Genomic DNA, 57,671 nt, shown 5'->3' with positions numbered 1-57,671 from the left:
TTTTATTCCGATGTCCCGCGTCAACGGCTAATACCATGGTCACTGAAGACATAATCAAAATAAAGGTCATAATACCTACAAACACCAAAGGCTGTCCAGATTCAGCTATGCCAGGAATAGATTGGAACACTTTATCTGCGTCGATCCACGTCGGTTGGGCAAATTTTTGCGCACCATAGTAAATCAAAAATGCAGAAAACGTAAAGGCGTCCGACACCAAGAAAAACCACATCATGATTTTTCCATACTCCAAATTCCAAGGTGACTTGCCACCACTCCAAGGGCCGTCTTTTACCTTATCCAATTGCGATACAGTTGTTGTACTCATTTTTTACTATTATTGATTCAAAAGTAAGAAAACATAAATATAAATCCACAAAAGATCGAGAAAATGCCAAAAAATACCGGCTAAATTCATGCGGAATTGGTTCTCCGGAAATGGGATTGGCTTCATAGCTCCCCATAAACATCTTACCAACACGATCAAACCCGCAATAATATGTGCCAAATGCATCCCTGTAAACACATAAATAAATGATTGCGATGCATTATTATTTACAAAATAAATACCTCTATCCGCCAATACTGACCAAGCATCCGTTTGCAACACGAAAAACGCAATGCCTAATGCAATAGTGAGCAACAGATAAAGCTTTTGCTTACCTATTTGTTCACGTTTCGTTGCGCGATAAGCCAAATGTAGCGTCAAGCTACTTACCAAAATAACAATGGTACTATATATAAACGTGTCGGGTAGAATTGTCTTGATCCCCTTGTCTACACCACTAGCGGTATACACGATGAATCCACTGGATAATGCAGCGAACATCATAAACATACCAATCATACCCAGCCAAAGATTAAATTTCTTAGCTTTTCTTGACTGAATCAATTCTTCTGTTGTATAATCCTCCGTGTGCTCCATCTATTTTAAAGGAATAAAATCAAATAACAAAACCAACTGCGTCAACGGCAAATAAATGAATGAAGTAAACATCACTTTTCTTGCCGTAGCATCGGTCATTTCTTTTAGGTGCTTAAAACCATAATAAGCAAACAACAACCCGCCAAACAGCGACACAACTGTAAATACCCAACCACCGAAACCATAATATAAAGGCAATATACCTACCGGAATCATCAAAACTGCTGAGATAAAAATCATCCAAGCTGAAATTGTGTCTTTCTTTGTCGTCGGTAATAGCCTAAACCCAGCGCGTTTGTAATCTTCGTCTGCAACCCAAGCTATCGCCCAAAAATGCGGAAACTGCCAAAAAAACTGAATTAAAAACAATACCCAGGGTATAATGACAATCGCCGCTTCACTAACTGCCGCATATTCAAACCCAAATCCAGCGGATTTAAACGCAGCGTAATAACCAATCAACGGTGGTAATGCTCCAGGAAACGCGCCTACAAACACAGCAATAGGCGATTTTTGTTTTAATGGTGTATATACGAAGGCGTACAGGATAATAGCGAAAACCGATAGTAGACCTGCTAGGAAATTAAGTTCGACTAGTAATAAGGTTCCAAAAATTCCCATAAACAAACTTAACACCAATGCCTGTCCTGTAGTCATTCTACCCGCCGGTAATGGTCTATCTTCGGTCCGCTTCATCAACTTATCAAGATCTCGCTCAATAATTTCGTTAAAACCATTCGCTGAACCTGTAATTAAAAAGCCTCCGATCGTTAAAATCAACCAATTTACCCAAATAATGTCGCCCTGCTGCTTAGCCCCAATTAAAAATGCAATAGACGCTGAAAACACGACCGTAAGCGTCAGCCTAAGTTTAACTAATTTATTGAAATCGGAGATGAATTGCTTCATGAAAATTTTATCCTCTTCTAAAAAATGAACAAATATGCATTTAGACCACAAATGTCTGCAACTTTGCACATATTATCGTTTTAATTTTGTCATTAAAAGCATCAAATAATACAAGGCGCCAAAAAACAAGCTAGCAATAACCAAATGTGTTGTTTGCGCTATCGCCGGCACATTAAAACGAGCTAGAACAATCCCGGATATCATCTGAATTCCAACCAAGATTAGTACAATCCAAGCGTATTTACTTTGTAATGTCAATGAACTAAATTTATTTTTTACCAAAAAGAACAGCACTATGGTCGTTCCTAATGATATATAGGCCAAAGTACGATGTAAATCGTAAGACGGCCCTAATCGAGAAATCCATTCGTTACGAGTAACGCCCTGATCATTTAAATGATCAATAGTTTCTCTAACCCCGGTTCCATACACGACTTGTACCACCGTCAATAGCAACAGGAATATCGCTATCCCTTTCAGCAAATCGAAGCGATGATTAATCAAGATGCTTGTATTCCGCATGGTTGTAGCTAGATAAAACGTATATATACTTATTGCTACAATAACCAACGCCAAAAGCATGTGTACGGTAATAATCCAAGGCATCAAGTTCGTAGAGACCACGATGGAACCCAACCAAGCTTGAATAATTACCACAAAAACATTCAGAACGCTCCACCAAACAATAGATGGTTTACTTTTCGAGTAGGTAAACGAGAATACCGCAGAAAAAAGCAAACAAAAGCCAACAACGACACCAACCAATCGGTTAATATACTCTGTCCAGGTTTTCGCCGCATTAAACTCTTCGTGCTGCAGAACAGTTTCATCGTGGCGTATCTTATCCGCCATATCCGGATAACCAAAGAATTCAACTATTCTCGCAAAACGTTGATTTTTTTTTGCTCGACCTTCGATATATTGTTTCTCATACCCTTCCGGCAGCTGCGAAACATCTGTAGGTGGAATTATCCGATTAAAACATTTCGGCCAATCAGGACATCCCATCCCAGATCCTGTGCTCCTAACGATTCCCCCTGCTGTAATAACAAGGAACAAAACAAGAATTGTAATTCTATTTGCCCTAATGAACCGTTTCTCTGTAGCAGGATACATCACACACCTCTTCTCTCTTTTTGTAAGGCCTTCTATCCTTCTCCTTCCGTTACTTCTCTATTATTTGCTTTATTCCACTCTTCTTGAATACGAATAGCTTCTTCATTTCCTTCGAAATCATGGGGTAAATTTGAGCTCATTGTTTCAGAAAACGGAACAGTCTGCGGGATGAAATCCGTATCATGTCCTGGCTTACTATAATCGTAAGGCCAACGATAAACTGTAGGAATTTCGCCCGGCCAGTTTCCATGTATATGCTCTACCGGTGTAGTCCATTCCAACGTATTAGAATTCCAAGGGTTTTGTGTAGCTTTCTTACCTTTCCAAATCGAAGCGAAAAAGTTCCACAAAAACGCCACCTGTGCCAAACCAGCTACAATAGCTGCCCACGTAATCAACAAGTTCACGGAAATCCATTTATCCATAAAAGGAAATGCTGTAAAGGTATAATAACGACGGGGTACACCATCTATTCCCATAAAGTGCATTGGAAAGAACACCAGGTAAGCTCCAAGAAATGTGAGCCAGAAATGAAGATATCCTAATCTGGTATCCATCATACGCCCAAACATCTTTGGGTACCAATGATAGACACCGGCCAACATACCAAAAATAGATGCTGACCCCATTACTAAATGGAAGTGGGCTACCACAAAATAGGTGTCGTGTAAGTTAATATCCAAAGCTGCGTTCCCCAAATATAACCCTGTAAGACCACCCGACACAAAGAATGAAACCATTCCAATAGCGAACATCATTGCTGGAGTAAAGCGTATATTACCTCTCCACAGTGTGGCGATATAGTTAAAGGCCTTCACTGCAGACGGCACCGCTATAATTAATGTTGTAATCATAAATACGCCTCCTAAGAACGGATTCATGCCAGTTACAAACATGTGGTGCCCCCAAACGATAAACGACAATACCGTAATACCTACCAAAGAATACACCATCGCATGGTATCCAAAAATTGGTTTCCGTGAGTTTGTAGAGATAATTTCCGAAGTTAGCCCCAATGCGGGCATCACTACGATATATACCTCTGGGTGCCCTAAGAACCAGAATAAGTGCTGGAATAAGATCGGGGATCCGCCTTCATTGGGTAAAATCTCACCTTGAACCACTAAATCTGACAGATAGAAAGATGTACCTACCGAACGGTCAAAGAATAAAAGAACAACAGCTGACACCAATACAGGGAAGGACAACAAACCAACAATGGCTGTCAGGAAAAATGCCCATATTGTTAATGGCATTTTCCAAAGGTCCATCCCCTTTGTGCGCATATTCAATACCGTACTAATATAGTTTACACCACCCAATACCTGAGAAGCGATAAACAAGGTCATACTAATTAGCCACAATGTCATCCCTAGACCAGACCCAGGAATAGAAGTCGGCACGGATGATAAAGGCGGATAAATGGTCCATCCGGCAGAAGCAGGTCCACTTTCAACGAAGAAAGACGCTACCATAATAACACACGCCGTAAAGAAGAACCAATAAGATAACATATTCATTAATGGCGACGCCATATCGCGTGCGCCCAATTGATATGGAATCAATAGGTTACTGAATGTACCTGACAAACCAGCTGTCAATACAAAGAATACCATCATAGTACCGTGAATGGTCACCAATGATAGGAAAAATTCAGGTTTCATCCGTCCGCCTTCGGCCCATTTGCCTAAAAAGACTTCTAAAATTGGAAAATCTGTATCCGGCCAAGCTAATTGGATACGGAATAAGATAGAAAGCACCATAGCGAAGACTGCCATCACAATACCTGTGATCAAAAATTGTTTCGCAATCATCTTGTGATCTTGACTGAAGATATACTTCGTTAAGAAGGTCTCCTGATGATGATCATGTGCGTCATGATGCGCTGCGCCGTGCGATATAACTGTACTTGACATATTCGTTTAAAATTTCTCTATTTATTTTTTCTTCAATGGCCGAAGAGCGCTCAATATTAATTTAATGAAGCTGTAGTAAGTTCTTTCGAAACCTCAGCATTTGCCGCAGCAAATTCCTTCTGCAAATCTTCCGTAAAATACTTGTTCTGCGTACTCAACCACTCTTTATACTCTTCCTCCGTAACTACTATAACTTTCTTTTGCATGTTGTAGTGGCCTGATCCACATATCTTATTACAAAGCATAATAAAATCATACTTCGGATCGTCCATTTTTTCACGCATATCTTCCGTAGTCATCGTCGGAGTAAACTGGAAGTAGTTGGTCATCCCCGGAACCGCATTTATTTGCACGCGGAAATCAGGAATATAAAACGAGTGAATTATATCTTTTGAAATAATATGGAAACGCACTGATTTATTTACGGGGATGACAATGTCTGATGCTTGGATATCATCCCATGCATGCTTATCGTTGAAATCAATACCGTACGAGTTCATAGGCGTAGTCAACTTATAGTTACGCTTGCCTATTACACCATCAGCACCTGGATAACGAACTTGCCATTGGAATTGTTCCCCTAAAACCTCCACCTGAATCGCAGACTTCTGTAATTCTTCCGGAACGTTAGTAATCGATCTCCAAGTAAAGAAACCAAACAAAACCAAGACCGTCAATACAATAGCGGGTACAATTGTCCAAATCTTTTCTATTGTATCGTTATGTGGATAATAATAGGCTTTCGTTCCCTTACGCATTCTGTATATATAAGGGAAAGTAAACAACAAGATATGCACCAATACAAGCACAACCGTAATAATCACCGTAGTGACAATAAACATCGTATCTATACGCTCGCCATGTTCGGTAACTGCCGAACGCCAAGCCCAGTCGCCCCATACCACATATCCGTAGTACACAAACCCTAGAAAAGCAACTAGGAATATTACCAACAGGATCGATTGAAAAGTGTTGTTCGCAAACGGATTATATCTTCCATTCATTTTACGAGTCAGCTCATAAATGGATAATACCTTACCAACAACTGCCACAACCGTACATAAAATCAAGAATAAAAGGATGTAGTACGTCATGTTTTTATAAACCTGTGGGTCTATTTGAGGTCCCTCATCAAGTACCGAAGCCGATGACGATGATGATGATGATGATTTTGATGTTGTCGTCGCGGCGGTGGCCTCTCCTCCTTCTGCTGTCGCCGCTGTTGCAGCTGTATCAGCCTGTCCCTCTTCAACTGTATCACTAGCAGCTGAGACAGCAGTATCTTGGGCTAATGAATCTTGCTGAAATGCAAAACTTGGTGTAGAGAACAACAATCCTACAGCTAGTAAGCATCCCAACACGGCTCTGAATCTGTTATTAATTTTAAATTTCATTTCTTATTAAAACGTTTAAACGTATTACTATGCAATGACTAGAAACTATATCTGATGATGTAAACTTTCTTCCAAGAATGGATGATTCTTTGGCGCTAACGCATGCTTACTTAATTTACTCATCACGAGAAATGTAAACAAACCAACAAAACCGATAGCTGTTCCAATTTCAATAAATCCAAATCCACGATGATTCTCAACGGTTCCTGGCATAATCATGATATAGTAATCTAACCAGTGTCCACACAACAATAAGATGGCCACAAATAACATCATTCCCTCCCTACGCTTCACATCACGATCCATCAAAAGCAACAATGGCGCTAAAAAGTTAATAATAACATTCAACCAGAACCAAGGCTTGTACTCCGGTTCCCATCTCTTGTAAAAATATACGGTCTCCTCTGGGATGTTCGAATACCATATCAGCATAAACTGGGCGAACCAAACATATGTCCAAAAAATGGAGAAACCAAATAACAACTTACCTAAATCATGCAAATGATTTTCATTTACCCACGCTAAGTAACCAGCCTTTCTTACCAATACTAAAATAATAATAATCGCAGCCAATCCACTAACCCACATGGCGGCGAAATTATACCAGCCAAACATGGTAGAGAACCAGTGCGCTTCTAAGGACATCACCGTATCGAAAGACCAAATAGGCGTTGTAAAGCCAAAAATAACCAAGAAAATAGCAGATAGTTTAAAACTTTTCTTATACGAGTTCAAACCACCCTCTAAATCCTCCTTGTAAGACAACTTAGCCAAGATAAAAGCAAAGATGCTATATGACCCCATGAACAAAATCTGACGGATCAAAAACCCAGGAACATTCAAAAATGCCTGTTTACCGGCCACCAATGCGTCATAGTTTGGACTATTTTCGTCCATTAATCCATCAGCATGCCAATGGTGATATAAATTATGTGTAAACAATCCTAAACCTACAATAACGAACAAAATGATTGCTGCTATTGGCAGTACACTAGCCATTGCCTGTGGAATACGGATTAAACCAGCTGACCAGCCCGATTGCGTAACAAATTGCAACGCTAAGAAAAATGCTCCCGCGGCACATACACAAGTGAAATAATAACCCATCAATAATAGGTTAGCGTATGTACGTTCAACCATAATATGGTCACTTGATAGAAGGCCGAAAGCAACAGCTACAACCCCTACAGCAATTCCAACCAAGCTGAGTATCTTAGCGATACCAGCGAATTGAAATCTTTCGCCGAAATTATAATCGTGATGATGATTGTGAGTTCCCATTTACTATATTGATGTTAGATTATTTTTTTTGTAATTCCTGTACGTACATGACAACCTGCCAACGTTCCTCCGGCGACAGCTGTGAAGCATGAGACCCCATGGAGTTGTGACCATAATAAATCGTATGGTATATTTTACCAGCTGTCAATTCACTCATCGCCCCACCGCGTGAAGAATTCGCGCCGTCTGATTTCTGATAAGATGGTGGGGGAGGAAAGTTCTCCAACTGACGAGATCCACGCGAATCCTCTACCGAACGATCTTGCGTAATCGGACCATCGCCTTTCCCTTCTTTACCATGACATACAGCACAATAGGTGTGATACAAAGCATCTCCTTTGGCTAAGTTTGCTTCTGTAATTGCCAACGGGTTAGTCAATTCTCTTCCCGCACGCTCATATTCTTCTATCGAATTATCAAACTCAAACCGCTCAAAACCAATTGGAGTTGTATTCTCCGGTGGTAACTGTGCCGTAATCCCGTTTTTAAAATTATTATTAGGTTGATCCGGATTGTAAGCAATCGGATCATACATATTTCTGGAGAATTCCCACCCTGTACTACGCGTCTTTCCATCGCCACAGCTGGAAACTACCGCCGCCAAAGCAAATGCAGCGCATACAGATCCAAGAAAATTCTTCTTATTCATAGCTAACATATTTTCTTTCATTGTATTTAACTTCAACCGCACCAGCATCATTCAATAAAGACTCAATTAGCGCGTGGTCTGTGTTTTCATGAGCATCTATTGCAATAATAAAACGATCATCTGAAGCTCTCAAGTCCATCACCCGAGGCGAACGTCCTGGAAATAAGTGGTTACGGTAAAAGAACGTCGCCACCATACCCAAGGCACAAAGCAAAATTGTTACCTCAAATGTCACCGGCACAAAGTTTGGCAATGGTAAGGATGGTTTCCCGCCGATATTCATCGGCCAATCATGTGCCATAGTATAATACAACAAACTAAATCCCAGACAGGTACCTAGAGCGCCAAAACAAAACGCAGCGATAGGTAAACGAGATGGCTTTACACCTAACTTGGCCTCAATTCCGTGAATAGGCATTGGTGTAAAACAATCATATATGTTGATATTGTTTGCCTGTAACTTGTCGATACCGTGCATCATGTCATCGGGATCGGCAAAACTACCTAGTATATATTTCGTATTGCTCATTGCTTATTATTTTCTAACGTCTAATGCCTTAATATCTTCCTCAGAAACTGAATCATATTTTTCTAGAGAATTTTGGAAGAACTTAACTTGTTCATCTGGAAACGCGCCCTCTTGTACTAATTTCGTCTTCTGTTGCAGACTCGCTGACTTCAATAATAATTTAACCTCTGCAATAGCAATACCCGGTAAAAACCGCAAGAATAGCAAGAACAACGTGAAGAACAAACCGATAGAACCGACAAAGATACCAACATCAACCCATGTAGGATAGAACATTGCCCATGAAGAAGGTAGGTAATCGCGGTGTAAGGAGGTTACAATGATAACGAAACGCTCAAACCACATTCCAATGTTTACCACGATGGACAATACCCACGAAATTGGAATACTTGTACGAATCTTTTTAAACCAGAACAATTGCGGCGAGATTACGTTGCAGGTCATCATCGCCCAGTACGCCCAAGCATAGGGACCCGCGATACGGTTTGCAAAAGCATACATCTCATACTCGGATCCAGAATACCATGCGATAAACAACTCTGTTAAATAAGCGATACCCACGATAGATCCCGTTACCAAGATAATCTTGTTCATCGACTCGATATGGAACATGGTAATATAATTCTCAAAGTTCATCACCTTACGGAGAATCAGCAAGAGTGTCTGAACCATCGCAAAACCAGAGAAAATTGCTCCCGCAACGAAATACGGCGGGAAGATAGTGGTGTGCCAACCAGGAATCACGGAAGTAGCGAAGTCCATCGATACAATCGTGTGTACGGAAAGCACGAGTGGTGTAGAAATACCTGCCAAAATCAAAGAAACGATTTCAAAGCGTTGCCAAGTCTTAACCGAACCATTCCACCCGAATGATAAGACCTTATAAACTTTTTGTTTAAGACCTGTAGCACGGTCACGTACAGACGCAATATCGGGTAAAAGACCACAATACCAGAACACTAGTGACACGGTGAAATAAGTTGAGATCGCAAACGCATCCCATACCAATGGCGAGTTAAAGTTTACCCAAAGGGATCCAAACTGGTTTGGCAATGGGAAGATCCAGTATGCCAACCAAGGCCGTCCCATGTGTGCAACAACATAAGTAGCTGCACAAATAACGGCGAAAATGGTCATCGCCTCTGCGGAGCGGTTAATGGAGTTACGCCAGTTCTGACGGAAAAGTAACAATACGGCTGAAATCAACGTTCCGGCGTGACCGATACCTACCCACCATACGAAGTCGGTGATATCCCATGCCCAACCTACCGTTTTATTCAGACCCCAAGCGCCGATCCCCGTCCAAAAGGTGTAGCCGACACTCACTACCCACAACATTGCCCCTAGAGCGGCTACAATAAAACCGATCCACCAAGCTTTGTTAGGTTTATTTTCAACCGGAAGCAAGATATCATCTGTCACTTTAGCATAAGTGATATTCTTGCCGGTTACTAATGGTTCTCTTAATATTGATTCGTTATGCGATGACATAGTTGTTTTATTTCAGATTAGAATAAAATTACGCTTCAAATGTGTTTCTAACTTTCGTCATATAGCCAATGTTGGGCTGAACGTTGATTTCTTCCAACACATAGTATACACGTTCGTTGCGTAAAGCTTTTGAAACCTCTGATTCCGGATCGTTAACATCACCAAAGATGATAGCATTTGCCGAACAAGCTTCTTGACAAGCCATTTTTACATCGCCGTCTCTTAACTTGCGATTTTCCATCTTCGCTTGTAACTTACCCCCTTGAATACGCTGAATACACATCGAACATTTTTCCATAACCCCACGCGAACGCGTAGTCACATCCGGATTCAGCACCAACTGTGTAAATTCGTTGTTCAAATAGTTATCAAAACGAGAATCATTCCAGTAGTTGAACCAGTTGAAGCGACGTACTTTAAACGGACAGTTGTTTGCACAATAACGTGTACCGAAACAGCGGTTGTAAGCCATGTGGTTAAGTCCTTCTGACGAGTGTACGGTAGCCAGTACCGGACATACGGTTTCACAAGGAGCATGGTCACAGTGCTGACACAGCATAGGCTGGTGAACAACGGTTACATCTTCATAATCATAGTCCGATGCTTTGGCAATTTCCTTTTCTTCCGTCAATCTGCCCCCTTCCGTTTCCAACGTGTAGTAACGGTCAATACGCAACCAATGCATTTCACGACGACGACGAACCTCATCCCGACCTACAACAGGAACGTTATTTTCCACACTACAGGCCACGATACATGAACCACATCCCGTACATGCGTTCAAGTCGATTGCCATGACCCATTTGTGACCTGGAGATTCAAATTTATTCCACAAGTCATACGTCTTGTGAGAGTCTGCAAAACGGCCTGATTCAGAGTTCGGATCTTTCAAATATTTTGCAAATGTCGTTTCACGAATAATGTTCCGACCTTCAATGGTATGGTGTGTTTGCGTTTGTGCTAATTCGTATGTACCACTAGCTTTTGCAACATTCGCCTTTGCTTCAAACTGAACACTGCCATTAACTAAACGGGCAAATGGATAAGCATTCTGTCCCACATTATTACCTGCTTTACCCACTTTCGTGCGACCATAACCAACAGCTACGGAAACCGTGCCCAAAGCTTGGCCGGGTTGCAAGACCACAGGTAGTTCTACAGAATAGCCGTTGGCCTCCACAGTCACTTTACCGTTTTCTCCTAAACCGATTTTTTCTGCGTCGCGCGGATTCAATGCGGCATAGTTATCCCAAGTCACCTTAGATACAGGATCAGGTAACTCTTGCAAAAATGCGTTGTTCGCATAACGGCCGTCGCGCATTACTGTCGATTCGTATAATTTCAATTCGAAATCTCCGACAATAGTTTTTGATGTTGTGCCGATAGCATTTGCTACCGCGTTTACATCAACATTCGCTGTATAGGAAGACCCCACCGACGAACCTTTGTAGATGAAGCCTAGTTGCAAGACCTCATTCCACGACTTGCCTGTACCAGCAAGAATATTTTCCTCCCAATTCTTTCTTACAAAATCGTAAATATTCGTATTGTCACCGGCCCATACTAATAAACTCTGCTCCGCTTGACGCGTATTGAAAACAGGGTTGATAGTAGGCTGAACAATCGTAAAATAACCTTCTTTTGCGGACGCATCACCCCAAGATTCTAAGAAGCTAGAGGCCGGAGCAATTGCCTTCAATGTCGATGCTGTCTCATCAGCACGATCAGCAAAAGAAAGGGTGAAATCAATCTTCGAAAGTGCATTGGTTACATCATTTGCTTTAACGTAATCATAAACCGGATTACTGTTCAAGAAGAACGCTGCACCTACCTGCCCCGCAGCAGCTGTTGATAAGAACTGCTGGAATGCGGCATCAGAACCTTGGAATTGTTTAGAGTAGTTATCTAGGTCGATAATCGCTCCGTAAGCGCCCAACGCACTGTTAATTGCGTTAGCTAAAAGTTGGATATTGACATCATTAGAACCTGCGACAACCAAAGCATTACCTCTATTGTTAGTCAGTTCTTTCGCGGCTAAAGTAATCGCTGTTTGCGCCTTTTTATTGGAAACACCACCAGCCAAAGACTGTCCAGTAATCGCGTTATACAAAGAAACTAATACAGCGCCTTCTTCTGAAGGTTTTATAGCAATACGCACATCCGCGTTAGAACCGGTCATACTCAAGCCTGACTCAAACTGAATATGACGCGACATCTTACCGTTTTTTAACGATTTATAATCGCGGTTTCGAATATAATCTTGCGTATGTTCTTCACCTGCCAGCCAAGAACCTAAAAAGTCTGCAGCAACCGAAACCACTACATTTGCGTTCGCAAAGTGATAAGATGGTATAACAGCTTTTCCGAAACTTGCTCTATTGGCCTCTATGATACCACTATATGATACAGCATCAACCTGTATATGTACAGCTGTCGGATACTTCGCGGTAAATGTAGCTATGGCAGCCAAAGCAGTTGGACTATTCACCGTATTAGACACTATCGCAATTTGCTTTCCTGCCGCCGCAGCCTTATTTAAAGCGTCTATTACTGTTTTATCTAAAGTAGACCAATCTACGTCCTTACCGTCTAATTGCGGGTTTTGCAATTTAGACATATCGTACAGATCTAAAACTACAGCTGAAGTAATTGCGTCTGTACCTTGGTTGAGACCGATAGAATTAGGGTTTGCGGTAAGCGAGATTGGACGTCCTTCGCGGGTTCTCACCAATACACTCTGACCATTAAAAGAAGAAGCGTAAAAGTTCGGGATACCCGGTGTTACCTCCTCTGGTTTAATCACATATGGAACTGCTTTATGCACGGGCGTACGATTACATGCCGCCAATGTTACAGCCCCTAAACCGAATCCCAAAGCTTTCAAAAAGTCACGACGGGGTGTCCTCGTGCTTAAACCTGCTTCATTTAATACATCTTCTACAGGAATAGGTTCAGCAAACTCCCCCTTTTTGTTCTCTACGAACGCAGGCGTTTGTTGCAATTCTTCCAAACCTTTCCAATATTTTTTATTGCTATCCATTTAAGCTGTATATAAGATTGCGTATTTCTAAATTAATTACTATTAATAATGACACTTACCACACTCTAAACCACCGATCATAGCGGCAGTCATCTTCTCACCTTTTTTCAATTTCTCATGGGCTTCGATCAACTGATCATAGTAAGCATTATCAGCATTCACTTCTGTTGTTTTATGACAGTCCACACACCACTTCATAGTTAAAGGAGAGTACTGATAAACCTCTTCCATTGTTTCTATCGGCCCGTGACATGTCTGACACTCTACACCAGCCACAGACACGTGCTGTGAGTGGTTAAAGTAAGCAAAATCAGGTAGGTTATGAATCCTCACCCATTCGATAGGCTTTGGATTATCCCCATACTCTCTTGTCGCTGGATCATAATCCAATGCTCTATATATTTTCGCGATTTCCGGAGAAGTCTCCCCATCATAATGATCCGCAGCAGTAACTGTGTTATGACAGTTCATACATACGTTAGCTGACGGAATAGATGCATTTTTCGATTTAAATGCGCCCCCGTGACAATATTGACACTCGATCTGGTTAACCCCAGCATGAATCTGATGAGAAAACTTAATAGGTTGCACAGGCTGATATCCTTCGTGAACTCCGACATTCCACATGGTATTCCATCCTAACACCCCTAAAAATGCCACCAGCATCAACACCGAAAAGCCGACTAGTTTCTTATTGCGTATAAAAGCTCTAGCAAATTTACCGAAACGATCCTCTTCATAAGCTTCGTTTTCGGCTTGCGCTGCTTCAATTGCAGCCTGGTTGCTGGCGATTACTTTCTCTAACGTACGGATCACGCGATTTAGGACAACGATTACAATAATTACCAAAACCACGATAGCAATTAAACCAAAAATCATCAGCGTATTCGCATCACTTGATTGCGTCGAACCAGCACCACCAGAAGCGGCATCACCACCACCCTCTGCGGCTTTCGCTCCTTCTGCGTCCACATAAGCAATGATACTCTTAATCTGGTCATCAGACAAATCGGTAAAAGATGTCATCACCAATCTATTCCAATCTTCGAAAAGCTGCACAGCTGTTTCATCACCAGAAGCGATTAAAGCCTGCGAGTTCTTAATCCAAGAAAGCAACCACTCTTCGGAATGTCTTTCCGACATTCCTGCCAACGCTGGACCCACCATGTTCCTCGACACACTGTGACAAGTTGTACATTTCGATTTGAAAAGGGTCTCGCCCTCTTTAACATCCTGCGCATGCGCCATTGTAACGGCAAACAACAACATCATTCCAACTGACACTGTCTTTGCAAGTCTTCCCAAAACGGATGAGATATTTCTCATATTTAGCACTTTATACTATTTATTTATGATATAAAACTTTTTAAAATACTCGTCTAAGTGGTTTAAACCCTCCAAACAATGCACAAAAGTATAACTATTTAAGCAATCAGTGACAATTTAATGACGCAAATTAACAATTTAAAACCATTCTAAATAATTCAATAAAACCGCATAAAAAAGGGGGTTATAGCGTTTAATACATCATTCATTTGTTTGAGAAATTGTAAAAAAAAATGGAAATTCTTGACATATACCCAACAAAATTCTAAAGAAAGTTAACGAACTTAGTGTCATGTTTGATTATCGAATATGTTTATTGTTATTACTGGTTGCAGCCTACGCTCACAGTCGGGCATCTGTAACAGATGTAAATAAAAAGCAAACATCAACTTTTATAACCATGAGTGATAGCACAAAATACAACAAACTTACACCAGAAGAAGAGTATGTAATCGTACATAAAGGTACTGAAAGACCCTTTACAGGCGAGCTACTTGAAAATAAAGAAGAGGGTACATATGTGTGCAAGCGGTGCGAAGCACCTTTATATCATTCAAGCGACAAATTCGACTCGCATTGCGGCTGGCCAAGCTTTGACGATGAGATTAAGGGCGCAGTAAAACATGTGCTCGATGCAGATGGGCGACGCGTGGAAATTCTCTGTGCGAAATGCGATGCGCATCTTGGTCATGTATTCGAAGGAGAAAGGTTTACTCCAAAAAACACCCGACATTGTGTAAATTCCTTATCCATGAAGTTTGTACCTATTAAAAAATAAACTATCCACGTATTTCTAGCTTGCACGGAATCACTATTTTGGAAACTTCTTTTCGCTTTCCTTTGATTTCCGCAATTAAGACCTCCAAGAGCTTTTTTGCCATTTGCTCTGCGTCTTGAACAACTACCGAAATGGCAGGAGTATAATGCTTGAACAAAATATGATCACCAAATGTTACTATTCTCGGCATTGCAATATCCTTTTCCTTTATCCCGCACAGACCGTCAATGGTTAAACAATGTGCCGCAAACAACACCGCGTCTAATTTATTATCAACTAAAAATTCCGCGATCTCTATAGCCGTTTCCTCCCTAGGACTGTCGGCACTGAGCTTTCGGATAAAAGATTGCATACGGAACTCATCCATAGCATCCATATAGCCATCTAACCGTCCTCTTATATGGGTGTGGCTGGAATATAAGGAAACCAATCCAATGCGTTTATTACCCTGCTCCAGTAGATATTTGGTAGCGTTGTAAGCACCGGTCCGATTATCGGAAATCACATAACTAGTTTCAACTGTTGGCAGAAACCGATCAAACATTACCATTGGGATACGTTGCTTCGTTTTTTCAGTAGTCTTTTCGAAATTCTCCGGGGGAACCATAATCAACCCGTCGATTTCTTTTTCTATACATAACTGAATATACCGGCTCGCTTTATTGACATCACTCGTTGTATCACAATAAAGAATCTGATACCCCAATTCAGCCGCCAACGTTTCGATATGTCTGCCGACTTCCGAAAAAAATGGGTCGGCAATGTTTTCAAACAATAATGCAAGCACTTCCGCTTTTCCCGCCGCCCTCCTTATCGAGCGGCTTGGTTTATACCCTACTTTTTTTACATAATCCAAGACGCGTTTGTTCACCGCATCACTGATTCTTCTCTCCTTAGCCTTACCATTCAGGATAAAAGACACCGTGGTAATGGAAACGCCCACGGCCTTCGCCACATCACTAATCGAAATCCGTTTTTCACCTGCCATAATGGATTCTAATCTACTAAATTTTTTAATACTGCATGGTACACTTATTGATAAAGTATAATAAAGAAAAAATGTAATAATGAGTAAATTTAACAATGATATCCACATCCAGGACCTTCCTGACGACGAAGGCAACAATGCAACAGACTTCTACGATAATTTTCGTACGAAGTTAAATTCCGTTGAACAATTCCCATCTATATATACCTTCAAATTTATCGTAAAGGCGAAAAACAACGTCGAAAGCGAAGTAAAACAGGTATTTACGCACGATAGCACAAAGTTTTCGGAAAAGGAGTCATCCGGCGGAAAATATAAATCTATCACCGTAGAAACATTCGTAAACAATGCCGACGATGTGATTGATTACTATAAGAAAGTTTCAAAAATAGAATCGGTTATCATGCTGTAAAGAAACTACAAGTAAAAAGGCTGTCAAATTGACAGCCTTTTTTTATATTAAACGCACAAATATACTTAAGCTCGCGGTTTATCCTTTGTCTGTTTCAGACTTCGGCTTTTCTTCTTTTGGCGGACGAGGCAACAAAGCTTTACGGGAAAGTTTAAGTTTCCCTTGTTTATCGATATCCAATAGTTTCACTTTTACAACGTCACCTTCCTTCAATACGCCATCCATAGTTTCTAACCGTTTCCATTCGATTTCGGAAATATGCAATAAACCATCCTTACCCGGCATAATTTCTACAAAAGCACCAAAAGGCATGATCGATTTCACTTTACCTTCATATATCTCTCCAACTTCTGGTTTAGCAACAATGGCCTTGATACGTGAAACGGCAGCGTCAATAGCGGCTTTGTTGTCCGCAAATACTTGTACAATGCCTTTGCCATCAACTTCTTCGATTGAGATAGTCGAACCTGTTTCACGCTGCATCTCCTGGATAATCTTTCCACCAGGCCCAATAATAGCACCGATGAACTCCTTGTCGATCGTAAAAGACACAATACGAGGCGCGTGTGGTTTGTAATCCTCACGAGGAGCCTCAAGCGTTTTCTTCATTTCACCCAAGATGTGCAGACGAGCTTCTTTTGCCTGATCCAAAGCCTGCGTCAACACTTCCCACTTCAATCCGTTGATCTTCAGATCCATTTGACAAGCCACAATACCATTTTCCGTACCGGTCACTTTAAAATCCATATCACCTAGATGGTCTTCGTCTCCTAAGATATCTGACAGGATAGCATATTTACCTGTTTTCTCATCGGTAATAAGCCCCATCGCAATTCCCGAAACCGGTGCTTTTAATTTTACACCCGCATCCATTAGCGCCAACGTACCTGCACATACAGTGGCCATAGAAGACGAACCATTGGATTCTAAGATATCAGAAACCACACGGATCGTATAAGGGTTTTCGTTCTCCGCAGGTAGCACCTGCTTCAACGAGCGCATGGCTAAGTTACCATGTCCTACTTCACGACGACCTGGTCCACGGTTTGGACGTACCTCGCCTGTAGAAAATGCAGGGAAATTATAGTGTAAAATAAACTTGTTGTACCCATGAATAAATGCACCATCAATCATTTGCTCATCATCTTTTGCACCCAATGTCACCGATGTTAATGATTGCGTCTCACCACGCGTAAAAACAGCTGACCCATGTGCTGCGGGCAAATAATCCACTTCAGACCAGATCGGACGGACGGTGCGCGCATCACGTCCATCTAAACGAATACCTTCATCCAACACTAAATTACGAACGGCATCGTACTGGACATCATGGTAATATTTCTTTGCCAAGAATGCCGTTTCTTCGTCAATCTCTTCACCCAATGTTGCAAAAAACGCATCACCTATTGCAGCAAATTGTTCTGTACGTTCATGTTTCGTAGAACCCGATTTCGCTACCGCGTATACCTTGTCATATGTAGCTGCGAAAACCGCGTCACGCAAATCAAGATTCGAAGGTTCGTGGTTACCGTCACGTTTTACAGTGACACCAACCAAGTTTGCTAGCTCTATCTGAGCAGCTACTTGCTTCTTTATAGCTTCATGTGCAAAAGCAATAGCCTCTACCATTTCGGCTTCTGAAATTTCCTTCGACTCTCCTTCTACCATCACAATATCCTCAGCGGAGCCCGCTACAATATATTCTAATGTCGCGTTTTCTAAAGCAGATAAACGAGGATTAATCACCAATTCGCCGTTAACCTTAGCTACACGGACCTCTGAAATAGGACCGTTAAAAGGAATATCGGAAACTGCTATCGCTGCTGATGCTGCCAAGCCAGCCAATGCATCCGGCATAATATCTTTGTCAGCAGAAATCAAGGAAATCATCACTTGTGTATCTGCATGGTACGTTTCAGGAAATAGTGGGCGCAATGCTCTGTCTACCAAACGCGAGATTAAAACCTCGTAGTCCGATAATCTTGCCTCCCGACGAAGGAAACCACCGGGTATACGACCCGCTGCCGCATATTTTTCTTGATAATCAACTGAAAGCGGAAGAAAATCCACTCCTTCTTTGGGTTCTTTCGCCGACACTACTGTCGCCAACAACATGGTATCGCCTTGCTTCAACACTACCGATCCATCAGCTTGTTTTGCCAATTTTCCGGTAGATAATTCGATCGGGGCTAAACCATTGCCCAAGTCGATCGTAACTTTCTTTTCGTTATAACTCATTTTAATTCAATTCGACATACGGGTTCATCTTTTTACTACTCTGTCGTATGTCATCTTATTTATAGACCTTTAAATTCAGACAAAGGTAATAATAATTTTAATTTTTTTACCGTCGCAAATATCACGCTATCTCACGCTCTACAATTAACGATTCAAATCAAACATTAAGGGAATTCTAATGCAACGTTAATCTCATACCCACTAACTTTGTACCGGCATCATATTGTCATATATTATGAAGAAAACGATTAATCTCCCTATTCGATCGAAGAAGTACGCACACAGATTTATCGTTGTTATAGTGTTTACTCTTATTTCCCTCCCCCAAAGTTTCTCGCAACCCAAAGAAAAACTACAATTGGAGCTAGGCAAAGCGAAGATGATTGCACGACTAAAGCCTGACTCTGCGTACCTTCAGCTACGCCATATTACAGAATCTACAGAAACTTCCAATAAGACAGAAATTGTCGCAGAGGCCTTACAAGAAATGGGAAAAATAGCCTATCACTTAGGCAGCTATCCACAAGCACTTGCTGACTATCTCGAATCATATCAATTATACAAAACGTTCAACAATCAAAAAAAACAAGCCGAACTGCTTAGTGATATCGGTATTCTATATTACTACAATCGCCAACCGATAAAAGCTTTCGAATCTTATCGCAAAGCACTGGGAATCTATAAATCGATACAATATGCAGAAGGTATCGCTAATACGTACGGAAAACTGGGGCACTTATACGAAAAACAAGCTCACAATATGACAGCGCACTAAATTATCAGAACATAGCGCTAGATATTTATCTTGATAGCGGAAACAAAAAAGGGCTAGCCAAGATCCACGAAAATTTAGGAAGCATTCATGAAGACCTTGAGCACTACGGAGAGGCGACCTTTCATTTTACGGAAGCATTGAGGTTATACACGGAAACAAACGATGATTTATCAAAAATTGAAGTAATTAATAATATTGGCGACATGTACCGAAAAACCGGAAAGTATAAGCTGGCACTAATAGAAAGTCACAAAGCGTTACATCTGGCACAAACACTGAACGAGGCATATCAGATTGAAAGTGCATATCGAGATATTGGCAAAGCACACCACCTACTTGGTCGCAATGACAGTGCTTACCACTATATGGAAAAAAGCCGTCGCTACGCTAGGCAACTGTACTCCAAAGAAAACAGCCAACAGACTTCTTTTTATCAAGTACTATATGATCTAGAAGAGAAAGAAGACAGAATCACCCAATTAAATAATATAAAAAGGATCAGCATTGTCATCGCGACAGCTGTGCTTGTAATAGCATTCCTTTTATTCAGATTTCAGACCTCAAAAATCAACAATGAACGAAGCATACGACAAAAGAATAATGACCTTCTCCAAACACAGAACAAGCTAATAAAAGCAGAGCTAGCAAACAAAGAACTAGCCGAACAAGCGCTTAAAAAAGAGCTCGAGGCAAAAAGTCATGAGCTAAGCTCAAAAACCTTGTATGTTATCAGTAAAAATCAATTTTTGGAATCTTTACGGAAAGATCTAACTACCCTATTGAAAGAAGATAAAAGAGACAATAAAAAACAGCTAAAACGCATCATTGTACAAATCAACCAAAGTTTTAACAACGACAAATACTGGGAAGATTTCCGTACAGCTGTTGAAAAAGTGCATGGAGATTTTTATCAACGTTTGCAAAAACGCAGTCCAGATCTGAAATCCAATGATCTCCGCCTTATCGCCTTATTAAGAATGAATTTTTCGACAGAGGAAATCGCGACGCTCTTGGGAATTTCAATTGATAGCGCACGCGTTGCCCGATACCGTCTGCGAAAAAAACTACATCTTCATAAAAACGAAAACCTAACAACCTTCTTGCAAAACCTTTAAGACATCATAAGATAATATAGCGATAACATAAACTTAATGGCGATTCCAAAGACCATAAATAGCTACAAACAAATAACTTAAATAACAAAAAGAAGTCTTTGTTCATATCTAGATTACTTGGTTATACTCCCTGTTTCCTTTTTGTACGGCAAGAAATTCGATTCGCTTTGCACAAAAAATCATTTTTGTCTCAACAAATCAGAAACAACCATGTATAGCAATACAAATGCATTATTTTACTTTTGGCTCACCTTATACTGTCTTACTTCTTTTGCCGCCAATGCACAAGATATAAGCGGACAAGTACTCGACAAAATCACTGGAGAGCCCATAATAGGTGCTACCGTGGTCTTGGTTGATCGACAAATCTCTGCAAGCACTGGCTTGGATGGTGGATTTACCTTTCCCAATCTCAAAGAAGGAACGTATGGACTTTCGGCAACCTATATCTCCTACGAAACCGCCAACGTAAACGTTAAAGTTATCTCACCGAACAAAACACGCATAATTATCTCCCTTGAAGATAAAAATAAGCATTTAGAGGAAGTAGTCGTGCACGCCCAGTTATCTGGTGCAGGCGAACAGATGGCGAGAGTCAGAGAACTAGCAGCAAGTCAAGTTATCAATACGATATCTGGCAAAGCTATCCAAGCGTCTCCAGATTTAACGGTTGCTAACGCTGTGCAACGGATATCGGGTGTTGCCCTAGAACGAAACAGCAACGGCGACGGTCAGCATGCTATATTAAGAGGGATGGACAAACGCTACAATTACACACTTGTTAATGGCATTAAAATAGCCAGCCCAGACAATAAACATCGTTATGTCCCATTGGACATCTTCCCAAGTGAGCTTCTTGATCGTCTTGAAGTTTTCAAATCACTAACCCCAGATATGGAAGGCGACGCCATTGGCGGAGCAATCAATATGTTAATGAAAGACGCTCCGTCCAATAAAACACTTTCATTCAATTTCGCGACAGGCTATAATCAGCTCTTTACAGAAAGAGATTTTAAAAGCTATGATTTTCGAAATATCGAACAAAAATCCCCTTTCGAGCGCTACGGTACAAATCATAGCACAACAGCCTCAGATTTTAGCAACGCATCTTTGAACTATTCTCAACGGCGTCCAATGCCTAATATCATTTCAGGACTCACCTTAGGGAATCGCTTTTTTGAAAATAAGCTTGGGGTAATAGTAGCGGGAAGCTTTCAGAATACCTACCGCGGCAGCAATAGCATATTCTTCAATGAAAGACGGGAACACGATAACCTCACCTCCGCATTGACCTCGCTAAATGAACGTTCTTTTTCGGAACAGCAGAGGCGTTTAGGCATACACTCCAAGCTTGATTACAGGCTAAACGACGCACACAAATTCCGATTCTACAATGCTTATATGAACTTCCTAAACGTGCAGGTTCGCGATATTGAATCAACTAATTTACAGTATGGCGGCTATGATCCAGAAAAAGGAAATGGCAGCATGTCTTTTGCTACACGTACACGTCTCACCAATCAGTCGATTTACAACAGTACTCTTCAAGCCGATCACCGCATAACCAAAAAATTATCTACAGACTGGTCCATCGTATTCAATAAAGCAACCGGCGCCCAGCCCGATAACACAACGGTCTCCACCGTAGGTGAAAAGACAAATTTTGAACGCAAACAGACCTACGCTTCTGGTGGACGTAGACGCTGGGAGAACAACAGTGATCGCGATTTGAATGCATTGGTGAATCTTCGTTACGAGTCCAATTTATTCGACGTCCCAACGATGTGGAAAATTGGCGGGCTATATCGCGATAAAAAAAGAGACAACTTCTTCAATGAACATATTATGCGTACACCGGTTCCTCAACCACTTTTTGGTGAGGACTACCAAACCTATGATCAAATCGATTGGTCCTACAGCGGGCCGTCCTACGCATCTCCATTGACTTATAATGCGTATGAAAAAATTAGCGCAGGCTATTTTCGCACGGATTGGTACCATAAGAAACTTGACATCGTCGGCGGTCTTCGTGTCGAACACACCGATCAAGGGTACGAAATGTTGTATGTCACAACATTACCCAATGGAGAGCAGCGTTATACCGACATTTTACCATCTGTCAGCTTTAAATATAAACTCCGGCCCGACAACAATATAAGAGCCTCCTATTACCGTTCGATAAACAGACCCGGCTTCTTCGAAATTGTCCCTTACTCCATCGTCAACGAGGATTATACGGAGCGGGGAAATCCTGACTTAAAAAGAGCTATAGCAGACAACTTTGATCTCCGCTACGAATTGCTTTCTTCGACCATCAATCAATTCATGGTTGGGTTATTCTACAAACGTATACAAGACCCCATCGAATATACACTACAAGCAGACGCCATCCGCGGACAAGATATTTACTATTCTCCAGGCAATTTTGGCAATGCTGACAATCTTGGTCTGGAGGTAGACTTCACCAGGTATTTTAACAAAATCGGTATCCGAGCCAATTACACGTATACGCACTCATCCATTACAACGGATAAATCTCAACGGATTAGAGATGAAAATGGCGATTTTGCGTTGATTAACGTCAAACAGACCAGACCCCTGTTTGGTCAATCTGCGCATATAGCAAACTTATCCACATTATACAAAGACACACGAAACGGTTTCGATGCGCAGCTGACCGCTAATTACACCGGAGAGCGTATATTCATGGTCGCACAGTTTATAGACGCAGACCATTGGCAAAAAGGGTTTTTACAATTGGATGCTTCGCTAGAAAAAAAATTAAAACAGCGAACATCAATATTCATCAAAGCACAAAATTTACTGAACACCCCCATGGAAGTATTCCAAAAAGGATCGCCTACTAACACCGGCGTCCCTTATCAAAATCTAGCAGGTAAAACCTTGATTCAACGAGATTATTATCAACGCTCGTACTTGTTGGGCATTAGAGTGGATATTTAAATAAAATTTATAACTAAAAATCATCAAAACATGAAAATTACTACCTTAGCATTACTGACCGCTACTATCAGTCTGGGAGCAACGACAACCTTTACGTCCTGCTCAAAGTCAAATCCTGAAGCCGAAATTACAGACGACAATATACTGCCACCTACAGAGGCTTCCGTTTCGGGAAATGTCTCTGGAGTCTGGGAAAAAGGCAGCACCATATACGTCACAGGGCACCTGGTTATCCCTCGAGGCGAAAGCCTAACCATCGAAGAAGGAGTTACTGTAATCATGGACTCAAATGTAGCTCCAGAGGTGCTTATTGAAGGCAACCTCTACTCCATGGGAACCGTAGAAAACCCAGTTTTAGTGAGTGTGCAAGAATCAGAACGTACAGAAGCCAACGCGCTTGGAGGACTGTGGGGAGGCTTTCTGGCTGCTCCAAGCAGTGAGGAGATCTTATTGGAACACACCATTATGGAATACGGCGGCGGCGAAACCACAGAGGCATCCCCGTCCGTTCTAGGTCAATATTACAAAGCGTCTGCCGGATCAAATGTCCCTGCTTTATGGACATCAAATGTCGATGCGAAAGTCGTCATCGTGAACAGTACCTTCCGTCATTTCAAAGACGACGCATTCTACCTAGAAGGTGGAAAGACCATCATTGCCAACAATAAGTTTTATACAAACGGTGAATCTGGCGGAGAAGCAGTTAATACTAAATCAGGGGTCATAGCAGATATTGCGTTCAACCTCATGTACAGTCCGAATACTAATGCACTCAAGCTATCCAACTCGGGAGATCGGACTCCTCAAGGCTACATAAAAGCGTATAATAACACCATACTAAACGCAGGTTGGAGGCGGCCAACATCTAAAGGAGGATCCATTTGGGTAGAAAAAGAAGTCCGCGCAGAAATCTATAACAATCTGTTGGTAAACAACCGTTATGGAATAAAATACGATAGCCCTACAGGACCAGATGAAAGAAATATATATACAAACAATTTCTACTATGGGCACACACCACAAGCTGTGGAACAATTCCAGAAAGACGAAGCTAACGTGATTATCGGTACGGACGAAATTCGCGGGACAGCGGCCGGTGAAAACGATCCTCTTTTTGTTAATTATCCATTAGATATGGATCAAAATAATGCCACTTTCGACCCACAATGGGATTTTCATTTAAAATCAGAATCACCCGCTTATGGTATAGGAAGAACAGACATCCCTCGTAACTTCCCTAACGGTATCACCATTAATGGCAACACCTATACTGCTCCGGAAGCCGCGACTTATATAGGAGCTTTCGGCGCGTAAGCAGGTAAAAGACCCTCTCAATAAAAAAGCCACTTATTTTTACAAGCGGCTTTTTATTTAATCTCCTAAAAGCTTATTTTTTGATGATATCACGTAAGCTCAATGCTTTGATAATAGCACGGTAGCGCTCGATATCTTTTTTGTGCAGATAAGCTAATAATGAACGACGTTTACCTACTAATAACTGTAGGGAACGTTGTGTGTTAAAATCTTTTCTGTTTTTTTTCAAATGCTCCGTTAAGTGAGCAATTCTTTTAGTGAATAAAGCGACTTGTCCTTCTGTAGAACCAGTGTTTGTTGCTGAGCCCGCAAATTCTGCGAAGATGTCAGCTTTGTACTCTTTACTTAAATACATTTCTTGAATAATATTAAAGCGTTAAAAAAATTATTAATTGAGCGCAAAGATAGAAACAAAAAGTAAAAAAACCTCAAACTTTAATATAAATCTTCTTCTTATCCAGTATATAGCAGATTCCCCACATGATCCCTAAAAAACAAAGGGAATACACAAATGAGCCCAATTCTGGCGGTCCGGGAATTTTCGCACACACATATTTATAAAACCAGGACAAAGCCGTTAGATACTGTGGTACGCCTTCGGAAGAAACACCATCAGAAATCCGAAATAACCCCAAAAAACGTGGCAACAAGCCACTAAGCACAAAAATAAACAGCGGGTTCTTTCCAAATACATCAAAAAATCTTGTTAAGGCATTCCTTACATCCTGCACTTCAATAAACCAAATCATCACGCCCAATGAGAGGATACCCAGCCCTGTTGTATAAAGCACATAAGAGCTTGTCCATATTTTCTTATTAATAGGAAAGCCTAAAGACCAACTCCAGCCTAATACCAAAAGGATAAATCCTATCACCATAAATCCTGCCAACAACTTGAAATGAGCCTCTGTTGTCTTGGGTACTTTTGCCCACAGCCAATTGACTTGCCCTTGTTTTCGAATAAACGTTCCTGCCAGATAACCAAAAACTACTTGCACGATAGCCGGCATGGTGCTCATTAAGCCTTCTGGATCAAAAGGTACTCCCTCCCCCTTGTACATATGGGCAACACCCAATACTTGCTTATCAATAGCCGTCCCAAACCAACCTTCCAGCGAGTACGGATCCCCCTCCCCTAGAAATGCACACAGCCCCCAATAGCCTAGTAGTATTAAAGCGGATAGGTAAACTAAACTCCTCGGTTTAAAGAAATAAACCAAAATAGACGCAAAGAAATAACACACAGCGATACGTTGTAAAACCCCGAAGATACGGACACCGCGCTCCCCATTACCTGAATCTACCCATTCCCGGAACTGCAGACCATCCCCTACCCATTGCACAAACGGCCACCAGTTTAAAAATAGGCCAATGGCAAAAATCAATAAAGTCCTTTTTATCACTTTCTTCCAAAATACAGCCTGTCCCGCTTCTTGCAATCTGGGAATCACAAACGCCATCGCATTTCCGACAGCAAATAAAAAGAATGGAAACACCAAGTCTGTAGGCGTACAACCATGCCAAGCCGCGTGCTTTAAAGGCGCAAACATGTGGGCCCAAGCTCCTGGGTTATTGACCAAAATCATGAGTGCCACGGTTGCTCCTCTGAACACATCAAGGGAATAATAGCGTTGTTTCGTCATCAACATTTAGATTTTATGAGAGCTAATCTATGAAATAAGTCAAATACCCTCTTATCTGACCACAACTTTGTTACAATACAGCAGATGTTTCTGTAAAAAATAAGCTTAAAACGCATACTTAAAAAAATATTTAAAAAGTATTTGGATGTTAATATTAAATACCTATATATTTACGATTAATAAATAATTAAGTTAAAAAGCCGACATAATAGTTATGAGACCATGAATAGCCTAAAACTTGCGATTTTACGGGCATTATACTTTTCTCCAAATCAGTCCATTGCAGAATTGAGCGATTGGATCGGAAAGAGTATTCCACTTATTACAAAAGCAATCAATGAACTTATTGAAGATGAGTTGATAGTAAGTTGCGGACTTCGAGCCTCCACCGGCGGACGACGTGCGATGCATTTTATTTTGAACGCCGATAAACAGGGATGTATTGTTGTTATAGCGATGGATCAGTATGCTACGAACATCACCGCTGTTAACCTCGCCAATCGGCAACTTCTGCCCATTACGAAAATAACGACGCATTTATGGGATGATCCGGATACGTATACCAAAATAGTTGATTCCTTAACAACCGTCATTTCTGAATTCCCAAAAGGTAAAGTCTTAAGCATTGGCATTACCATGCCGGGTTTCGTGGATTCAAAAAAAGGTATTAACAGTTCTTTTTCACCAAAGTCTCCACTGTACAACCTCCGGGAAAATATTCAGTCACACTTTGGAACCCCTACTTATCTGGAAAACGATTCGGCCAGCATTGCGATAGCCGAAAAGAATTTTGGCTTAATAAAAGAAGCTGACAATGCCCTGGTTGTGAATTTAAACTGGGGCGTCGGGCTGGGTATGATCGTCGATGGCAAGCTCTTTAAGGGACACAGCGGGTTCGCTGGTGAATTCAGTCATATACCTCTAGCTGATGAAGACAAGCTTTGTTCGTGCGGTAAAAAGGGTTGTCTGGAGGTAGCAGCATCTTTATTATGTGCCATTGAGTACATCATAGAGGCCATAGAAGACGGACAGCGTTCTTCACTTGAAAAAAAATATAACGAGCACCGTAACCTTACCTTAGAAGATGTTCTTGAAGCCTACATAAAGGGGGATCAGGTAACCATTATTGCTATCAGAAGAATAGCATACATGTTGGGGAAAGGGATAGCAACGCTTATTCACATTCTAAACCCAGAAACCATCGTGATCAGTGGAAAAGGTGCCATGTTTGGCGATGTATTATTACCACAAATCCAGTCTTCCATACAAGAATACTGCATACCGCGCTTAGCAAAATGCACGACCATACAGATATCGGAAATTAACAACGTCCAATTGCTTTCATCGGCCTGCATAGCAGTGCAGCGCATGCGGTGGGACAACACACAACATAAACAATTAACTAAAGCAAAACTATGAGCAAACTTTACAGACAATGTTGCAGTTTAGCGCTGATTATGCTGCTTAGCGTAACAACGTTATTTGCACAGCAGACCGTTACGGGGAGAGTGACGGATGCAAACGGGGCACTCGCCGGCGTTACGGTAGCTGTCATTGGTACGACAGTAGCCGCGCAGACCGACGCGGATGGACGTTATTCTATCCAAGCCAACAACGGACAAACCTTGAGATTTTCCACTATTGGCTACATTTCACGTGAATTCACCGTATCCAGCACAAATTTGAACGTGACGTTACAGGAAGACGCAGGCGCGCTGGACGAGGTCGTCGTGACGGCGATGGGGATTAAACGCGCGCCTAAGGAATTAGGATACGCCATGAGTACTGTTGGTGGCGAAGAATTAACAAAAACCGGTTCTCCGAATTTTGCGGGAGCATTGTACGGAAAGGCACCGGGGGTACGGATTTCGGCAGCGCCGGGAGGAGCAACATCAGGGATTAATATTAATATTCGTGGTATTAACTCAATTGCCAATAGTTCACAACCTCTCGTTATTATTGATGGTGTTCCAATGCGACAATCCTCATTTAATAATTCGGATTATTGGGGAGACCAACGTGCACGGGGAAATGGCCTGGAGGATTTAAACCCCGAAGATATCGAATCTATCAGTATCCTGAAAGGAGCATCTGCAGCAGCGCTTTATGGTTCGGAAGCCATGAATGGTGTCGTTTTGGTTACTACTAAATCAGGCAAAGGCGGGCAGGGTTTCTCACTTGATTTTAATGCGACCTATACCCTTGACCGAGTAGGATATTTACCTAGATTCCAAGATGTAAGGGGTCCAGGCTATGATCTGTCATATGCTAATGTCGGCCAAAGCGAAGATATGTTTTTCTATTATCCGGATGGCGTACGAGGCACAGCAAATACATCGTTAAACTTCGGGCCAAAATTTGATGGACAGCCGATAAGATCATGGGATGGCGAAATAAGACCATACCAGGCTCAAAACGCTTACAGCAATCTGTTTAACAACCCAAACAACACAATTTTTAACGTTGCTTTGGGGCATACCACAGAAAAATCGAATGTGAGGTTCTCTGTAACACGTCAGGATAATCAAATGACGGCATTGGATTCTTATAACAAGAGGAATATTGCAAACCTAAATAGCTCGTTTAAACTCTGGGAAAATTTCACGACAGATGTGGTAGTTAATTATATTAATCAGCACACGCACAATCGTCCAACCTTGACAGACAGGTTGATCAATAATTTTGCGGGTATGATTTCCACCTTCGATAATCCTGATTGGTATGCAAACAAGTTCCAGACAAGTATGGGATACAAATATGTAATACAAGGACCTAATGCACAAAGCTTTACACCTGAAGAAAACATCCGCTACAATGGATATCGGGTAGATGTATTGGATTACTATTGGAATAGTTTAGCGAGATCTGCCGACGAATACTCTAACCGTGTCATTGGATCATTTACCAACACATGGCAAATAACTAATGATTTTTCCATAAGAGGAAGATTCTCGGCAGATATGACCAATATGCGAACCGAGGAAAGAGAGCCCAATGAAATACCTTTGACATTTGGAAATAGCGGAGCCTTTCGCTTAGGTCAAATGTCTGGAAATGTATATTATACAGATTTATTGGCTACTTATAAAAAAGACATCAATGAAGATTACTCTTTAGGTATAATGGCCGGCTATACAGGGACAAGAACACAAGAAAACTTTGTTCAGAGACAAACCGAAGGAGGATTACATATCCGTGATTGGTACGACTTGAAAGCATCGGTTAATTTGGTTGGGGCCAATAATCGCTGGAATTACCGCAGGAATGTATTGCGTGATGCTGTTTTCGGCACAATGAACTTCAACATGAAAGATTACTGGTTTGTAGAAGGAACGCTAAGACGAGAACGCATTTCGACCATGCACCCAGATAACAACGTGCTGTACTATCCATCGGTCAACTCCAGCTTAATCCTTTCTGAAGCCTTCGATTTACCCACTATTTTTGATTACGCGAAACTGAGAGGTTCTTGGGGTATCGTGGGTAACTATCCTACAGTATACCAGAGTCCCATAAGTTATCAAGTGGGAAATGTCGGTAATCAGGGAACCGGTACAGCGGTATTACACACGTTAGTTCCTACTGAAAGTTTCGGAAATGAAGGTATTAAGCCGGAAACGAAAAAAGAAATAGAGTTTGGTCTTGAGACAAGATTTTTAAATGGAAAGTTGGGTCTTGATGTGACCTATTATAATGGCTTGATCAAGGATCAGATCTTATATTACACGCTGCCCAATTCTAATGGAGCAAGCTCTGTACTGGCAAATGCAGGCTCATTGCGTAACAGAGGTTGGGAGTTTGCAATTACCAGTAATCCTATCAGCGGAGAGAATTTCCGTTGGAATACCGCATTGAATTTCTCCATGAATAAAAATATTGTTGAGGAGCTCCCTGGAGATTTGACACAGTTGTTACATAGGGACTACGACGGGGCTGCAGCTCAGTTGGTATCTAAAATCGGACAGCCTATTGGCGATATTATGGTAAGGCCTATAGCGACCGATGACAAGGGCAACTTATTGGTGAATGACTTGGGCTTGTACCAAGTAGATGCCGATAATTGGATCAAAGCAGGAAATTATATGCCCAAGGCTGTCGGCGGATTCGTAAATAACTTCCATTACAAGAATTTTTCTTTAGATGTATTGCTAGATTTTAGATGGGGCGGACAAGTAATGCCTACGGGTATAGCCTGGATGACAAGTCGTGGACTTACCCAGGAAAGCTTAAATTATATGGACGCCGCCAATGGAGGCATGAGCTATTATATTGACGGAAACGGAAAAGGAGTCGCTTATTCTGGAACGGCTGGTCCTGGGGGAGAAAAAATTCATTACGACGGCATGTTAATGGAAGGTGTCTTGGCCGATGGTTCTCAAAATACGAATGTTATATCACAAGTAAGATACTACGCTCAAACGTATAATTGGGGCGGTCCTCAGTATTCAAATTCCCGTTATGAACTATATGTCAAAAACAACAATTACATTAAGATGAGAGAATTATCCTTAGGTTATAGACTACCAAATGAAATCGCATCTAGATTAAATGCCAAGAATATTCAACTATCGGCTTTTGGCAGAAACCTGTTTTTCATATACCGTTCTATAAAAGATATTGATCCGGAACAGATGACAGGGGGATCATATTGGGTAAATCAGGTGACAAATGCGGGTACAGGACCTGCAACAAGAACTTTCGGTTTAATGTTGCGTGCTAGTTTTTAAATGAAAAGATGATGAAAAAGTTTTTTATTATAATAGGGTTAGTTTCCACCTCATTTGCGATCTTCTTTACTTCATGTAAAAAAGAAAGCTTCGAAGAATTCTATAGGGATCCATCGACAACAACAGAAACAACAATAGACAAACAATTCGCAGGTATAACTTATGATTTCAGGGAATTAATTTTCCCAAGCTATTGGAATTATTTTGTTATACTTAGAACAACAGCTAATCGCTATGTACAGGCCGTTGGCTGGCAGAACGAACCAAACCAGTTACTTCCTGGTGCTGCCGCAGTACAAGATCGGTGGGCCACTTATTATAAGGGGCTCGCACAATACAAGGAATTTGAGCGTGTTTTTGCCTCAGAGCCAGAAGAAGAACAGGAACAGTCACGTATATATTACTTGGCGGCCAAAATATTATTTTATGATCAAACCCAACAAATGGTTGATCTATATGGAAATATTCCATGGTCCAAAGCAGGCTCACTGAATGCTAACCCCGCTGATTATACAACATCGTATGCAGCATACGACAAAGGAGAAGATATATATACGATCATGTTGGATGATTTAAAAGTTATCAGTACAGAATTAAATGCCTTGACCGTTCCCCCTGTAGTAATGACTAAATTTAGAACACAAGACATCATAAACGGCGGTTCTTTGGATCTTTGGAAGAGGTATTGTAATTCCCTTCGTTTGAGAATGTTAACACGTATTTCCGATACCCCTTCGCTTTCTTCAAGAGCACAGTCAGAGCTAGCAGAAATAGTGGGTAACGCTTCAACTTACCCGCTTGTTATGACCAATGATCAAAACATCCAATTGGAAATATTTGACAATACGAATGAGTGGTATCATTCCAGAGGTTTCAGAGATGGAATAGAATCATGGAATGCTAATCTAGCCGGAAAAGCTATGATAGACTATATGATAGACAAAGTAGATCCTCGGTTGCCTTTTATGTTTGAAAAAGGTGCACTTTCTCCAAATGCGTATGTGGGATTGGACCCTACCTTAACTACAGGTGCACAACAACAATTAATCAATGGAAACAGTGATGGAGAATCCATTTTGTCTATTTATAATCGTTCCACTTATTCAAGAAATCAAAACTTTCCAGGAATAATCATTTCCGCTTCAGAAGTTAACTTTTTGCTTGCAGAATACCATACCAGAAATGGTGGAGATGCCCTAGCAAACGACCTTTTTGAAAAAGGTATTAGAGAATCTATCGCTATGCTTCAGCAAATTAGACAGGGTAGTAATAATGACGATGCCCCTGCCCCTACTTCTCCAACATCCACTGCCATCAATGCCTATATTGCAAACGTTGGCTGGTCAGGCAATAAAATCGAGTTGATTGCAAGACAGAAATGGCTGCATTTTAATATCATCCAACCATTGGAGTCATGGGCGGAAGTTAGACGCTTAAACTATCCGACATTTACGTTCAGAGTCGAACCTGCAGATTTACAAAAAGAAGTGCCTAATAGATGGATGTTACCATCATCTGAGATTACCTATAACACAGAACATTATAATGCAGTGAGAGATCAGGACAATGTAAACAATAAATTGTTCTGGGATGTAAACTAGAACGATTAAGTAAAAGAGCCTGTAAAATCAGGCTCTTTTACTATTGACATTTTATAAACTATGGCTAAGAAAAAACATATACTGTCTATTAGCTACCTATTTATCATTTGTAGCAGCCTCTTTCCCCTCTTAACATATGCACAGAGCACTTACCCTTTCAAAGAAGCGCTCTACCTGCCTCTCCCCCATACTTATGGACGGGAGGCCATTTATACGGACGAGTTTCTTTGGAATTACTATAACAATATTGTTAGCAAGCCAAAAGCAGGACAAAATATACAAGGCGAACTAGATTCCGAACAATCAACCTGGATACCGTTAATAGCAGATACATCCGGTTTTTTCCGTCCCTCACCAGGCGCTGGGGGTAATCTTCGTAATCCCAACAACCCTGCTGGGCCGGGAAGAATCGAAAGGGTGTCAGCAACAAGGGCTAATCAGCCAACATCATTTCAGCGGCGAGGATACGGAACCGGGTATCTATACATCACATACAATTCTTCAAAAATCCAAGATGCCGTATTAAATATAAAGGGAAATAGCGCTGTGCTTGTCGATGGTGAGCTCCATGCAGGCGATCCCTACCGTATGGGTTGGATGAACATACCGATCCGCTTAAAAAAGGGAATCAATGCGTTTTATATTCGAGGTACGCTGGTAAGTGCACAGCTACAGTTCCCTACTCGCCCTGTATACATCCAGACAGAAGACGCTACGCTACCCGATATTGTGCTAGGGAAAAATCAAAGGAATCTGATAGCCGGTATCGTCGTCGTTAACGCATCAGCGGAAACACTTAAAAATTTACAGGTAAACAGCATGATTCATGGCGTTCAGGCTACTGCAGAAGTCCCTTCAATTCCCCCTCGTAGTACTCGAAAGATTGCGGTCCCCCTTAACACATCACCTATAAGCGAAATGGGTAATATTACTGCTCGTATCACCTTATCTCAAAAGAACAAAACATTGGATGAGCAGGAAGTCAGCTTACGTGCCCTGAAAGCCGATCAACCCTATCGTGTCACATTTATTAGTGAAATCGACGGCAGCGTGCAATATTATGCCGTAAACCCCGCCATAGGAGGTGAAAAAGCAAACGATGCGCTTTTCTTCTCCGTCCATGGTGCCGGTGTCGAAGCGATTGGACAGGCGCAGGCTTATAAAGCAAAAGATTGGGGAACACTGGTCGCACCAACCAACCGTAGACCACGCGGATTCAATTGGGAAGATTGGGGACGCCTTGATGCCTTGGAAGTGCTTACGCTTGCCAAGCAAACGCTACAGCCCGACTCTCAACGTATATATCTCACCGGCCACTCTATGGGCGGACACGGCACCTGGTTTCTCGGGGCAACCTACCCGGACAAATGGGCTGCAATCGCCCCCTGCGCCGGCTACCCAACGCTGAAAGGCTATGGATCTGCCGACGGTATCGTCCCTGAACAGGGGCGAAACGAAATGGAGAATACCTTGCTGCGTGCCAGCAATCAAAGTGATGTGATTGCCTACGCTACCAATTATAAGCCCTTGGGGGTTTATGTGCTTCACGGCGACGCGGATCGCACTGTGCCAGTACATTACGCAAGGCAAATGCGGGAGGTGCTTGGGCAATTCCACCCCAACTTCAGTTATTACGAATATCCAGGTGGATCGCACTGGTACGGCGACGAAAGTGTAGACTGGAAACCCCTATTTGATTATTTTAAGTGGCATAAACGCCAAGTGGACACAGCCGTTCATACGATCGATTTCAAAACGGCCAATCCAAACATCTCCGCCACGTATTATTGGGCATCTATATGGCAACAGCAGACGCCATTGGATTACGCGCATCTTGTCCTTCATCGCGACGTCGAGAAAAGCCAAATAACGGGAAAAACAGACAATATTGAGCTGTTACAATTAGATTTAAGCATTTTCCAAAAAGGGCAGACTGTCCAGATTTTGCTAGATAGTCTAAATAAGCTCAGCTACACCTGTCAAGATAATAGCACATCGATTTTTCTACAAAAAAAAGCTAACACCTGGCAACTTCTAGAGAAGCCGTCAAAAAGCGATAAAGGGCCTCATCGGAACGGAATCTTTAAGGAAGCCTTCAATCACCGTATGGTTTACGTATACGGCACCAATGGAAACAAAGAAGAAAATAAATGGGCCCTAGCCAAAGCTCGCTACGATGCTGAATCATGGTATTACCGGGGTAACGGATCTATCGAGATCATTCCAGATCACGAGTTTCAGGCAGAAAACTACCTCCATCACAATATTATTCTAGTTGGCAATGCCAAAACAAATAAGGCTTGGTATGCATTACTAAACGATTGCCCAATAGTTGTCGATGCGACGGGTGTTACAGTCGGCACGGAATACTACAAAGGAAATGATCTCGGCGGATATTTTACCTGGAAAAAAGCGGAAAGTGATACACATACCGTCGGCGTAATAACCGGCACAGGCATCAAGGGTATGCAGACCGCCACGGCCAACCAATATTTTGCTGGAGCCAGTGGTTTCCCAGATTACATGTTCTTCCGTTTTGATATGCTAAAAAGCGGATCTGACGGTCTTGTAAATGTGGGATTCTACAACAATCAATGGGAAGTTAAATAATTTATATCTTGAAACGTCCTAAATGAATATACAAAATGACATATACACGAAAAAGAAATCTGCTTTTATTATTCATTAGTTTATGCTTCTTGTCGACCTATGCCCAAGAACACAACGTGTCCGCAGGCTACCAGAAGCCTACTGACCCCACTGTTCTTGAGAACTTGGAAACTTGGCAAGATCTGAAATTTGGCCTCTTCATGCATTGGGGTACGTATAGCCAATGGGGGATTGTTGAAAGTTGGAGCCTATGCCCTGAAGACGAGGGCTGGACCCAGCGTAAACCCGAACACGGGGAAACCTATTTTGAATATGTGAAGAATTATGAGAACCTACAAAAAACATTCAATCCAGTTGATTTCAACCCACAAAAATGGGCTGATGCTGCAAAAGCAGCCGGAATGAAATACGTGGTTTTCACGACAAAACACCACGATGGTTTTGCCATGTTTGACACGAAAGAGTCTGATTACAAAATCACGTCGCCTAACACACCTTTCTCCACAAACCCAAAAGCGGATGTAACGAAAGCAATTTTCTCTACATTTCGAAATGAAGGATTTAAGATCGGAGCGTATTTTTCTAAGCCCGACTGGCACACGGATTATTACTGGTGGTCCTATTTCCCACCAAAAGACCGTAATGTCAACTACGATCCCTTGAAATATCCTGACCGTTGGGAAAAATACAAAACCTTTACCTATAACCAGATAAACGAACTGACATCCAACTATGGAAAAGTAGACATCCTCTGGTTGGATGGCGGTTGGGTAAGGCCCTTCAAAACGATCGATCAAAACGTCGAATGGCAACGCACCATCAAAGTCGAACAGGATATCGATATGGACAGAATCGGAAATATGGCGCGTACAAACCAACCGGGGATCATCGTCGTCGACCGCACGGTGCCTGGCGAATGGGAAAACTATGTCACTCCAGAGCAGGCGATACCCGAACACCCCCTCGATATCCCGTGGGAAAGCTGCATCACCATGGGAAATTCATTTTCCTATGTCCCGAACGATCAGTACAAACCCACACAGAAAATCGTAGAAACATTGGCCAAGATTATATCACGTGGCGGGAACTATCTGCTAAATATCGCTCCCGGCCCTAATGGGGATTTTGATCAAGCCGCATACGACCGCTTAGGAGAGTTGTCTTCTTGGGTGGCAATTAACGAATCCGCTATTTATGCGACTCGTGCCATTGCTCCTTACCATGAAGGAGATTACTATTACACGCGCAGTAAAGATTATAAAACAATAAATGTATTTCATCTGTCTGAGGGTAAAGACTATCAGCAACCGGAAATATTCCAGTTCAGCATATCTGACAATTTCAACGTCAAAGATGTAAAAGTCTTAGGCTATAAGGGGAAGGTGAAATGGTCGAAAAACAACGATAAGTTGGTTGTTGAAGCTCCGAAAATGGATGTGAGATATGCGAGCGTCATTCAGTTGACATTGAAATAAAAGGCTTTTCTTAAACAACTTTTTTTAGAAAAAAGTTGCGCAAAAAATCGTCGCTTCGTATGTTTTACATTTTGGGCAGTACCAAGGATGAGTGTGTACAGTTGTAAAACATCCGGAGGCGACCTTGAAGGCTAAGGAAGGGATACTACAATTGCATGAACCCTCCCTTAGTTTTAATTGTCGCATGCAAATATTCGAAGTATGCAGAAGGCTATCCTTAGCACTATCCTATTTCAAATATCTGAAGCGAAGAGCTTTATGGACAAACGTTTATTTTGGTGTTCATAAGCACACTTCGTTCGGATTACCTCAAAGACTGCAACAGTTCAATCGTTGCTAGATCGAAATCCGACTCGCCAAACAAAGACACACCGGCAGCGCCGTTATCTTTCGCTAGCATAATCCCCTGTCGCAACTCCTCCAAATTTTTAAAATCTGGCAAATACAAACCGGCGTATAGCGGAAATTTACCGTGTATCCCCGCTACACCTTCGGCGACAGCAGTACCGATCCAATGTACAGGTTCTTTGTAGAAGCCATGATAAATCATCGGAAAGACGCCCGATAGATTCCAGTTCGTCCAGTCCTGCCGCACGATCCTTCTAGCCAAATCCGGCGTCGGGAATACCGCTGCCGTAACAGGCTTTTTATATTCTTTCGCTACTTCACAAATGCGGTTGACCACTTTATTGATTTGTCTATAACGAAAAGATCGCCAAGACGGACTTTGCTCGGGCCGTTCTACCTTATTGATATCGATTCCCGTTTCCTTCAGGAATGCCTCCTTACTATACTTACTATAACAAAAGTCATAAGCGGGCAGTTCGGTAGATTGATCCAAATCATAATCCGGCCATAAGTTAACAGGTAAAACCACATCGGGGTAGCGGATATAGTCCAGGTGCAAGCCATCTACATCTTCCTTTTCCATTTGCACCCTTGCCTTTTCCTCCAAGTATTTTGGAACATCCGGATGCGAGGGACATAAGAAACGGTAATACCCAACATAGGGCGGTTGGTCTGCACACGATTGCCCTAAGCGGTTAACAGCATAATATTCCGGATGTTGTTCCAACAGTTCCTTTTCCCCTCGGTTCATCGTCCACATCCAACGATGGGTTTCCAATCCATATTCTTTCGCCAGCTGGAAGTGTCGTTTACTGTAATCTTCAAAAAATAGTCCCCGGATTCCGGCTTCCTTATAGCTTTGATATCGCTTTTTTAGCTGTTCTGTCGTATCACTGTTCTGCGGCCTTACCCAAAGCCAAAAGTCAAATAATAGTGGGTTACTATTGTCAGCGCTCCACAAATCAGCAGGCTTTAATTGTAATGCAGCCATTCCTAAACCCGCTGTCTTAATAAAATTTCTTCTGCTATTCATAGTTAATGGTGTAATGTCCGAAATTATCCAATGTCACCGTAAGACCAAGCTTTAAGTCCTTTACTTCTACAACATATGCTGCTTCACGACGATTAGAAAAGATTTCATAAATCAAATCTGTCCGATCCATATCCAGCAAACGTTGACGCCCATTTAGCTCCCCGATATCAGCAGCAAAATGTTTATGCTCTTGTTTGTACAACTGCTGCAGGTAAAAAATATTCCACGCGGCTTTTTCTGCGGCATAAGATCGAGGTAACGCAACTTCCGTATCAGCAGAATCGATAAACTTCAGATATCCCCACCGTTCCGGATAATGCATATTGATCACCCCGATTGGCGACCAAACCCAATTATCTTCTGGTAAACGTCTACCATTTTTTTCCTTTCTGGAATATTTACCGTTACGGATCTCGTGTTGCCATTGCACGCGCGAAAAATTAATCCTCCAATAATCACCGAGCTTCGGAATAGCTTTTCTACTGAAAGTAGTTAGGGAATTAAAAGGAATTGCCATTTCAATAGACCAATATTGATCCGTATCATCTGGATCATTTAACGTTCCTTCCACATGTACGGCTGACTTCAGATTCTTGACGTCCCAATGTATAAGTGCATCACCTCCAAACCGATAAGGTTTGGGCATCGCCAGATCCAAAATCGTGTTCAGGGGGTTAACCTCTATCTCGTAGTAAAAAGACGGTTGCTCAAACGGTTTTATAAAGATTTCAAAATCGTTGTCATGGTAGATAATCGTATCACGTTTGGTCAAATATCCCCAAACATGGGGTTCTTCCATTCTTGCATAAATAAATAGATGCTCGTCATCCCACAACATTTTGACTTTTGTCGTATATAGGGGAGCCGCCTTTACGTCACCTTCGATATCGACAAACGCTTCGGTCCACGGAGCAAGATCCCAAGCCTTTTCATCATCCTTGCCATCTATTGCAATGGGCATATTGGTCTTCATCACCCCGTAGCGTCGCGGCGAAGCTTGCATATCTTCAACTTGAGCTAGATTTATCTGGGCATATAGCCCCGATATCGATAATAAAATGGAAATACTACTGAGTAACCCTCGTAACTGCATGACCTTAAAATATATAATCCTTTTCCAATTCGAACATACCTGTCAACGGCGTATTATCCGAGGCCGGCCCAACAAGCACCTTAAACCTTCCCTTCTCCGTTTTCCATTTCCGGCCAGCTCCCCACAACTTCAAATCCTCCTTCGTCAGTTCAAAAATAAATGACTGGGTATCTCCCTTTTTTATAGACTGACGAGAAAATCTTTTCAGTTGCTTAACCGGCGTAACCACACTGCTTACCTCATCCATCACATAGATTTGCGCCACTTCCTCCCCGTCTCTATCTCCAACATTTTTCACGTCAAATCGGATAGAACACCTAAAGTCATCGTCCCCTTCTATGACCGCTACCTGTAAATTACCGTAAGCAAACTCGGTGTAGCTTAAACCGTAGCCGAAAGCATATAGTGGTTTTGCATCAATCTCGACATAATCATGGTGCTTTGGTTTCAGGTGATTGTAATATACGGGTAGCTGCCCAACAGAACGTGCAACCGAAATCGGCAACCTGCCTGCCGGATTATAATCGCCGAACAGCACATTTGCAATAGCTATTCCCCCCTCCTGTCCCGGATACCAGGCATTTACAATCGCCGGAACATGTTCTGCTGCCCAATTGAGGATCAATGGCCTTCCCATAATAGTGACCAACACGACCGGTTTACCCGTAGCCACGATGGCCTGCAGCAAAGGTAGCTGGTCTCCCAATAAATCCAGTGTCGCACGGTCAAACCCTTCCCCACTTTCCATATCGCTGATAGACGGTGCGGCACTGTCGACATTAGCGGCTCCCGTGGCCTGATAGGAGGTCTTAAAATCCCGCGCACTGGAACCACCCAATACGACAATCGCCACATCAGCCAATTCGGCAGCCTTTACAGCAGACGCAACATCCGTCGCACTCGTATCACGGATCGCACACCCTTTCACATAATCCACATACGTATTCGTCGATACCGCAGCACGCACACCTTCCAATACTGTTTTTATTTTTTCTTCCGGCTGCGGCGCCGTGTAGTCGCCTAACTGGTTATATATATTATGGGCATTGGGACCGATTACGGCAATCCGACTCAAGGTCTTGCTCAGTGGTAAAAGATTGGATTCATTCTTTAACAGGACAATAGCCTCCCGGGCAACCTGTCTCGCCATAGCCGTATGTTCCGAAGTTGCGACCTTTTGTACTACTAGATGCTCGTCGACATAAGGTCGTTCGAAGAGACCGAGGGCGAACTTTTGATATAAGAGGCGTGCAACGGCACGGTCCACGTATTGCATATCTACTTGTCCCGATTTTACAGCTTTCAATAAATTATCTCCAAAACCCGAACCACTTAAATCCACATCCAACCCGGCTTCGATGCTTTGTTTTGCCGCGTCAACCGCATCTTCCGCGGTGGCGTGGCTACCGGTCAGGCCAGAGATACTCAACAGATCCGATACCACGAATCCTTTAAAGCCCCATTGCTGCCGCAGAATTTCGTCTAACAACCAAGGATTGGATGAACAAGGGACTCCATCAACGGAATTATAAGCGGTCATTATAGATCCCGCACCGGCTTTTACCGCCTGTTCAAATGGCGGCAAAAAGCTTTGAAGCAAAGCCCTTTCACCAACACTTACACTCCCCCCATTATGGCCACCTTCGGGAACGCCATATGCGACAAAATGCTTCAGCGTAGCTATTATTTTCTCCTCAGCGCCTGCAACATCACCTTGAAATCCTTTTACCATAGCTTTCCCCATCTGCCCAACGAGATAAGGATCCTCTCCATAAGATTCTTCCGTGCGTGACCAACGTGGATCCCGCGCCAAATCCAATACCGGACCATAGCCATTTTTACCACCTACCGCGTAAGTCTCGGTAGCAATCACTCTTGCCATCTGCGCTATGAGATCAGGGTTCCACGTGCTCGCCTGCCCGATCGCCGTTGGAAACACCGTCGCGCCAATGGCCATGTGACCGTGCGGCGCCTCCTCCGATAAAAGCAACGGAATTCCCAAGCGCGTACTATCCACCATATAACGCTGTATCGCATTCGTCGCTCTTGCGGCCTCCTCTGGACTTAAGCCATTTTCCAGCGTTTTTTGTGTCCACGGATCAGCGCGCAAAGTAGCCCATAGGAGTCCGATGTGCTGTTTTTTAACAGCATCTTTTAGTTTATCGCTAACCCGTATGCCTGCCGCATCTTTCACATACATCTCCCATCCTAACAGTTTGGAAAGCTGTCCTACTTTCTCCTCCACGGTCATGCGTCCTATTAGGTCCTGGACCCGGTCTTCGATAGGCAATTGACTATTCTTATAGGGTAAAACCTGTGCGTGAAGAGCCGTTCCTAAACAAATTAATCCACTTAACAGTATATATTTTAACTTCATCCGTGTATTTTTAAAATGATGCCTAACGTACAGTCTCCGGCCTGCTTCCTTCCGCGACACCATATGTATCCGAAGGCGTATTATCCATATCAAACTCAAGCTTCCCTCCTTTTATAAGGTCCTTGTACGAAATGTAGGATTTCGTATACGGTTCCCCATTAAGCCGGACCTGCTGAATATATTTATTTTCTTTGCTATTGTTATGCGCTACAAGTTCCAAAGTTTTTCCTTCACCCAAGGCAACCGTTGCTTTATCGAACAACGGACTTCCAAAAATAAAAGGACCACCGGCAGGTGAAACCTGATAAAATCCCAGTGCCGATAGCACATACCAAGCCGACATCTGCCCTACGTCTTCATTGCCGGAAAGACCATCTACCTGATCGGTATACATGGTTGCTAAGGTCTGCCGAACGCGTTCAGCAGCCTTCCATGGCTGACCTGCATAAGGATACATATAAATGACATGGTGGCTTGGTTCGTTTCCATGAGCATATTGACCGATCAATCCGCTAATGTCCGGAGAAGCGTCTTCACCCATATCCCCCTCCACCACAAACAAGGAATCCAGCTTCGCGATAAATTTGTCTTCTCCGCCGAAAAGATTTATAAAACCATGGATGTTATGTGGCACTAACCAGGTATATTGCCAAGCGTTTCCCTCGGTGTAATCATTGGCAAGATGTGCCGAATGAAAGGGATCAAACGTGCCCGGCCTAAAATTCCCTTCGGAATCTACACCACGCAAGAATTGCAAATCCTGATCAAAGTAATATTTAAAAGCGTCACTACGTTTGATAAAGTAATCGTAATCGTCCTGCTCTCCCCGTAATTTAGCCACCTGTGCCAAGCTCCAATCGGCAATAGCAAACTCCAGTCCTTTCGCAACTGATTCTGCCTCTTCTTTATCGTAAGGCACATACCCATATTGCTTATGCCAGTTAAGACCTCGATCATCCTTCATGGCTGAAACCTTCATTGCCTCGTATGCGAGATCCTTGTCAAACCCTCCTATCCCTTTCAGGTAAGCGTCTGCTACGACAATAATGCCGGGATTACCGACCATACAATCCGTCTCATTTCCTACCAAGTGCCAAACGGGAAGCTTACCCTGCTCCTGATAGATACGAAGCATGGAATTCACCATGTCTGGTAGACGATCCCGGTGGATAATGCTCATTAGTGGATGCGCTGCCCGATAGGTATCCCAAAGGGAGAAAGTCGTATAATTTTCGCCCGTCACTAGCTTATGCGGTTTAAAATCACTTCCCATATATTCGCCATTCACATCGCTGAATGCCGAAGGTGCGATCATCGTATGGTAAAGCGCTGTATAAAAGATTTTACGTGCAACGGTATCTTTCGTTTCAATCTTTATTTTCTGCAACTGTTCATTCCAAGCGGCATCGGCTGCGTCTTTCGTTGCGCCGAAATCCCAATTAGGAAGTTCTTCTTGCAAATTCAGTTTAGCGTTCTCAACGCTCACCGGTGACAGGGCTACCTTCACCAAAACGTCCTGGAATCCATCGGTCTTTCCAAAAACAAGTTCCGCGTATGCGCGGGAAGCCGTAATGCTATTTCCTTCCTGAATAGCTGTACTATCAGCCAATCGAACACCAACAATCGGTTGCGAAAAGATTGCAGTAAAATAAATCTTTTGGTTTTTTGCCCAGCCCTTTGAATATCGATAACCGGAAACGAGGGTATCATTCTCTATCGTAATTTGTCCTTCTTTCTCGCCTTCCCAACCTATACCCGCATCGAGATTCATCAACACTTTTGGTGTTTCATCCTTTTTATAGCTGTATTTATGGAAGCCTACACGCGAGGTGGCCGTCAGTTCTACGTCAACATCGAACCGATCCAGATGCACCGCATAATAACCCGGTCTGACGCGTTCGGTGTCTCGATTAAATAGTGAATAAGCTCCGGTCTGTTCATCACCATGCTCTCCGCGGTCAAACCGGATGTCCCCCGTAAACGGTAATAACACAATATCACCCAAATCACCAATCCCCGTGCCACTCAAATGTTGATGCGCAAATCCAATAATCGTGGAATCGGAAATATGGTACCCCGAGACCCAGTCCCAACCGGTGGAAAGGTTAGACGGTCCCAGCTGAACCGCTCCATAAGGAACATTCGCTCCCAAAAAGACGTGCCCATGTCCGCCGGTGCCGATATACGGATCGACGTACGCTGTTAGTGAATCCGATTTTTGATATTCCGAACCTGTACTACATGATCCTAAAACCTGGAGTATCCCTCCGAGAAAAGCTAGTTTTGTTACAATATTGTTGAAATTCATCATTTTTAATTTTACCACAGCCCGAGGCATTCCCCAAACTGCAGCATACATCACTGTTTGGTTCCCTAAAATAAGGTTTTAGCAGACAACAAAAGCAACTATACTCACTTTTTTACAAGTTAAGGGAGAGTCCATGCAATGGTATCGTCCCATCGTTAAATGCTAAGGCAAAAAAGAAAATATGGAGAACCCTTTCATTTTATGTATTGGAAAGCTATTTTAGAGGTATTAAATCGCTAAACATGTTTCAACAAAGGAAGCTTAAAAGCTATCTCACTATCATTATATTGTTTTATTTAAGTATTTCCGCTACAGAAGCGCAGTCTTCGCGTACCGAATGGTTCGAAGATGCGCGTTACGGCATGTTTATCCATTGGGGGCTGTATAGCGCTGCCGAGGGGATGTGGAAAGGAGAACCGCTGCGGTATGCCAACAATTACGCGGAATGGATCCGATACCGCAACCGTATTTCCAAAGAAGAATACGGCGAACTGGCTCAACGGTTTGTTTGGGACAAGATTGACCCTGAAAACTGGGTCTTGCTGGCAAAGGAATCGGGGATGAAATATATCATCATCACCGCAAAACATCACGATGGTGTCGCTTTATGGGACACGAAAGTAGGTCATTATTCCCTACCCAAATTATCTGGTGCAAATAGGGATGTCATCAAAGAAATTGCCGACGCTTGCCGTAAACACGATATGAAGCTTGGCTTTTATTATTCGCATTGGCTCGATTGGGAGCATCCCTACGCCTGGGATCATAATCAAGAATTAACCGGGCGTGTCAGGGACGAACAATTTAATCAGTATTGGCAGGAAAAAGCGATCCCACAAATGCGAGAACTGCTGACCAATTACGGCGATATCGCCATCATGTGGTTCGATATGTGGATTCCCTATGAAAAGACCATATTTAAACGGGAACAACTGGAACAAGCCGTCGCCCTTATCCGCAAATTGCAACCCAACTGTCTGATCAACTCCCGTCTGGGGTTGCCAACAGATGCCAACTATGTAGATTTTGAGACATTAGGGGACAACCAGTTCGGCACAAGCTACATCGACCACCCCTGGGAAACACCGGGCACGATAGCCCATTCATGGGGCTACAACGGACAAGAAACAAACTGGAAATCAACAGGACAACTTTTTGAATCCCTCATCAGCAACGTTGCACTTAATGGAGGCTTTACCTTGAATATAGGACCAAGAGCCGATGGTTCCGTGCCCCATGAGAGCATTAGCCGGCTTAACGATATCGGTAAATGGCTGCGCAATTACGGTGAAGCGCTTTTCAACAACACGGGACTGGATCTACAAGTCAATCAACACGATTGGGGCAAAATCACAAAAAGTAGAAAAAGTAATACGGTCTATCTCCATATATTCAACTGGCCTTTAGACGGGAAACTTCGCGTGTCAGGAATAAGCAGCAAGCCTCAAAAAGCAGTATTGTTATCCGTCGATGGAAGCCAACCATTATCGTTCGAACAACATGGTCCCCTGACACATATACAGCTCCCGCAGCAGCAGAGTGACCCCTTTGTATCGGTCGTGCGCCTGACGTACGATTCCATAGAAACGGTTCCATCCATTGTTGCGGAGTCCACTTTTGGCGGATTTGCTCTGAAAGGGTCGAACGCGGCAAATAGAGAGCGCCTTAAGCTTGTGGAAGAAGATGATACCCGTCCGGCCTATGTGCAGACAGCGGGCAAGAAAATAACCTGGGAGCTGTATCTTCCAGAAGCTGGCCATTACCATATTGATCTATCTGCGCACAATCCAACAAAAGAGCGTATTCTTGTCTCCATACGATTTGCTGACAAGACCATCGAAGGAACGATAGTCCCTTCGGGGAAAGTGGTAGCCGAGCCAAACGAAGACAATTACACGGATGAGTTTGTGGATAGCCACATCGGCGAGATTACCGTCGAGCAAGCAGGCCAATACAATGTCGAATTTCAAGCAAAAGGAAATCAGGAATTGTGGCTGAACCGGATCTGGATAGAGAAAAGGAAGGATGCCGAGCAAGCCAGCGTGTCTACGCAAGATAAACCACTGGTCATTGAGCAGATCAACCCTAAACTCTATCTCTTCACCACTTATCACGAATATGAGGGCACCAAGGTTTCAGCCAATGCACTATACCTCCTTACCAAAGAAGGTGCACTCCTTTTTGATACCCCTTGGGATCCCACACAGTACCAGCCACTTTTGGATAGTATACAAGAAAAACACGATATGCCCGTCATCGGTGTGTATGCCACCCACTGGCATGAAGACCGTGCCGGAGGTTTCGGCTATTACAACAACATAGGCATCCCAACATATGCCACAGCGCGTACCAATGAATTATTGCGTGCAAATGGTAAGCCGCTGGCCATCCGTAAGATCGAAGAAGGAAAGACATATTCCGTAGGCGGCGAATCTTTTGTGTTCGATTTCTTCGGCCCGGGACACTCCATGGATAATGTAGTCGTCTGGTTTCCCGAATACAAGATCTTGGATGGTGGCTGTTTTATCAAGAGTTCGGATGCCAAAAACCTCGGTAATACCAGCGACGGCGATGTCAAAGAATGGAAACCCTCGATGGCAAGATTACTCGCCCACTATCCCGAGATTAATTTGGTGATTCCTGGTCACGACGATTGGAAAGCTTCTGAACAGCATATTGAGAATACTTTTAAGCTTTTGGAAGGGAAACGCTAAAATATTACTTTTGACGCAAAGCGCCATACTAATGAGCCACAAGTAATGTCTTTTAGGCCATAGCTAATATCTTATAAGGTGGAACACATGTATGTAGAGGGAGAAATCTCTACTCTTCTCTAAGTTTTATAATTTCTTCGAGTGCCTGAACATCAATTTGATCTTTAGGTCTATTAACAGCTTTTTTATTCGCTATCAGCTGGTTGATATGCAGGAAAGGAACATGTACCTCTTCAATATCTGCCACAGAAGCCATTGCTAAGCATTCATCAAAAGAGTATCCCTCTAACCCTTTCATATCGGTCAAGATATCTAAACGTAACCCATTGTTAAGATGAAAGTCCGTCCACCCAGCTATAAAAGGAATAGTTTCTAACTGTGGAATATCGCCAAGGTTTGATAATTGGAATGCTTTTCTCAGATTCTTTCTATTATCAATAGAATCTTTTATCCATATATCCAAATCACCAGTAAATCGCTGGAAGCCGTGTAAATTTGTAGCATAGCCCCCTATCATAATATAGGACACCTTGGCATTCGCGAGGTTTCGCCAAAAATTTAATATTTCTTCATCAAAGATATCCATCTTTTACTTTTGGACAAAAGGTTTATGAACGATCTTCGCTTTCTTAAGCGTTTCTTGTATTTTATAGAGTCGCGTGGCCATCTCAAACCGCTCTTTATACGAACGCTTCAACCCCTCTTTCAATAACGCAATTTCCGCATCGCTAAAATGTTGTGGATTATGTTCTTTCTTGATATGCATGATATACCTACCGACTTATTAAACATATTATACATATAAAGATACGGGTTTTATATAAAAAAATGGCGACAGAACGATAACTGTTTCACCACATCAATGGTACTTCGTAAATTTGACGATATGGACACAGTAGTAATTCATCCTAAAACCAAAGAGCAATTGGCAGTAATTAAAGCTTTTGCTAAGGCGCTGGAAATGGAGTTTGAAATAACGCAGCCAGCTAGCTCATACAACCCAGAATTTGTCAAAAAATTCTAAACGCGACACTATTCCGATAAGTAGTTATGCCTCAATAAAAGTACCGATCCAGAAGCTCCCAGAAAAACTCTTCGTCCGTGCCATAGTGCTCCAAGATGCGTTTCCAGGTTTCCTTACCAAACTGAATCTCATTTCCAAAACTATCTTTATAAATCCACTTGTCGAATATATCTTTATCAAAAGAAGCTTTATTGTTATCCCGCGTATATTCTAAACCTCCGCGCAGATTTCTTTTGAGCTGGGTTTTAGAGCCATTCACCCGTTCTTTCACATTAACGTGCCCGAAGATATCCTTCCCTTCCTCCAGTTTATAACCTTTATTATCCTCGATTATTGTTTTATCAAAAATATCCACCTTAAAAGTAGCCCTATAGTCGGCGTGTCGGCTATTTTCCCTTACCAACCGTCTTAGCAGTCTCATTTGCGCATCCTTATTCCCCCTCAAATCAGGCTCTGCCTTATCTAGATATTTCTTTTCGTACTGTAGCTTATTATTGCGGCTATCTGTAAATATCAAGTCATCAAAGATATTTTTTTCGAGACTGGCCTTATATCTCCCGTCAGCAGATCTATACTGGAGCGCCCCAAAAATATCAGTGTCTATAGCACCTCGCTGTGCAAACAGAACAGAAAACGACAACATCAACGCAACACAAACGATAAACTTTTTCATATCAACAAGATCTTTGCAAAGATAGACTCCTTGCCGCGGGATTGGTTTATTCTATTTCAATAAAAACGTTTTTGCAACCTCCATTAAGGATACAGCGCTGGCCACTTATCCATGTTCCAGATATAGATGAGGTGTGCAGCTTCAATAACACGTTGTAGATGCGTATGAAACTCTATTAAGTAATCATCGCCCCGACTATCATCAGCAGACGTATAATCCATACTCACTACAAGCCACCAATAGAGCGCATCTCGAACATGCGGCAAGTTGTATGTTTCCCACAGCTGAAAAATCACCGTCATCGGGTTCTTTCGTTCTTCATCATCGAGATAAACTAACTTATACGCTTCCAGTTCAAATTCCTGTGGCATATAGCAGTTATTGAAATAACCTATCGCTTTATTAAAGCCTATTGTATCCGGCCTAAAGAAACTACCATGCGTCTCATAGCTATGACGAAGCACGGTATCTGGCATCCAGTAACTTTTATCCAATCTACAGATCATAAAAAGACCCTCGATAAGCGTCTCTATAAATTCATACCGAATAAATGTTTGCAAAGTCTGCTCATTATTCATCTGATATCCCGGTAATAGAGCGGCTTGTTTCCAATGATTCAGATGTGCTCTCTATGCCGGAAAATTCTCCCAACCAAAAAATAGATTGATTGCATTATAAGGATTCCCGATTTCCTGCGGGTGCAACCTCCGCGGGAAATAATCATAAGGGGTAGGGTTTGCAAAGGGCATAATTAATCTTTGTTTGATAAGTTATCATTGCGCTCATCGTCATCTTTCATAATTTCGTAAATGCGATTTTCTAAAATCACCTTATGCCATTCGTCTAATAGCTTTTTAGTGTTTTCAAAAGCATTTTTTCTATCCTTCTTCATCATAGCAGCCCACTTCTCACTGAACTCGTAATACCCATTCAACTCATCTGCTGATTCAATTTCCGCAATAATCTGCTCCATTATCAACACATTTGCCCAACGTTTTTCTTCAAAAGGAAAGCACATATAACGCGCTATATCAACATTGTCAACAAACTGTTGGATAACAAACTCTGGCTTCATATTAAATATTTCACACGCTTGTTTAAACGCTGCTGTTAACTTAATTTGATCTATATTGCTCATAAGAATGATTATTAATATATTTTAAATTTAAAAACGATTTTCTTCCAAGAATTTACCTAGCCACTCCTGATAAATTTCTATTCTATCTTCTAGATTTCTATAGAAATAAAACTGTTTGGGCAATTCTTGTAATGACCAAATGAATTCAGCATATTCTTCAGAATCCAGATAGTCACTATCTCGGATATTCCCATATCCATCCATAACTCTAATAAAGAAACCTAAAACAGGATTAAAAATGAATTTTTCCAAATGAAATCTCGCTAAGTGATTAGGCATATCAACGTACTGCATTATAGCGTTAAGCAATTCGACAGGAGAGGCCCCAGTAAGAATACACTGGAACCGTATATCCTTATTCAGTTTAATGAAGTTAAACTCATCTAAGTAGACTGTATCTTTCAATTCGACTCCTTTCGAAAACAGTTCAAAAAGCTGTCCCGTCAAAACTTTACTCTTATTTCTACGTTGTGAGAAACTATAATTCCGATTAGTGGCAAGCTTTACCATTCGCCTGACGAAACCAACTCCTTTATCTTTATCCTGCCTGGTCATTGTATTAGGCATTGTCTCCCCTTCTAAACCAAATTCCTCACGAATAAAATAGAATGACTTAGTTGCCAAACTAAAAGCCGACTTATCATCGAAGTGATTATCTATCAGTGAATAATGATCAACAAAAAGTTGTAAAAATTCATGTACCTGAAATCCAGCAACCTTACACCCCACTTTAAATTTATTGGGCACAACCAGATGATCCATTTCCAATTCTCGTTTCATTCTTTTATTGTTCATGTATAATAAATCGATATCCGTAACTCCGCCTTTAATTGCTTAGGTTGAAAATTGGCAGACTATCTTGTTAAATCTCAAAAAGTAAATATCTTCCATCTACATTGCGCACACACACTTCTCCAGCTTTAATCAGATTGTACAGCCCATCCTTTAGGTGCTTGGGTAAAATCTGGAGATTATGTTGCCCTGTAAACTCCACCACTTGAAATATTTCATCAGGAGCTCTACCTTCTTTAAAATATTTACTTTTCAAAAGACGATTTAGTTTTTCTCGAACATCTATAGTCGCATCGGATACCGACTCTAAACTTTCGTCCTCCTTCCATTCCCTAAATGTAAGTTCAGGAACCGCACAGCTCCTTATTTTTGTCTTCCCATTCTCCGTATACGACTCTTTACTCGCCAGGACCCAAGGGATAATAATTTCGTAGTCCTTGTAAAATCGTTGATCTTCTATATTGACCCGGACCAATCGCTCCTCATTAGTCTCGTATCTTTCACGATGGAACGTCATCGCTTCGGTCGTCGAATCTTGATAGATCCTATCCAGCAGCATACGTTCCTCTTGTAAAATCCGCCCAACATTATGCATACGTTCAAAATCACTATAGTAAAATGGAGCCCTTCCCAATAAAAAGGAAACTTCTTCGGCAGACCACCCTTTTGCTATTCTCCGTTTTAAATAAGTATACCAATACATAAAATCCATGGAATACATTATGCCCGCATAGGTATCTTTGTTAGCTATTTTTTTTTTCATATTAAGTTTGATTGGTTCAATTTGAGATCGCTCCAACTATCACTGCAATAACAATATTATATTTCATATATGTTGAGGAGACGTAGAAAGAACAAGTTGATAAAGCTGAACCAATCGTTCGACTAAAAGTTGTTTGTTTGCTGCCATAATCGATTTACAAAAAGTTAAATATATAGATTTTATATACAAATATACAGAAAAATCTACAGCATACAAATTATTTGTATATTTTTTCTATACGTTAGTTAGCTTTAAAGCTATTCTTGAAAAGAAAATATAACAGCGTTAGGGGAACTTTTAACAGAAGAACTATATCTTATTACAAAAGCGATCGACGCCGATCCCTGTGAAATGCTGAACAAGCTATATGGACGTCTGGAACTTATGAATGAAAATAAATAACGATAAACAGTTGGACATTACTTTGAAGGCTCTTGGGGAGCCATTCGACAATTCTTCGTCCTAGCGTCTGCATGAAGCCGGCACCCCCCCGTAGTGCGTCCGTGTTGAGTCCGTGTCAAAGTCGAAAACACCATGCTTGCATCTTTCTTGCACCATCTAAACATCCCGAACGTAGGCCCAAGTAAAACCCTAGTTATATCAAAGCCCTACAAAAGAAAACCGAAACAAGCCCTTGTTGCAATTTTCATAATACCTCTCGAAGCCACATTATGAAATTCTAAAATACCTATCGAAGGTCGATTTCGATTCTCCTAAAAATCAAAAATGGTTATTAATCAACAACATATAAAGATTAACTTCGGGGTATGGCAACAAATGAAAATGGATATCTGAGAGGGCAGGTGGGAAACTTGGTATCTCGCAAAGTAGGCACAAAAAACATTGTGCAGACCAAACCAGGTCGTAAAATTCGACAAACGGAATCTAGTAAATCCGCAGCCGCTGACTTCGGCTATGCGAGCGCTGCTTGAGCGTTAATCCGTAACGCCTTCGTGTCAACCCATCAGCAATTGTGCGACGATAAAATGCATAATCGCTTAATAAAATACATACAGCGTGTTATGCGCACCACAGCTCGACCAACATTAGGTTACAATAACATAGAGAAAGGGAATATCAGCCGGTTGGTCGGCTTTCAGTTCAATGAAAACTGTCATTTGCACGATTACTTCCATCTTGATCCAATCGTAAACCTAAACGACAAAGAACTCTATGTCCATTTCCCGGAATTTTATCCAACTGAACATTTGCTTTTACCGAAAAATTGCAGACATATCTTGATACAAATCGAGGTCTTTGGTTTTCTATTCAGGAGACGAAGCTATTTTAGACACGGTATACATGAGATCGAAATTGATATACCGCGGGAAGGTATAACAGTAGAAGAACAAACAGTGGTTTTCGATGCCCCCTCGGAGCCATACGACACCCTTTTAGTGGCTTTAACGATATTGTATTTGGATGGAAACGGCCCCCGAAGCTTTCTTTACAACAATAAGAATCTCCATCCCGCGGCCATCATAGGCGGTTTTAATTATAAATAGAACGGGATGTGCTTTTCGCCTATCCCGCTCTTATTTAATCAATTGGTATTTCATCCTACTTTCGTTAGGAAATACGACTTGTCTTATCTTTCAACCATACTGCTTCGTCCGTATTCAAATGAGGGGCTAACTTCTCAAACACCCACGCATTATATTCGTTGAGCCATGTTACATGTACATCGTCTAACAAGGATTTATCGACTAAGTCTGTCGCAATATAACAGATCGTCATGGTCTCAAAATCCATAAAATCACCAAAGTGATTGGAAGCGATTTCTTTACTCAACACTATATTCTCAATACGGATACCATATTTACCCTCGCGATATAATCCAGGTTCTATAGACGAAATCATCCCGCCCTCTACAGGAATATTGACATTTGTCGGATTGAAAATATGCGGTCCTTCATGCACATTTAAGAAAAAGCCCACACCGTGCCCGGTGCCGTGTCCATAGTTACGCAATTCATCCCAGAGCGGACGTCGTGTAAGCGCGTCTATTTGGTATCCCCTAGTGCCTTTTGGAAATACGGCTGTTGATCCCTCTATAAGTGCCTTTAACACCAACGTATAATCTTTTTTCTCCTCTTGGGTGATGTTGCCCAACGAAACAACCCGCGTAATGTCCGTGGTACCATCCCGGTATTGTCCGCCCGAATCCACCAGCAATAAGCCCTCGGCTTTTAAAGCTGCGTTACTTTCTTCGGTTGCTTTATAATGGGGTAATGCACCATGCGCCCGGTAACCGGCAATCGTATCAAACGAAATATCAACGAAATCTTCTCCCTCGGCACGTATATGCTGCAACTTATCAGCAATCGAAATCTCCGTTAATTCTCCATGCCGCACTTCTTCTTCGAGCCATTTGAAAAAACGTGTCATGGCTATGCCGTCTTTAACCATAACATCTCGGGTATGCGCGATCTCCACCGCGTTCTTCACCGCTTTCATTAACGTAGATGGATTAAGATCTTCTATTATTTTAGTAGATTTCGGAACCGCATCGTACATCGCAAAGCAAGTCCGTTTGGGATCCAGCAAAATGGTATCAGCGCTCAGCGACGAAACTACTTGGAACGCTTCCTCGTAAGGTTTTATAGATACCCCTGCCTGCTCCAATGTTGCATTATCCTGCTCGTTCAATTTATTGGGATCGATAAACAAAGTCGTTTCATTCCCCGCCAACAGCACAAACCCCAAAACCACCGGGTTACAAGGTACGTCGTTCCCCCGGATATTTAACAACCAAGCCAAATCATCTAACGAAGAAACGAGATGGGCAGAAACGCGTCTAGATTTCATTTTTTGACGGACACGGTTTAATTTACTTGCCGTACCCTCTCCCGTAGTGGATTCATCCAACAGGAATGCCGGAGATGTCGGTAGTGTCGGTCTGTTATCCCAGATCGTTTCCAAAATATCAACATGTCCATTAACTTGAATATCCATTGGTAAAAGAGCATCCTTCACAGCTTGTGCCACTGCTACAGAAGCTAGATTACCATCGAACGCTACGTTGCTACCAGCAGGGAGTTGCTCCGCCAACCAATCCGCATATTCCGCCGCACCCTGCGTTTTCAATTTTACAAGTTCAAAACCGGTTCCTTCTAATTGTTCACCCGCCTGTACGAAATACCGAGCATCGGTCCATAAGCCCGCAAAATTAGCAGTAATAGCCAACGTTCCTGCCGACCCCGTAAAACCCGAAGCCCAAGCGATACATTTATAGCGATCGGGTAAATACTCGCTGATATGTGGATCTGAAGACGGAATGATATAAGCATCAATCCCTTGCGACTTCATCTCTTTCCTGATCGCATCTAAGCGTTCTCTATATGTCATATTCATTCATTTCTGTTGTTTGGCAAGTTAATTTATTCTTTTTTCTTTGCAAAAAGATAATGGAAAAAGAAGGTTTTCTTTATGCAACTTTTTTTAGAAAAAAGTTGCTCAAAAAAGCGTCGCTTCGCGGTTATGTGGATTAAACTGGCCTTATATTGTTTTACGGCCATTTTTATGCAGGGTATTCCATTAAAAACAGCATGTTGTTTGACCGGAGGGAGTTTCATGCTGTTTAGGAATAGCCAAAGAAAAATCGTAAAACTATATTCAGCCTTGATTTTTTGGCTCCTTTTTTATCAAGAAAAAAGGAGTATGAATTTGTCGAAAGAAATCCTTCAATTAATTTTTTAAGTTTGTACAACTACATATAAAGAATATGGTAAAAAAAACATACTCCATGACTTGGATAGTGACAATACTGCTGCTATCAATGCACGCGAGCTATGCGCAATCATTGAAGAATAATATTGATCATGCTTATCAACAGTTTGTAAAAAGTGGTAAACTTCCTAATGGTATTGCGTCTCTGACGGTACTGGACGGCAACACGGGCCAACCGATATTTACAAACAATGCTTCCATTGGGTTACCGACAGCGTCAACGATGAAAGTCATCACCTCCATCACGGCATTAGATATCTTAGGTCCGGATTATACCTATCAGACCAAGTTGGCTTATACAGGTGAAATTGACAGCTTGGGTGTGCTACATGGTGACATTATCGTGATCGGTTCCGGCGACCCTACGCTAGGTAGTGATCGCTTCAACAACACCAAGGCCGAAACTATACTGAACAAATGGGTATATAAGATCCAGCATGCTGGCATAAGCAGAATAGACGGCCGTATAATTGGTGATGATCTGTATCTGAATGGAAACGATGTCCCGCCCACGTGGAACTGGCAAGACATAGGGAATTATTATGGTGCCGGAATATCTGGATTAAATTGGCACGAAAACAAAGTCGGCATTGTCATTTCTCCGCATACCGTTGGGAAACCCACTTTTGTTGCCTCGACATCCCTGCCCCTGACAGATGGTACGCTCATCAATGAGGTGATTACGGGACCGAATGGGTCTGGCGACAATGTCTATGCTTACTCTGCACCCTACTCCAACATTGTATATCTACGTGGAACATATGGCCGAGATCTGAAGAAAGTTATCGAAATAGCGGTGCCGGATCCGGCTTTAGCATTAGCGCAACAATTGACGCGCGCTCTATCGGATATAGGCATTGCCGTGGATAGCTTACCAACCACAGGAAAGCGGCTATTAAACCAGGGGATAACCCTAAACAAGCGCCCAAAAGAACTTGACATACATCAATCTCCTGCTCTGAAAGACATCATACATTGGTTCAATCAAAAAAGTATCAATCTGTATGGTGAAGCCATGCTCAAAAGTTTTGGTATCATAAGCCACAACGAATCTACTACCCTGGAGGCAGCATCGTTGCTAAGCAAGTATTGGGAACAAAAGCTGCGTATCCCGAACAGTGAACTGAACATTCAAGATGGCTCTGGGCTTTCTCCACAAAACCGTGTTACTACGGCAGCTATGGCGAAAATCATGCATTATGCACAAGGTAGACCATGGTTCGCCGATTTTAAAAAAAGTCTACCCACCATTAATGGTATAACGATGAAGAGTGGCACCATCGGTGGGGTTTTGGGATATACCGGATTCCATACAAGCAAATCAGGACAGCCGGTTACGTTTTCGCTGCTGGTTAATAACTATACAGGAAGCACAGCCGCCATGCGGCAAGAGATGTTTAAATTATTGAATAGTCTTAAATAGCATTAAAAATTCGCTAATCTTCTTTTGAAATTTTAGCTTTGTATCCATAAAACTTATATTATTCGTAGTCGGATTACGATGCAGACTGCAGGGAAGATCGACGTTCCTCCATCAGTTTCGTTTTAGTTCAACTTAGATGATTCACTTTTACTTAAACAAATGAGTATTAACAGAAAAAAAGACGCTTTGGACTATCATTCCAAGGGAAGACCTGGCAAAATTGAAGTCGTTCCGACAAAGCCTCACAATTCACAGCGAGATTTATCACTAGCTTATTCACCGGGTGTAGCTGAACCTTGTTTGGCTATTGCTGAAAACAGTGAAGACGCATATAAATATACTTCTAAAGGAAATCTGGTTGCCGTTATCAGTAACGGTACCGCCGTACTGGGTCTCGGTGATATCGGGGCACAAGCAGGCAAACCTGTAATGGAAGGAAAAGGATTGTTATTCAAGATATTTGCAGATATCGATGTTTTTGATATCGAACTGGACACCAAAAATGTCGACGAATTTGTCAATATCGTAAAAGCACTCGAACCGACTTTTGGCGGTGTGAATTTAGAAGATATTAAAGCGCCCGAGTGTTTTGAGATAGAGCGCCGCTTAAAAGAAGAAATGAATATTCCGGTCATGCACGATGACCAACACGGTACGGCGATTATTTCGGGCGCAGCTTTAATTAACGCCTGCGAATTGATAGACAAAGATATCAGTCAAGTCAAAATCGTTGTAAACGGTGCTGGTGCCGCCGCCATTTCTTGTACGGCCATGTATGTGGCTGTAGGAGCCCTAAAGGAGAACATTGTCATGTTGGATAGTAAAGGGGTGATCCGTAAAGACCGCGAAACGCTAGATACAACAAAAGCCGAATGGGCAACAGATCGTGATATTTATACTCTCGCCGAAGCTGTAAAAGATGCTGACGTTTTTATCGGACTATCCGCAGCAGATGTATTAACACCGGAAATGCTACTTTCTATGGCGCCTAGACCGATTGTGTTAGCCATGGCAAATCCGAATCCTGAAATTGCCTACGA

General features: G+C 42.1%; 45 protein-coding genes and 1 pseudogene (2 of these 46 running past the window's edge). 18 read left to right on the top strand and 28 right to left on the bottom strand.

The genetic code is table 11. The features are described from left to right. From C5749_RS12780 to C5749_RS12725, 12 genes are all read right to left on the bottom strand, one after another. On the bottom strand, positions 1 to 328 hold the 5' portion of the coding sequence (locus C5749_RS12780; RefSeq protein ID WP_105726556.1) for a cytochrome c oxidase subunit 3. It extends 410 nt beyond the left edge of the window; the window shows 328 of its 738 coding nt (coding positions 1–328); its start codon is at positions 326 to 328; its stop codon lies off the left edge, out of view. 9 nt (positions 329 to 337) lie between these two features. Continuing rightward, entirely contained in the window at positions 338 to 925 is a 588-nt protein-coding gene (locus tag C5749_RS12775; RefSeq protein WP_105726555.1) for a cytochrome c oxidase subunit 3, read from the bottom strand. Further along, entirely contained in the window at positions 926 to 1,834 is a 909-nt protein-coding gene (gene cyoE, locus C5749_RS12770; RefSeq protein WP_105726554.1) for a heme o synthase, read from the bottom strand. 72 nt (positions 1,835 to 1,906) lie between these two features. After that, positions 1,907 to 2,950 carry a COX15/CtaA family protein gene (locus C5749_RS12765; RefSeq protein ID WP_105726553.1) on the bottom strand — a complete coding sequence of 348 codons (1,044 nt, stop codon included), beginning with the start codon at positions 2,948 to 2,950 and terminating at the stop codon, positions 1,907 to 1,909. 32 nt (positions 2,951 to 2,982) lie between these two features. Further along, positions 2,983 to 4,866 carry a cytochrome c oxidase subunit I gene (locus tag C5749_RS12760; RefSeq protein ID WP_181151409.1) on the bottom strand — a complete coding sequence of 628 codons (1,884 nt, stop codon included), beginning with the start codon at positions 4,864 to 4,866 and terminating at the stop codon, positions 2,983 to 2,985. A gap of 56 nt (positions 4,867 to 4,922) precedes the next feature. Further along, a complete protein-coding gene (locus C5749_RS12755; RefSeq protein WP_245893769.1) occupies positions 4,923 to 6,260 on the bottom strand; it encodes a cytochrome c oxidase subunit II in 1,338 nt (445 codons plus the stop codon). A gap of 45 nt (positions 6,261 to 6,305) precedes the next feature. Next, a complete protein-coding gene (locus C5749_RS12750) occupies positions 6,306 to 7,541 on the bottom strand; it encodes a quinol:cytochrome C oxidoreductase (RefSeq protein ID WP_105726552.1) in 1,236 nt (411 codons plus the stop codon). A gap of 19 nt (positions 7,542 to 7,560) precedes the next feature. Beyond that, positions 7,561 to 8,190 (bottom strand): c-type cytochrome, encoded by a 630-nt coding sequence (locus C5749_RS12745; RefSeq protein WP_342748707.1) that lies wholly within the window; start codon positions 8,188 to 8,190, stop codon positions 7,561 to 7,563. Continuing rightward, the gene (locus C5749_RS12740) at positions 8,183 to 8,719 is read right to left on the bottom strand and encodes a DUF3341 domain-containing protein (protein ID WP_105714962.1); all 537 of its coding nucleotides are present in this window, start codon (positions 8,717 to 8,719) and stop codon (positions 8,183 to 8,185) included. The genes C5749_RS12745 and C5749_RS12740 overlap by 8 nt, the downstream gene beginning before the upstream one ends. A gap of 6 nt (positions 8,720 to 8,725) precedes the next feature. Continuing rightward, entirely contained in the window at positions 8,726 to 10,210 is a 1,485-nt protein-coding gene (gene nrfD, locus C5749_RS12735; RefSeq protein WP_105726550.1) for an NrfD/PsrC family molybdoenzyme membrane anchor subunit, read from the bottom strand. Positions 10,211 to 10,238: 28 nt separating this feature from the next. Continuing rightward, on the bottom strand, positions 10,239 to 13,250 hold the full coding sequence (locus C5749_RS12730; RefSeq protein ID WP_105726549.1) for a TAT-variant-translocated molybdopterin oxidoreductase: 3,012 nt from the start codon (positions 13,248 to 13,250) through the stop codon (positions 10,239 to 10,241). Between the two features lie 42 nt (positions 13,251 to 13,292). Further along, positions 13,293 to 14,576, bottom strand: coding sequence for a cytochrome c3 family protein (locus C5749_RS12725; protein WP_105726548.1), 1,284 nt, complete (start codon positions 14,574 to 14,576; stop codon positions 13,293 to 13,295). 292 nt (positions 14,577 to 14,868) lie between these two features. Between C5749_RS12725 and C5749_RS12720 the strand changes: the two genes are divergently transcribed. Continuing rightward, positions 14,869 to 15,354, top strand: a complete 486-nt coding sequence (locus C5749_RS12720; protein ID WP_105726547.1) for a methionine-R-sulfoxide reductase — start codon at positions 14,869 to 14,871, stop codon at positions 15,352 to 15,354. Between the two features lies 1 nt (position 15,355). Here C5749_RS12720 and C5749_RS12715 read toward each other — a convergent pair whose 3' ends face one another. Further along, a complete protein-coding gene (locus tag C5749_RS12715) occupies positions 15,356 to 16,342 on the bottom strand; it encodes a LacI family DNA-binding transcriptional regulator (protein ID WP_181151406.1) in 987 nt (328 codons plus the stop codon). Positions 16,343 to 16,421: 79 nt separating this feature from the next. Between C5749_RS12715 and C5749_RS12710 the strand changes: the two genes are divergently transcribed. Then, the gene (locus C5749_RS12710) at positions 16,422 to 16,754 is read left to right on the top strand and encodes an HP0495 family protein (RefSeq protein WP_105727040.1); all 333 of its coding nucleotides are present in this window, start codon (positions 16,422 to 16,424) and stop codon (positions 16,752 to 16,754) included. A gap of 78 nt (positions 16,755 to 16,832) precedes the next feature. Here the strand turns inward: C5749_RS12710 and pnp are convergent, their stop codons facing one another. Further along, entirely contained in the window at positions 16,833 to 18,992 is a 2,160-nt protein-coding gene (gene pnp, locus C5749_RS12705) for a polyribonucleotide nucleotidyltransferase (protein WP_105726545.1), read from the bottom strand. A gap of 235 nt (positions 18,993 to 19,227) precedes the next feature. Here pnp and C5749_RS12700 point away from each other — a divergent pair, with 235 nt between their 5' ends. From C5749_RS12700 to C5749_RS12685, 4 genes are all read left to right on the top strand, one after another. Further along, on the top strand, positions 19,228 to 19,767 hold the full coding sequence (locus C5749_RS12700; protein ID WP_105726544.1) for a tetratricopeptide repeat protein: 540 nt from the start codon (positions 19,228 to 19,230) through the stop codon (positions 19,765 to 19,767). A gap of 203 nt (positions 19,768 to 19,970) precedes the next feature. Beyond that, positions 19,971 to 20,882 carry a helix-turn-helix transcriptional regulator gene (locus C5749_RS12695; RefSeq protein ID WP_105726543.1) on the top strand — a complete coding sequence of 304 codons (912 nt, stop codon included), beginning with the start codon at positions 19,971 to 19,973 and terminating at the stop codon, positions 20,880 to 20,882. Positions 20,883 to 21,092: 210 nt separating this feature from the next. Then, positions 21,093 to 23,846: a TonB-dependent receptor gene (locus C5749_RS12690; protein ID WP_105726542.1), complete on the top strand. Its 2,754-nt coding sequence runs from the start codon at positions 21,093 to 21,095 to the stop codon at positions 23,844 to 23,846. A gap of 30 nt (positions 23,847 to 23,876) precedes the next feature. Further along, entirely contained in the window at positions 23,877 to 25,160 is a 1,284-nt protein-coding gene (locus C5749_RS12685) for a right-handed parallel beta-helix repeat-containing protein (RefSeq protein WP_105726541.1), read from the top strand. 73 nt (positions 25,161 to 25,233) lie between these two features. Here C5749_RS12685 and rpsO read toward each other — a convergent pair whose 3' ends face one another. Then, the gene (gene rpsO, locus C5749_RS12680; RefSeq protein WP_105714973.1) at positions 25,234 to 25,515 is read right to left on the bottom strand and encodes a 30S ribosomal protein S15; all 282 of its coding nucleotides are present in this window, start codon (positions 25,513 to 25,515) and stop codon (positions 25,234 to 25,236) included. Between the two features lie 73 nt (positions 25,516 to 25,588). Further along, complete coding sequence (locus C5749_RS12675) at positions 25,589 to 26,803, bottom strand: acyltransferase family protein (RefSeq protein ID WP_105727039.1); 1,215 nt, start codon at positions 26,801 to 26,803, stop codon at positions 25,589 to 25,591. Between the two features lie 222 nt (positions 26,804 to 27,025). Between C5749_RS12675 and C5749_RS12670 the strand changes: the two genes are divergently transcribed. Genes C5749_RS12670 through C5749_RS12650 form a run of 5 tightly spaced genes read left to right on the top strand, consistent with a single transcriptional unit; the run spans position 27,026 to position 37,216 of the window. Then, entirely contained in the window at positions 27,026 to 28,222 is a 1,197-nt protein-coding gene (locus C5749_RS12670; protein WP_105726540.1) for an ROK family transcriptional regulator, read from the top strand. Then, the gene (locus C5749_RS12665) at positions 28,219 to 31,530 is read left to right on the top strand and encodes a SusC/RagA family TonB-linked outer membrane protein (protein WP_105726539.1); all 3,312 of its coding nucleotides are present in this window, start codon (positions 28,219 to 28,221) and stop codon (positions 31,528 to 31,530) included. The genes C5749_RS12670 and C5749_RS12665 overlap by 4 nt, the downstream gene beginning before the upstream one ends. An 8-nt stretch (positions 31,531 to 31,538) precedes the next feature. After that, positions 31,539 to 33,131, top strand: a complete 1,593-nt coding sequence (locus C5749_RS12660) for a SusD/RagB family nutrient-binding outer membrane lipoprotein (RefSeq protein ID WP_245893767.1) — start codon at positions 31,539 to 31,541, stop codon at positions 33,129 to 33,131. A 60-nt stretch (positions 33,132 to 33,191) separates the two neighbouring features. Beyond that, on the top strand, positions 33,192 to 35,741 hold the full coding sequence (locus tag C5749_RS12655) for a carboxylesterase family protein (RefSeq protein ID WP_105726537.1): 2,550 nt from the start codon (positions 33,192 to 33,194) through the stop codon (positions 35,739 to 35,741). A gap of 35 nt (positions 35,742 to 35,776) precedes the next feature. Continuing rightward, positions 35,777 to 37,216 carry an alpha-L-fucosidase gene (locus C5749_RS12650; protein WP_105726536.1) on the top strand — a complete coding sequence of 480 codons (1,440 nt, stop codon included), beginning with the start codon at positions 35,777 to 35,779 and terminating at the stop codon, positions 37,214 to 37,216. 304 nt (positions 37,217 to 37,520) lie between these two features. Here C5749_RS12650 and C5749_RS12645 read toward each other — a convergent pair whose 3' ends face one another. From C5749_RS12645 to C5749_RS12630, 4 genes are read right to left on the bottom strand one after another with little or no spacing between them, the layout of a single operon-like run. Then, the gene (locus C5749_RS12645) at positions 37,521 to 38,597 is read right to left on the bottom strand and encodes a family 10 glycosylhydrolase (RefSeq protein WP_105726535.1); all 1,077 of its coding nucleotides are present in this window, start codon (positions 38,595 to 38,597) and stop codon (positions 37,521 to 37,523) included. Then, on the bottom strand, positions 38,590 to 39,690 hold the full coding sequence (locus tag C5749_RS12640) for a carbohydrate-binding family 9-like protein (RefSeq protein WP_105726534.1): 1,101 nt from the start codon (positions 39,688 to 39,690) through the stop codon (positions 38,590 to 38,592). The genes C5749_RS12645 and C5749_RS12640 overlap by 8 nt, the downstream gene beginning before the upstream one ends. Positions 39,691 to 39,694: 4 nt before the next feature. Then, positions 39,695 to 42,067 carry a glycoside hydrolase family 3 N-terminal domain-containing protein gene (locus tag C5749_RS12635; protein WP_105726533.1) on the bottom strand — a complete coding sequence of 791 codons (2,373 nt, stop codon included), beginning with the start codon at positions 42,065 to 42,067 and terminating at the stop codon, positions 39,695 to 39,697. 22 nt (positions 42,068 to 42,089) lie between these two features. Further along, positions 42,090 to 44,378 (bottom strand): GH92 family glycosyl hydrolase, encoded by a 2,289-nt coding sequence (locus tag C5749_RS12630; RefSeq protein ID WP_105727038.1) that lies wholly within the window; start codon positions 44,376 to 44,378, stop codon positions 42,090 to 42,092. A 239-nt stretch (positions 44,379 to 44,617) separates the two neighbouring features. Here C5749_RS12630 and C5749_RS19970 point away from each other — a divergent pair. Both C5749_RS19970 and bla read left to right on the top strand, forming a co-directional pair. Beyond that, positions 44,618 to 45,655 (top strand): annotated as a pseudogene (locus C5749_RS19970) (alpha-L-fucosidase); the annotation flags it as partial. Between the two features lie 714 nt (positions 45,656 to 46,369). Continuing rightward, on the top strand, positions 46,370 to 47,089 hold the full coding sequence (gene bla, locus C5749_RS19965; RefSeq protein ID WP_425443445.1) for a BlaB/IND/MUS family subclass B1 metallo-beta-lactamase: 720 nt from the start codon (positions 46,370 to 46,372) through the stop codon (positions 47,087 to 47,089). Positions 47,090 to 47,198: 109 nt separating this feature from the next. Here the strand turns inward: bla and C5749_RS12620 are convergent, their stop codons facing one another. Together C5749_RS12620 and C5749_RS19655 are read right to left on the bottom strand one after the other, a co-directional pair. Further along, complete coding sequence (locus C5749_RS12620) at positions 47,199 to 47,675, bottom strand: hypothetical protein (protein ID WP_105726532.1); 477 nt, start codon at positions 47,673 to 47,675, stop codon at positions 47,199 to 47,201. A 3-nt stretch (positions 47,676 to 47,678) separates the two neighbouring features. Next, complete coding sequence (locus C5749_RS19655) at positions 47,679 to 47,855, bottom strand: hypothetical protein (RefSeq protein WP_181151404.1); 177 nt, start codon at positions 47,853 to 47,855, stop codon at positions 47,679 to 47,681. A 120-nt stretch (positions 47,856 to 47,975) separates the two neighbouring features. On the opposite strand from C5749_RS19655, the gene C5749_RS19650 reads away from it, so the two are divergent. After that, positions 47,976 to 48,113, top strand: coding sequence for a DUF2683 family protein (locus C5749_RS19650; RefSeq protein ID WP_181151402.1), 138 nt, complete (start codon positions 47,976 to 47,978; stop codon positions 48,111 to 48,113). Positions 48,114 to 48,144: 31 nt separating this feature from the next. Here the strand turns inward: C5749_RS19650 and C5749_RS12615 are convergent, their stop codons facing one another. The 5 genes from C5749_RS12615 to C5749_RS12595 form a co-directional block, all read right to left on the bottom strand. Next, positions 48,145 to 48,786: a hypothetical protein gene (locus C5749_RS12615; RefSeq protein WP_105726531.1), complete on the bottom strand. Its 642-nt coding sequence runs from the start codon at positions 48,784 to 48,786 to the stop codon at positions 48,145 to 48,147. A gap of 83 nt (positions 48,787 to 48,869) precedes the next feature. Further along, positions 48,870 to 49,364, bottom strand: coding sequence for a hypothetical protein (locus C5749_RS12610; RefSeq protein WP_105726530.1), 495 nt, complete (start codon positions 49,362 to 49,364; stop codon positions 48,870 to 48,872). Positions 49,365 to 49,537: 173 nt separating this feature from the next. Next, positions 49,538 to 49,924, bottom strand: coding sequence for a hypothetical protein (locus C5749_RS12605; protein WP_105726529.1), 387 nt, complete (start codon positions 49,922 to 49,924; stop codon positions 49,538 to 49,540). 27 nt (positions 49,925 to 49,951) lie between these two features. After that, positions 49,952 to 50,704 (bottom strand): hypothetical protein, encoded by a 753-nt coding sequence (locus tag C5749_RS12600; RefSeq protein ID WP_219847977.1) that lies wholly within the window; start codon positions 50,702 to 50,704, stop codon positions 49,952 to 49,954. A gap of 82 nt (positions 50,705 to 50,786) precedes the next feature. Then, complete coding sequence (locus C5749_RS12595; RefSeq protein ID WP_105726527.1) at positions 50,787 to 51,479, bottom strand: hypothetical protein; 693 nt, start codon at positions 51,477 to 51,479, stop codon at positions 50,787 to 50,789. Between the two features lie 767 nt (positions 51,480 to 52,246). Between C5749_RS12595 and C5749_RS19645 the strand changes: the two genes are divergently transcribed. Next, positions 52,247 to 52,411 carry a hypothetical protein gene (locus C5749_RS19645; protein ID WP_181151401.1) on the top strand — a complete coding sequence of 55 codons (165 nt, stop codon included), beginning with the start codon at positions 52,247 to 52,249 and terminating at the stop codon, positions 52,409 to 52,411. 90 nt (positions 52,412 to 52,501) lie between these two features. Then, a complete protein-coding gene (locus C5749_RS12590) occupies positions 52,502 to 52,984 on the top strand; it encodes a hypothetical protein (RefSeq protein ID WP_146113750.1) in 483 nt (160 codons plus the stop codon). Between the two features lie 64 nt (positions 52,985 to 53,048). Here the strand turns inward: C5749_RS12590 and C5749_RS12585 are convergent, their stop codons facing one another. Further along, on the bottom strand, positions 53,049 to 54,827 hold the full coding sequence (locus C5749_RS12585) for an aminopeptidase P family protein (RefSeq protein ID WP_105727037.1): 1,779 nt from the start codon (positions 54,825 to 54,827) through the stop codon (positions 53,049 to 53,051). A 397-nt stretch (positions 54,828 to 55,224) separates the two neighbouring features. Here C5749_RS12585 and dacB point away from each other — a divergent pair, with 397 nt between their 5' ends. Both dacB and C5749_RS12570 read left to right on the top strand, forming a co-directional pair. After that, entirely contained in the window at positions 55,225 to 56,631 is a 1,407-nt protein-coding gene (gene dacB, locus C5749_RS12575; protein ID WP_245893765.1) for a D-alanyl-D-alanine carboxypeptidase/D-alanyl-D-alanine endopeptidase, read from the top strand. A 159-nt stretch (positions 56,632 to 56,790) separates the two neighbouring features. Beyond that, on the top strand, positions 56,791 to 57,671 hold the 5' portion of the coding sequence (locus C5749_RS12570; protein ID WP_105726524.1) for an NADP-dependent malic enzyme. 1,396 nt of this gene lie beyond the right edge of the window; the window shows 881 of its 2,277 coding nt (coding positions 1–881); it begins with the start codon at positions 56,791 to 56,793; its stop codon lies beyond the right edge, outside the window.

This window comes from Sphingobacterium gobiense, from assembly GCF_002980575.1.
Classification (GTDB): domain Bacteria; phylum Bacteroidota; class Bacteroidia; order Sphingobacteriales; family Sphingobacteriaceae; genus Sphingobacterium; species Sphingobacterium gobiense.
Note: the sequence above shows the minus strand (reverse complement) of the source record. Positions and strands in the feature narration are given on the sequence as shown.

Bases quoted from the DNA above. Each gene is read 5' to 3' on its own strand.
- C5749_RS19645 (WP_181151401.1), top strand. From the start codon at position 52,247: ATGGCAACAAATGAAAATGGATATCTGAGAGGGCAGGTGGGAAACTTG.
- C5749_RS12690 (WP_105726542.1), top strand. From the start codon at position 21,093: ATGTATAGCAATACAAATGCATTATTTTACTTTTGGCTCACCTTATAC.
- C5749_RS12600 (WP_219847977.1), bottom strand. From the start codon at position 50,704: ATGAAACGAGAATTGGAAATGGATCATCTGGTTGTGCCCAATAAATTT.
- C5749_RS12650 (WP_105726536.1), top strand. From the start codon at position 35,777: ATGACATATACACGAAAAAGAAATCTGCTTTTATTATTCATTAGTTTA.
- C5749_RS12655 (WP_105726537.1), top strand. From the start codon at position 33,192: ATGGCTAAGAAAAAACATATACTGTCTATTAGCTACCTATTTATCATT.
- pnp (WP_105726545.1), bottom strand. From the start codon at position 18,992: ATGAGTTATAACGAAAAGAAAGTTACGATCGACTTGGGCAATGGTTTA.
- C5749_RS12610 (WP_105726530.1), bottom strand. From the start codon at position 49,364: ATGAATAATGAGCAGACTTTGCAAACATTTATTCGGTATGAATTTATA.
- C5749_RS12670 (WP_105726540.1), top strand. From the start codon at position 27,026: ATGAATAGCCTAAAACTTGCGATTTTACGGGCATTATACTTTTCTCCA.
- nrfD (WP_105726550.1), bottom strand. From the start codon at position 10,210: ATGTCATCGCATAACGAATCAATATTAAGAGAACCATTAGTAACCGGC.
- C5749_RS12700 (WP_105726544.1), top strand. From the start codon at position 19,228: ATGAAGAAAACGATTAATCTCCCTATTCGATCGAAGAAGTACGCACAC.
- C5749_RS12730 (WP_105726549.1), bottom strand. From the start codon at position 13,250: ATGGATAGCAATAAAAAATATTGGAAAGGTTTGGAAGAATTGCAACAA.
- cyoE (WP_105726554.1), bottom strand. From the start codon at position 1,834: ATGAAGCAATTCATCTCCGATTTCAATAAATTAGTTAAACTTAGGCTG.
- C5749_RS12685 (WP_105726541.1), top strand. From the start codon at position 23,877: ATGAAAATTACTACCTTAGCATTACTGACCGCTACTATCAGTCTGGGA.
- C5749_RS19650 (WP_181151402.1), top strand. From the start codon at position 47,976: ATGGACACAGTAGTAATTCATCCTAAAACCAAAGAGCAATTGGCAGTA.
- C5749_RS12585 (WP_105727037.1), bottom strand. From the start codon at position 54,827: ATGACATATAGAGAACGCTTAGATGCGATCAGGAAAGAGATGAAGTCG.
- C5749_RS12590 (WP_146113750.1), top strand. From the start codon at position 52,502: ATGCGCACCACAGCTCGACCAACATTAGGTTACAATAACATAGAGAAA.
- C5749_RS12665 (WP_105726539.1), top strand. From the start codon at position 28,219: ATGAGCAAACTTTACAGACAATGTTGCAGTTTAGCGCTGATTATGCTG.
- C5749_RS12760 (WP_181151409.1), bottom strand. From the start codon at position 4,866: ATGTCAAGTACAGTTATATCGCACGGCGCAGCGCATCATGACGCACAT.
- C5749_RS12615 (WP_105726531.1), bottom strand. From the start codon at position 48,786: ATGAAAAAGTTTATCGTTTGTGTTGCGTTGATGTTGTCGTTTTCTGTT.
- C5749_RS12660 (WP_245893767.1), top strand. From the start codon at position 31,539: ATGATGAAAAAGTTTTTTATTATAATAGGGTTAGTTTCCACCTCATTT.
- C5749_RS12720 (WP_105726547.1), top strand. From the start codon at position 14,869: ATGTTTGATTATCGAATATGTTTATTGTTATTACTGGTTGCAGCCTAC.
- C5749_RS12745 (WP_342748707.1), bottom strand. From the start codon at position 8,190: ATGAATAAGAAGAATTTTCTTGGATCTGTATGCGCTGCATTTGCTTTG.
- C5749_RS12630 (WP_105727038.1), bottom strand. From the start codon at position 44,378: ATGATGAATTTCAACAATATTGTAACAAAACTAGCTTTTCTCGGAGGG.
- C5749_RS12695 (WP_105726543.1), top strand. From the start codon at position 19,971: ATGTACCGAAAAACCGGAAAGTATAAGCTGGCACTAATAGAAAGTCAC.
- C5749_RS12740 (WP_105714962.1), bottom strand. From the start codon at position 8,719: ATGAGCAATACGAAATATATACTAGGTAGTTTTGCCGATCCCGATGAC.
- dacB (WP_245893765.1), top strand. From the start codon at position 55,225: ATGACTTGGATAGTGACAATACTGCTGCTATCAATGCACGCGAGCTAT.
- C5749_RS12640 (WP_105726534.1), bottom strand. From the start codon at position 39,690: ATGCAGTTACGAGGGTTACTCAGTAGTATTTCCATTTTATTATCGATA.
- C5749_RS12710 (WP_105727040.1), top strand. From the start codon at position 16,422: ATGAGTAAATTTAACAATGATATCCACATCCAGGACCTTCCTGACGAC.
- C5749_RS19655 (WP_181151404.1), bottom strand. From the start codon at position 47,855: ATGCATATCAAGAAAGAACATAATCCACAACATTTTAGCGATGCGGAA.
- C5749_RS12635 (WP_105726533.1), bottom strand. From the start codon at position 42,067: ATGAAGTTAAAATATATACTGTTAAGTGGATTAATTTGTTTAGGAACG.
- C5749_RS12775 (WP_105726555.1), bottom strand. From the start codon at position 925: ATGGAGCACACGGAGGATTATACAACAGAAGAATTGATTCAGTCAAGA.
- C5749_RS12755 (WP_245893769.1), bottom strand. From the start codon at position 6,260: ATGAAATTTAAAATTAATAACAGATTCAGAGCCGTGTTGGGATGCTTA.
- C5749_RS12645 (WP_105726535.1), bottom strand. From the start codon at position 38,597: ATGAATAGCAGAAGAAATTTTATTAAGACAGCGGGTTTAGGAATGGCT.
- C5749_RS12620 (WP_105726532.1), bottom strand. From the start codon at position 47,675: ATGGATATCTTTGATGAAGAAATATTAAATTTTTGGCGAAACCTCGCG.
- C5749_RS12750 (WP_105726552.1), bottom strand. From the start codon at position 7,541: ATGGGAACTCACAATCATCATCACGATTATAATTTCGGCGAAAGATTT.
- C5749_RS12605 (WP_105726529.1), bottom strand. From the start codon at position 49,924: ATGAGCAATATAGATCAAATTAAGTTAACAGCAGCGTTTAAACAAGCG.
- rpsO (WP_105714973.1), bottom strand. From the start codon at position 25,515: ATGTATTTAAGTAAAGAGTACAAAGCTGACATCTTCGCAGAATTTGCG.
- C5749_RS12595 (WP_105726527.1), bottom strand. From the start codon at position 51,479: ATGAAAAAAAAAATAGCTAACAAAGATACCTATGCGGGCATAATGTAT.
- C5749_RS12765 (WP_105726553.1), bottom strand. From the start codon at position 2,950: ATGTATCCTGCTACAGAGAAACGGTTCATTAGGGCAAATAGAATTACA.
- C5749_RS12675 (WP_105727039.1), bottom strand. From the start codon at position 26,803: ATGACGAAACAACGCTATTATTCCCTTGATGTGTTCAGAGGAGCAACC.
- C5749_RS12725 (WP_105726548.1), bottom strand. From the start codon at position 14,576: ATGAGAAATATCTCATCCGTTTTGGGAAGACTTGCAAAGACAGTGTCA.
- C5749_RS12715 (WP_181151406.1), bottom strand. From the start codon at position 16,342: ATGGCAGGTGAAAAACGGATTTCGATTAGTGATGTGGCGAAGGCCGTG.